The sequence below is a fragment of the Oceanobacillus longus genome (assembly GCF_042650085.1).
Lineage (GTDB): Bacteria > Bacillota > Bacilli > Bacillales > Amphibacillaceae > Oceanobacillus > Oceanobacillus longus.
On sequence record NZ_JBHSAO010000002.1, the window covers coordinates 57,672 to 110,675 of the forward strand.

Annotated in this window: 49 protein-coding genes (1 of these 49 cut by a window edge); 35 read left to right on the forward strand and 14 right to left on the reverse strand. The window is 38.8% G+C overall.

Annotation, left to right across the window (positions count from 1 at the left end):
* The 31 genes from purK to ACFOUV_RS05840 all read left to right on the forward strand — a co-directional run.
* Nucleotides 1-96 carry the end of a 5-(carboxyamino)imidazole ribonucleotide synthase gene (gene purK / locus ACFOUV_RS05690; protein ID WP_379495820.1) on the forward strand. Its footprint begins 1,035 nt before the window's first position, so only the last 96 of its 1,131 coding nucleotides appear in the window; the start codon falls outside the window, past its left edge; it ends in the stop codon at nucleotides 94-96.
* The gene (gene purB / locus ACFOUV_RS05695; protein WP_379495821.1) at nucleotides 93-1,385 is read left to right on the forward strand and encodes an adenylosuccinate lyase; all 1,293 of its coding nucleotides are present in this window, start codon (nucleotides 93-95) and stop codon (nucleotides 1,383-1,385) included. Before purK ends, purB begins: the two co-directional genes overlap by 4 nt.
* Before the next feature lie 15 nt (nucleotides 1,386-1,400).
* Complete coding sequence (gene purC / locus ACFOUV_RS05700) at nucleotides 1,401-2,114, forward strand: phosphoribosylaminoimidazolesuccinocarboxamide synthase (RefSeq protein WP_379495822.1); 714 nt, start codon at nucleotides 1,401-1,403, stop codon at nucleotides 2,112-2,114.
* A complete protein-coding gene (gene purS, locus ACFOUV_RS05705) occupies nucleotides 2,111-2,362 on the forward strand; it encodes a phosphoribosylformylglycinamidine synthase subunit PurS (protein WP_379495823.1) in 252 nt (83 codons plus the stop codon). The genes purC and purS overlap by 4 nt, the downstream gene beginning before the upstream one ends.
* The gene (gene purQ / locus ACFOUV_RS05710) at nucleotides 2,359-3,042 is read left to right on the forward strand and encodes a phosphoribosylformylglycinamidine synthase subunit PurQ (RefSeq protein ID WP_379495824.1); all 684 of its coding nucleotides are present in this window, start codon (nucleotides 2,359-2,361) and stop codon (nucleotides 3,040-3,042) included. The genes purS and purQ overlap by 4 nt, the downstream gene beginning before the upstream one ends.
* The gene (purL, locus tag ACFOUV_RS05715; protein ID WP_379495825.1) at nucleotides 3,026-5,254 is read left to right on the forward strand and encodes a phosphoribosylformylglycinamidine synthase subunit PurL; all 2,229 of its coding nucleotides are present in this window, start codon (nucleotides 3,026-3,028) and stop codon (nucleotides 5,252-5,254) included. The genes purQ and purL overlap by 17 nt, the downstream gene beginning before the upstream one ends.
* Entirely contained in the window at nucleotides 5,230-6,639 is a 1,410-nt protein-coding gene (gene purF, locus ACFOUV_RS05720; protein ID WP_379495826.1) for an amidophosphoribosyltransferase, read from the forward strand. Before purL ends, purF begins: the two co-directional genes overlap by 25 nt.
* Nucleotides 6,640-6,706: 67 nt before the next feature.
* Nucleotides 6,707-7,726, forward strand: coding sequence for a phosphoribosylformylglycinamidine cyclo-ligase (gene purM, locus ACFOUV_RS05725; RefSeq protein ID WP_379495827.1), 1,020 nt, complete (start codon nucleotides 6,707-6,709; stop codon nucleotides 7,724-7,726).
* Nucleotides 7,723-8,289, forward strand: a complete 567-nt coding sequence (gene purN, locus ACFOUV_RS05730) for a phosphoribosylglycinamide formyltransferase (RefSeq protein ID WP_379495828.1) — start codon at nucleotides 7,723-7,725, stop codon at nucleotides 8,287-8,289. The genes purM and purN overlap by 4 nt, the downstream gene beginning before the upstream one ends.
* Before the next feature lie 10 nt (nucleotides 8,290-8,299).
* Nucleotides 8,300-9,832 (forward strand): bifunctional phosphoribosylaminoimidazolecarboxamide formyltransferase/IMP cyclohydrolase, encoded by a 1,533-nt coding sequence (purH, locus tag ACFOUV_RS05735; RefSeq protein ID WP_379495829.1) that lies wholly within the window; start codon nucleotides 8,300-8,302, stop codon nucleotides 9,830-9,832.
* A 66-nt stretch (nucleotides 9,833-9,898) separates the two neighbouring features.
* Nucleotides 9,899-11,146 carry a phosphoribosylamine--glycine ligase gene (gene purD, locus ACFOUV_RS05740; RefSeq protein WP_379495830.1) on the forward strand — a complete coding sequence of 416 codons (1,248 nt, stop codon included), beginning with the start codon at nucleotides 9,899-9,901 and terminating at the stop codon, nucleotides 11,144-11,146.
* A gap of 727 nt (nucleotides 11,147-11,873) precedes the next feature.
* Nucleotides 11,874-13,616 (forward strand): adenine deaminase C-terminal domain-containing protein, encoded by a 1,743-nt coding sequence (locus tag ACFOUV_RS05745; protein WP_379495831.1) that lies wholly within the window; start codon nucleotides 11,874-11,876, stop codon nucleotides 13,614-13,616.
* Between the two features lie 48 nt (nucleotides 13,617-13,664).
* Nucleotides 13,665-14,732 carry a DUF3048 domain-containing protein gene (locus ACFOUV_RS05750; protein ID WP_379495832.1) on the forward strand — a complete coding sequence of 356 codons (1,068 nt, stop codon included), beginning with the start codon at nucleotides 13,665-13,667 and terminating at the stop codon, nucleotides 14,730-14,732.
* A 23-nt stretch (nucleotides 14,733-14,755) separates the two neighbouring features.
* Nucleotides 14,756-15,052, forward strand: coding sequence for a YerC/YecD family TrpR-related protein (locus ACFOUV_RS05755; protein ID WP_379495833.1), 297 nt, complete (start codon nucleotides 14,756-14,758; stop codon nucleotides 15,050-15,052).
* A gap of 280 nt (nucleotides 15,053-15,332) precedes the next feature.
* A complete protein-coding gene (locus tag ACFOUV_RS05760) occupies nucleotides 15,333-16,016 on the forward strand; it encodes a heptaprenylglyceryl phosphate synthase (RefSeq protein ID WP_379495834.1) in 684 nt (227 codons plus the stop codon).
* Nucleotides 16,017-16,035: 19 nt separating this feature from the next.
* Nucleotides 16,036-18,258: a DNA helicase PcrA gene (gene pcrA / locus ACFOUV_RS05765; protein ID WP_379495835.1), complete on the forward strand. Its 2,223-nt coding sequence runs from the start codon at nucleotides 16,036-16,038 to the stop codon at nucleotides 18,256-18,258.
* Between the two features lie 13 nt (nucleotides 18,259-18,271).
* Complete coding sequence (ligA, locus tag ACFOUV_RS05770; protein WP_379495836.1) at nucleotides 18,272-20,275, forward strand: NAD-dependent DNA ligase LigA; 2,004 nt, start codon at nucleotides 18,272-18,274, stop codon at nucleotides 20,273-20,275.
* A 12-nt stretch (nucleotides 20,276-20,287) separates the two neighbouring features.
* The gene (locus tag ACFOUV_RS05775) at nucleotides 20,288-21,397 is read left to right on the forward strand and encodes a CamS family sex pheromone protein (RefSeq protein ID WP_379495837.1); all 1,110 of its coding nucleotides are present in this window, start codon (nucleotides 20,288-20,290) and stop codon (nucleotides 21,395-21,397) included.
* Nucleotides 21,398-21,678: 281 nt separating this feature from the next.
* Nucleotides 21,679-22,956: a helix-turn-helix domain-containing protein gene (locus ACFOUV_RS05780; RefSeq protein ID WP_379495838.1), complete on the forward strand. Its 1,278-nt coding sequence runs from the start codon at nucleotides 21,679-21,681 to the stop codon at nucleotides 22,954-22,956.
* 25 nt (nucleotides 22,957-22,981) lie between these two features.
* Nucleotides 22,982-23,122, forward strand: a complete 141-nt coding sequence (locus tag ACFOUV_RS05785) for a hypothetical protein (RefSeq protein ID WP_379495839.1) — start codon at nucleotides 22,982-22,984, stop codon at nucleotides 23,120-23,122.
* Nucleotides 23,123-23,640: 518 nt separating this feature from the next.
* Nucleotides 23,641-25,164, forward strand: coding sequence for a sodium/proline symporter PutP (gene putP, locus ACFOUV_RS05790; protein WP_379495840.1), 1,524 nt, complete (start codon nucleotides 23,641-23,643; stop codon nucleotides 25,162-25,164).
* A gap of 179 nt (nucleotides 25,165-25,343) precedes the next feature.
* Nucleotides 25,344-25,640 (forward strand): Asp-tRNA(Asn)/Glu-tRNA(Gln) amidotransferase subunit GatC, encoded by a 297-nt coding sequence (gene gatC / locus ACFOUV_RS05795; protein WP_379495841.1) that lies wholly within the window; start codon nucleotides 25,344-25,346, stop codon nucleotides 25,638-25,640.
* Between the two features lie 96 nt (nucleotides 25,641-25,736).
* The gene (gene gatA / locus ACFOUV_RS05800; RefSeq protein ID WP_379495842.1) at nucleotides 25,737-27,200 is read left to right on the forward strand and encodes an Asp-tRNA(Asn)/Glu-tRNA(Gln) amidotransferase subunit GatA; all 1,464 of its coding nucleotides are present in this window, start codon (nucleotides 25,737-25,739) and stop codon (nucleotides 27,198-27,200) included.
* On the forward strand, nucleotides 27,200-28,630 hold the full coding sequence (gene gatB / locus ACFOUV_RS05805) for an Asp-tRNA(Asn)/Glu-tRNA(Gln) amidotransferase subunit GatB (RefSeq protein WP_379495843.1): 1,431 nt from the start codon (nucleotides 27,200-27,202) through the stop codon (nucleotides 28,628-28,630). The genes gatA and gatB overlap by 1 nt, the downstream gene beginning before the upstream one ends.
* Nucleotides 28,631-28,792: 162 nt before the next feature.
* Complete coding sequence (locus ACFOUV_RS05810; RefSeq protein ID WP_379495844.1) at nucleotides 28,793-29,701, forward strand: diacylglycerol kinase; 909 nt, start codon at nucleotides 28,793-28,795, stop codon at nucleotides 29,699-29,701.
* Nucleotides 29,702-29,834: 133 nt separating this feature from the next.
* Complete coding sequence (rlmD, locus tag ACFOUV_RS05815; protein WP_379495845.1) at nucleotides 29,835-31,214, forward strand: 23S rRNA (uracil(1939)-C(5))-methyltransferase RlmD; 1,380 nt, start codon at nucleotides 29,835-29,837, stop codon at nucleotides 31,212-31,214.
* A gap of 194 nt (nucleotides 31,215-31,408) precedes the next feature.
* A complete protein-coding gene (locus ACFOUV_RS05820; RefSeq protein ID WP_379495868.1) occupies nucleotides 31,409-32,392 on the forward strand; it encodes a tRNA dihydrouridine synthase in 984 nt (327 codons plus the stop codon).
* A 310-nt stretch (nucleotides 32,393-32,702) separates the two neighbouring features.
* On the forward strand, nucleotides 32,703-33,023 hold the full coding sequence (locus tag ACFOUV_RS05825; protein WP_379495846.1) for an ArsR/SmtB family transcription factor: 321 nt from the start codon (nucleotides 32,703-32,705) through the stop codon (nucleotides 33,021-33,023).
* Nucleotides 33,024-33,025: 2 nt separating this feature from the next.
* Entirely contained in the window at nucleotides 33,026-33,418 is a 393-nt protein-coding gene (locus ACFOUV_RS05830) for an SRPBCC family protein (RefSeq protein ID WP_379495847.1), read from the forward strand.
* Between the two features lie 77 nt (nucleotides 33,419-33,495).
* Nucleotides 33,496-33,867, forward strand: a complete 372-nt coding sequence (locus tag ACFOUV_RS05835; RefSeq protein ID WP_379495848.1) for an iron chaperone — start codon at nucleotides 33,496-33,498, stop codon at nucleotides 33,865-33,867.
* 95 nt (nucleotides 33,868-33,962) lie between these two features.
* Complete coding sequence (locus ACFOUV_RS05840; protein ID WP_379495849.1) at nucleotides 33,963-34,664, forward strand: FAD-dependent oxidoreductase; 702 nt, start codon at nucleotides 33,963-33,965, stop codon at nucleotides 34,662-34,664.
* A gap of 186 nt (nucleotides 34,665-34,850) precedes the next feature.
* Here ACFOUV_RS05840 and ACFOUV_RS05845 read toward each other — a convergent pair whose 3' ends face one another.
* The 3 genes from ACFOUV_RS05845 to ACFOUV_RS05855 form a co-directional block, all read right to left on the reverse strand.
* Nucleotides 34,851-35,504, reverse strand: coding sequence for an oxidoreductase (locus ACFOUV_RS05845; RefSeq protein ID WP_379495869.1), 654 nt, complete (start codon nucleotides 35,502-35,504; stop codon nucleotides 34,851-34,853).
* Nucleotides 35,505-35,564: 60 nt separating this feature from the next.
* The gene (locus tag ACFOUV_RS05850; RefSeq protein WP_379495850.1) at nucleotides 35,565-36,314 is read right to left on the reverse strand and encodes an IclR family transcriptional regulator; all 750 of its coding nucleotides are present in this window, start codon (nucleotides 36,312-36,314) and stop codon (nucleotides 35,565-35,567) included.
* 272 nt (nucleotides 36,315-36,586) lie between these two features.
* Nucleotides 36,587-36,916, reverse strand: coding sequence for a winged helix-turn-helix transcriptional regulator (locus tag ACFOUV_RS05855; RefSeq protein ID WP_379495851.1), 330 nt, complete (start codon nucleotides 36,914-36,916; stop codon nucleotides 36,587-36,589).
* A 272-nt stretch (nucleotides 36,917-37,188) separates the two neighbouring features.
* Here ACFOUV_RS05855 and ACFOUV_RS05860 point away from each other — a divergent pair, with 272 nt between their 5' ends.
* On the forward strand, nucleotides 37,189-38,271 hold the full coding sequence (locus ACFOUV_RS05860) for an LLM class flavin-dependent oxidoreductase (protein ID WP_379495852.1): 1,083 nt from the start codon (nucleotides 37,189-37,191) through the stop codon (nucleotides 38,269-38,271).
* 477 nt (nucleotides 38,272-38,748) lie between these two features.
* A complete protein-coding gene (locus ACFOUV_RS05865) occupies nucleotides 38,749-38,880 on the forward strand; it encodes a hypothetical protein (protein WP_379495853.1) in 132 nt (43 codons plus the stop codon).
* Between the two features lie 187 nt (nucleotides 38,881-39,067).
* On the opposite strand, the gene ACFOUV_RS05870 is transcribed toward ACFOUV_RS05865, so the two are convergent.
* A complete protein-coding gene (locus tag ACFOUV_RS05870) occupies nucleotides 39,068-39,826 on the reverse strand; it encodes a DUF2935 domain-containing protein (RefSeq protein ID WP_379495854.1) in 759 nt (252 codons plus the stop codon).
* 140 nt (nucleotides 39,827-39,966) lie between these two features.
* Here ACFOUV_RS05870 and ACFOUV_RS05875 point away from each other — a divergent pair, with 140 nt between their 5' ends.
* Nucleotides 39,967-40,752 carry an SDR family oxidoreductase gene (locus tag ACFOUV_RS05875; RefSeq protein ID WP_379495855.1) on the forward strand — a complete coding sequence of 262 codons (786 nt, stop codon included), beginning with the start codon at nucleotides 39,967-39,969 and terminating at the stop codon, nucleotides 40,750-40,752.
* Nucleotides 40,753-40,846: 94 nt separating this feature from the next.
* Here ACFOUV_RS05875 and ACFOUV_RS05880 read toward each other — a convergent pair whose 3' ends face one another.
* From ACFOUV_RS05880 to ACFOUV_RS05895, 4 genes are all read right to left on the reverse strand, one after another.
* Entirely contained in the window at nucleotides 40,847-41,251 is a 405-nt protein-coding gene (locus ACFOUV_RS05880; protein WP_379495856.1) for a DoxX family protein, read from the reverse strand.
* An 888-nt stretch (nucleotides 41,252-42,139) separates the two neighbouring features.
* Nucleotides 42,140-43,183, reverse strand: a complete 1,044-nt coding sequence (gene mnmH / locus ACFOUV_RS05885) for a tRNA 2-selenouridine(34) synthase MnmH (protein WP_379495857.1) — start codon at nucleotides 43,181-43,183, stop codon at nucleotides 42,140-42,142.
* 29 nt (nucleotides 43,184-43,212) lie between these two features.
* Nucleotides 43,213-44,262 carry a selenide, water dikinase SelD gene (gene selD / locus ACFOUV_RS05890; RefSeq protein ID WP_379495858.1) on the reverse strand — a complete coding sequence of 350 codons (1,050 nt, stop codon included), beginning with the start codon at nucleotides 44,260-44,262 and terminating at the stop codon, nucleotides 43,213-43,215.
* A gap of 113 nt (nucleotides 44,263-44,375) precedes the next feature.
* Complete coding sequence (locus ACFOUV_RS05895; RefSeq protein WP_379495859.1) at nucleotides 44,376-44,756, reverse strand: SLAP domain-containing protein; 381 nt, start codon at nucleotides 44,754-44,756, stop codon at nucleotides 44,376-44,378.
* 293 nt (nucleotides 44,757-45,049) lie between these two features.
* On the opposite strand from ACFOUV_RS05895, the gene ACFOUV_RS05900 reads away from it, so the two are divergent.
* The gene (locus ACFOUV_RS05900) at nucleotides 45,050-45,256 is read left to right on the forward strand and encodes a DUF2187 family protein (RefSeq protein WP_379495860.1); all 207 of its coding nucleotides are present in this window, start codon (nucleotides 45,050-45,052) and stop codon (nucleotides 45,254-45,256) included.
* A gap of 55 nt (nucleotides 45,257-45,311) precedes the next feature.
* On the opposite strand, the gene ACFOUV_RS05905 is transcribed toward ACFOUV_RS05900, so the two are convergent.
* The 6 genes from ACFOUV_RS05905 to ACFOUV_RS05930 form a co-directional block, all read right to left on the reverse strand.
* The gene (locus ACFOUV_RS05905) at nucleotides 45,312-47,168 is read right to left on the reverse strand and encodes a PTS fructose transporter subunit IIABC (RefSeq protein WP_379495861.1); all 1,857 of its coding nucleotides are present in this window, start codon (nucleotides 47,166-47,168) and stop codon (nucleotides 45,312-45,314) included.
* Nucleotides 47,169-47,197: 29 nt separating this feature from the next.
* Nucleotides 47,198-48,109 carry a 1-phosphofructokinase gene (pfkB, locus tag ACFOUV_RS05910; RefSeq protein WP_379495862.1) on the reverse strand — a complete coding sequence of 304 codons (912 nt, stop codon included), beginning with the start codon at nucleotides 48,107-48,109 and terminating at the stop codon, nucleotides 47,198-47,200.
* Entirely contained in the window at nucleotides 48,106-48,855 is a 750-nt protein-coding gene (locus ACFOUV_RS05915; protein WP_379495863.1) for a DeoR/GlpR family DNA-binding transcription regulator, read from the reverse strand. Before ACFOUV_RS05915 ends, pfkB begins: the two co-directional genes overlap by 4 nt.
* A gap of 192 nt (nucleotides 48,856-49,047) precedes the next feature.
* A complete protein-coding gene (locus ACFOUV_RS05920; RefSeq protein ID WP_379495864.1) occupies nucleotides 49,048-49,368 on the reverse strand; it encodes a hypothetical protein in 321 nt (106 codons plus the stop codon).
* A 133-nt stretch (nucleotides 49,369-49,501) separates the two neighbouring features.
* Nucleotides 49,502-51,415 (reverse strand): vWA domain-containing protein, encoded by a 1,914-nt coding sequence (locus tag ACFOUV_RS05925; protein WP_379495865.1) that lies wholly within the window; start codon nucleotides 51,413-51,415, stop codon nucleotides 49,502-49,504.
* 99 nt (nucleotides 51,416-51,514) lie between these two features.
* On the reverse strand, nucleotides 51,515-52,396 hold the full coding sequence (locus ACFOUV_RS05930; protein ID WP_379495866.1) for an AAA family ATPase: 882 nt from the start codon (nucleotides 52,394-52,396) through the stop codon (nucleotides 51,515-51,517).
* Between the last annotated feature and the right edge of the window lie 608 nt (nucleotides 52,397-53,004).

A 53,004-nucleotide genomic window follows, 5' to 3' on the forward strand; every position in this document is an offset into this window, starting at 1 on the left:
AAAGCGAAGCGGAAAATGGGACATATCACATTTGTCGCCGAACATGAAGAAGCATTAAAAAAACAGATAGTGAACTTCAAGGAGGCAACACAATGATAGAACGTTACACAAGAGAAGAAATGGGAAATATTTGGACAGAAGAAAATAAATTTAAAGCTTGGCTTGAAGTTGAAATTCTTGCTTGTGAAGCATGGAGTGAACTAGGAGTAATACCGAAAGAAGATGTTAAGAAAATAAGAGAACATGCATCTTTTGATATGAACCGTATTTATGAAATAGAAGAAGAAACACGTCATGATGTGGTTGCCTTCACACGAGCAGTTTCCGAAACACTTGGTGAAGAACGTAAATGGATTCATTACGGATTAACTTCCACAGACGTAGTTGACACGGCACTATCCTATTTAATTAAACAGGCAAATGAAATTATCAGCAAAGACTTGCATAACTTCATCGAAATATTGAAAGACAAGGCTATTGAGCATAAACATACGGTAATGATGGGACGTACACACGGTGTCCACGCTGAACCGACCACTTTTGGTCTGAAGATGGCACTCTGGTATGAAGAAATGAAACGTAACCTGGAACGTTTTGAAGCGGCTGCCGAAACGATTGAATTTGGTAAAATGTCCGGCGCAGTAGGAACTTACGCTAATATTGATCCATTTATCGAGCAGTACGTTTGTGAAAAGCTGGGTACAACTCCAGCACCAGTATCAACACAGACATTACAGCGTGACCGTCATGCAGCCTACTTCTCAACGCTTGCTTTAATTGCTACTTCTGTCGAAAAATTTGCTACAGAAATTCGCGGTTTGCAAAAGACAGAAACACGTGAAGTGGAAGAACGCTTTGCAAAAGGTCAAAAAGGATCTTCAGCTATGCCACATAAACGTAATCCAATCGGTTCTGAAAACATGACGGGAATGGCACGTGTGATCCGTGGCTATATGCTGACTTCCTATGAGAATGTATCCTTGTGGCATGAACGTGACATTTCGCATTCATCAGCTGAAAGAGTCATTTTACCAGATGCGACAATCGCTTTGAACTATATGCTTAACCGCTTCGGAAACATTGTTAAAAACTTAACTGTATTTCCTGAAAATATGAAACGCAACATCGATAAAACACATGGTGTTATTTTCTCCCAGCGTGTTTTGCTTAAGTTAATTGATAAAGGAATGGCACGTGAAGCTGCCTATGATATCGTACAGCCGAAAGCAATGCAGGCATGGGAAACGGCAACCCATTTCAAACAGCTTGTCGAAGCAGATGAAATAATCGCAGGAAAAATTACCCAAGAAGAAATCGATGATTGCTTTGATTACACCTATCATTTGAAAAATGTGGATGTTATTTTCGGAAGAATTGGGTTGTAGAGAGGGGTAAAAAGGATGAAAGCAGAGCTTCTTTATGAAGGAAAAGCGAAGCAAGTTTATCAAGCACAAGGAGAGTCTGGAAAACTTGTTTTATCTTATAAAAATGACGCTACCGCTTTCAATGGGGGAAAGAAAGACTCCTTTGAAGGGAAAGGCAGATTAAATAATGAAATTTCATCACTTATCTTTAACGAACTTCATGCTAAAGGAATTGAAACCCATTTTATTGAACGGTTAAATGAGACAGAACAACTGGTCACCCAAACGGAAATTATTCCATTAGAAGTCGTTGTGCGTAACATTGCTGCCGGCAGCATTCCGAAACGATTGGGAATTGAAGAGAAAACCCCTTTTGAGAAACCGATGATTGAGTTTTTCTACAAAAATGATGAGCTCGGTGATCCGCTGATCAATGATGAACATGCATTGTACTTATCCAATGTAACCGAAGCAGAAATAAAAGAAATCAAAGAATTGGCACGTAAAATCAATACACATCTAATTGATATCTTTCGTTCAATAAATATTTCATTAGTAGATTTTAAGCTTGAGTTTGGGCGCAAATCAGGCGGAACAATCATACTTGCTGATGAAGTTTCCCCGGATACATGCCGATTATGGGATAGGACAACAGGAGAAAATTTGGATAAAGATGTTTTCCGTAAAGGTACTGGCGATTTAATTGAAGTATATGAGGAAATTTTAAAAAGGCTGGAGGCTAAAGCATGAGAAAGGTAACTGTCTATATTACATTAAAGCAAGGTGTTCTTGATCCACAAGGTAAAGCAATCCAGGAATCACTTAACTCCCTAGGGTATAACGAAATTGAAGATGCAAGAGTTGGTAAATATATTGAATTAAAGGTGGAAGATGGGCCTGCTCTTGAAGCGCGTGTTACCGAAATGTGTGACAAGTTGCTTGCAAACCCTGTTATTGAAGATTACCGCTTTGATGTGGAGGAGGCTTGGGGCTTGTGAAATTCGCTGTAGTTGTTTTTCCAGGATCAAATTGTGACCGTGATATGTACCATGCAGTAAAAGAAGTACTGCAAGCTGAAGCTGATCTTGTATGGTATGAGGATAGTAATTTAGAGAACTACGATGGAATTCTCGTTCCAGGTGGATTCTCCTATGGTGATTACTTGCGTTCAGGAGCAGTTGCTTCTACATCAAATGTCATGAAGCAAATAAAAGCACATGCGGCAAAAGGTAAACCTGTCCTTGGTGTTTGTAATGGATTTCAGATTTTGACGGAAGCTGGACTATTACCGGGAGCTCTCATGCGAAATAAAAAACTTTCATTTATGTGCCATCAGGAAGAACTGATTGTCGAAAATGCGAATACGTCATTTACTTCTGGTTATGAAAAAAGGGAAGTGGTTCGCTTCCCGATTGCTCATGGCGAAGGAAATTATTTCTGCGATGAAGAAACGTTATCAGAATTGAAGGCTAATAATCAAATCGTATTTACCTATAAGAATAACCCGAATGGATCTGTTGAAGATATTGCAGGCATTATCAATAAAGAAGGAAATGTACTTGGCATGATGCCACATCCGGAGCGTGCCGTGGAAGAATTATTAGGTAGCGCGGATGGACTACGATTATTCAAGTCTATGGTTCAAAATTGGAGGGACACCTATGCAACAAACGCATGATATCAGCCCAGAGCAAATAGAACGTGATAAATTATATCGTGAGATGGGTCTCAGTGATCAGGAATTTGAGATGGTTAAAGGCATTATGAACAGGCTTCCCAATTTCACGGAGACAGGAATCTTCTCTGTTATGTGGTCAGAGCATTGTAGCTACAAGACTTCCAAACCATTGCTTAGAAAATTTCCGACGAAAGCGCCGCATGTCCTTCAAGGTCCTGGTGAAGGTGCTGGTATTATCGACATTGGTGATAATCAGGCAGTTGTGTTTAAGGTGGAAAGTCATAATCATCCATCTGCTGTGGAACCCTATCAAGGTGCTGCAACAGGTGTTGGGGGAATCATTCGTGACGTTTTTTCCATGGGTGCGCGTCCAATCGCATCGATGAACTCACTTCGTTTTGGTAATTTAACAACCGATCGTACGAAATATCTGTTTTCGGAAGTTGTTAGCGGGATTGCAGGATATGGAAACTGTGTCGGTGTTCCAACAGTCGGAGGAGAAGTACAATTTGATGACAGCTATGAAGATAATCCGCTTGTGAATGCGATGAGTGTTGGATTAATTAATCATGATGAAATCCAAAAAGGAATTGCATCTGGAATTGGAAATACAATTCTCTATGCGGGTCCTCCAACAGGACGAGATGGGATTCATGGTGCCACATTTGCTTCTGATGACTTAGGAGAAGATGCTGCGAAAGATCGCCCTGCCGTACAAGTTGGTGACCCATTTATGGAAAAACTGCTTATTGAAGCTTGTTTGGAAGTAATTCATTCGGATGCATTAGTTGGTATGCAAGATATGGGTGCTGCCGGTCTTACTTCCTCTGCCAGTGAAATGGCGAGCAAAGCTGGAACCGGTATGGAAATGAATTTGGATCTTGTTCCACAACGCGAACAGAACATGACAGCATATGAAATGATGCTCTCCGAATCTCAAGAGCGCATGTTACTTTGTGTCAAACGTGGTCGTGAACAAGAAATTATCGATATATTTGAAAAATATGGATTGAAGGCAGTGCCAGTTGGTGAAGTAATTGAGGAGAAAGTATTCCGTATTAAACATCTGGGAGAAGTGGTTGCAGATATTCCGGTTGATTCGCTTGCAGATGATGCGCCAGTATACAATATGCCATCGCAAGAAGCAGCATATTTTAAAGAATTCCAAAAGATGGAAAGCGAAATCCCGAAAGTAGACAATCCAGCGGAAATGCTTAAAACGTTATTACAACAACCGACTATCGCAAGCAAAGAGTGGGTGTATGACCAATATGATTCGATGGTACAGACGAACACCGTTGTAACACCCGGATCTGACGCAGCCGTTGTCCGTATCAAAGGAAAAGACAAGGCACTTGCAATTACGACAGATTGTAATTCCCGTTATATTTATTTGGACCCGGAAACAGGAGGGAAAATTGCTGTAGCAGAAGCGGCACGTAATATTGTCTGCTCAGGAGCTAGACCACTTGGGTTAACAGATGGTTTAAACTTTGGTAATCCAACAAATCCGGAAGTATTCTGGCAAATGGAGAAAAGTGTGGAAGGTATGAGCCAGGCCTGTGAGCGTTTAGGAACCCCAGTAATTAGCGGAAATGTTTCCTTATACAATCAGTCAAAGGGAAAATCAATTTTCCCTACACCCGTAGTTGGTATGGTTGGGCTTCATGAATCATTGGAACATATCACGCCAAGCTATTTCCAAAACGCTGGAAATGCAATCTACGTCATTGGTAAAGCAGAAGTTGAATTCGGTGGTAGCGAGCTTCAAAACGTAATTCAAGGTAAATATGAAGGTAAAGCACCGAAAATCGATTTAAATATGGAAGCAACAAGACAAAAGCAATTGTTGGAAGCAATCCAATCCGGATTAATAGAATCCGCACATGACGTAGCAGAAGGCGGACTTGCAGTTGCTTTGGCTGAGAGTGTGTTTACAGATAATGGGCTAGGTGCTGATGTAACACTTAACGGTGAAGCAACAACTGAACTATTCAGTGAAACCCAGTCAAGATTTCTCATTACTGTTAAAGAAGAACATCAATTATTGGTTGAAAGTAAAATTCAGGATGCGTTCCAGATTGGTACTGTTACGGAGGATGGAACGTTGCGCATATCCGCTGACAACAGCCCAATTATCGAAGAAGATGTTAAACAACTCGAGAAATTATGGAGGGGAGCTATCCCATGCTTGCTGAAATCAAAGGCATAAACGAAGAATGTGGTGTATTTGGTATATGGGGACATGAGAAGGCAGCCGAATTAACGTATTATGGATTACATTCCATGCAGCACCGTGGCCAGGAAGGTGCTGGGATTGTTGTTAGTGACGGTAAGGAACTGAAAGCACATAAAGGGTTAGGGCTTGTTAATGATGTGTTTAAGCATGCTAAATTTGATGATCTCGCCGGTCAATCCGCAGTCGGACATGTTCGATATACGACACAAGGCGGTCGCGGGATTGAAAACGTTCAACCTTTATTATTCCAATCCCAAAGCGGTGGGCTGGCGTTAGCGCATAATGGAAACCTCATGAATGCACATAAGCTTCGCGGAGAACTTGAAGAGCAAGGGAGTATATTACAAACCTCATCGGATACAGAAGTGCTTGCACATCTAATCAAACGCAGTGGTAACAAAACGAATGAAGAAACGATTGCTAATGCGCTAAATCAAGTTGTCGGTGCTTACGCTTATCTCATTATGAAAGAAGATAAAATGTATGCAGCCCTTGATCCAGCCGGCATACGTCCATTATCAATTGGTAGACTTGGTGATGCTTATGTCGTTGCTTCTGAGACTTGTGCATTTGATCAAATAGGTGCGACATTTGAACGCGAAGTTTTGCCGGGCGAACTGGTAACAATTAGTGATGAGGGTATCAAATCAACTAGATTTGCACCACGTAATGGCAGAAAAATGTGTGCAATGGAATATGTATATTTATCCAGACCAGACAGCAATGTAAATCATGTTAATGTTCATTCATCCCGAAAACGAATGGGGATCGAACTTGCTAAAGAATCACCGGTGGAAGCAGATATTGTAGTCGGGGTTCCTGATTCCAGTATTTCAGCTGCCATTGGTTATGCAGAAGAGAGCGGTCTGCCATACGAAATGGGAATCATTAAAAACCGCTATGTTGGAAGGACATTTATACAACCTTCTCAAGAACTGCGTGAACTTGGAGTGAAGCTGAAATTGTCTCCTGTACGTGGGATTGTAGAAGGCAAACGAATTGTCATGATTGATGATTCGATTGTACGTGGTACGACAAGCAGGCGAATTGTACAAATGTTAAAAGACGCAGGCGCATTAGAGGTTCATGTTCGAATTGCTTCACCTGCCATTAAGAACCCATGTTACTACGGGATTGATATGTCAACTCGAAAAGAACTGATCGGGGCCAATAATACACCAGAAGAAATAGGTGAAATTATAGGTGCAGACAGTGTTGCTTATTTATCGGAAACAGGATTGGAAGAAGCAATCGTAAAAGATAAAACAATCAATCAGGGAGTTTGTATGGCATGTATGACAGGAAATTATCCTGTGACGAAAGACGGAGAAACTGAAATCCAATATACTAAATGTTAATGGATAGGAGTGGGGACTAGAGTCCCTGCTTCTATGATCACAATTATGCTTAGAGGATGTGTCAAACATGTCAGATGTATATAAAAATGCTGGAGTAGACGTAGAAAAGGGTTATGAAGCTGTTGAGCGAATGAAAAAGCATATCGCAAAAACGACTCGTCCAGAAGTTCTTGGAGGTATCGGTTCATTTGCAGGATTATTTGACCTTTCCGGCTTTAACTATAAGGAGCCTGTAATGGTTTCAGGAACTGACGGTGTTGGAACGAAATTGAAACTTGCCTTTGAAATGGATAAACATGATTCTGTCGGAATAGATTTAGTTGCCATGTGCGCGAATGACATTGTTGCACAAGGAGCACAACCACTATTTTTCCTTGACTACATCGCATGTGGGAAAAATGACCCTGCGATGATCGAACAAATTGTTTCCGGTATTGCAGGTGGTTGTGTCGATGCAGGCGCAGCACTTATCGGTGGAGAAACAGCAGAAATGCCTGGGATGTACAGCGAGAATGAATATGATTTGGCTGGGTTTGTTGTAGGGATTGCCGAAAAATCAAATCTTGTTACAGGTGAATCCATTGAAGCAGGTGATGTGGTTATAGGTCTTGGCTCCAGTGGCATTCATTCCAATGGTTATTCATTGGTTCGAAAAATTATTGAAGATTTGGACTTAAAAGAGTCATACGAAGGTCTCTCAAAAACCCTAGGTGACACAGTAATGACACCGACCAAAATTTATGCGAAGCCAGTAGCTGCAGTTTTAAAAGAAACGAATGTAAAAGGCATCTCACATATTACAGGTGGCGGTTTTTATGAAAATTTCCCTCGTATGATGCCGAGTGGCCTAGGTGTGGAATTGAATAAGGGGACCTGGCACGTACCAGAAATTTTCTCATTCCTTCAAAAACAAGGAAATATTCCAGAAAAAGATATGTATGGAGTATTCAATATGGGTATTGGTATGGCACTTGTAGTCTCTTCGGAAGCTGTCGATCTTACACTCTCGTTGTTGAAAGAAAATGGTGAGGAAGCAACTGTTATTGGAACGGTGACGAGCAATGAAGGAGTGCATTTCACATCATGAGTAACGTGAGGGCGGCAGTTTTTGCCTCTGGAACGGGAAGCAATTTTCAAGCCATCATGGAGACAGAATCCCTCGCATGCGAGGTAGCACTTCTCGTATGTGATAAGCCGCAAGCAATTGTGCTAGAAAGAGCCAAAACATATAATGTTCCAACATTTATATGTGATCCGAAACAATTTGCTTCTAAAGCGGAGTATGAACAAGTAATCGTAGAAAGACTCCAAGAGGCAGAGATTTCCTGGATTTTCTTGGCAGGATATATGCGAATTGCCGGGCCTACTTTGCTACAGGCTTACGAGGGAAAAATCGTAAATATCCACCCTTCCCTACTTCCTGAGTTCCCAGGAATAGATGCCATCGGACAGGCATTTAAGGCCGGAGCGAAGAGAACTGGAGTTACGGTTCATTTTATTGATGAAGGAATTGACACGGGGCCAATTATTGCACAGGAAACAGTTACCATTCAGGAGAAAGATACAGAAACATCGTTGAAAGAAAAAATACAAAAAGTGGAGCATGAGCTGTATCCACGGGTGATCAATCAACTTCTACAATCAAAGTGAGGGATATGTCATGAGTAAAAGAGCACTGATTAGTGTTTCGGATAAAAGTAACATTGAAGATTTTGCCAAAGGCTTGGTTGAAGCAGGCTATGAGATCATTTCGACTGGTGGTACGTTACGTGCGCTAGTGAATGCTGGGATTAAAGCGAAAGCTGTCGATGAAATCACAGGTTTTCCAGAAATAATGGATGGACGTGTAAAAACTTTGCATCCATTCGTCCATGGAGGATTGCTTGGTAAACGTTCCAATCCAGAACATATGAAACAGATGAAAGAAAACAATATTTCACCAATTGATGTCGTTGTCGTTAATTTGTACCCTTTTAAACAGACCTTGGAAAAAGATAACGTTTCGAAAGAGGAAATTATTGAAAATATTGATATTGGTGGTCCAACAATGCTTCGTTCTGCTGCTAAAAACTTTGAAGATGTGGCAGTTGTTGTGGATCCTTCTGATTATGATAGCGTATTGGAGGCAATACAGGAAGACAAGCTCGATAAGGAACTTCTGCAACAGCTTGCAGCTAAAGTTTTCCGTCATACTGCCAATTATGATGCGATGATTTCACAATATTTCATGGGAGAAACAAAAGAGGAATTCCCGGAAACGTATACCGTTACATATGAAAAAGTACAGGACCTTCGTTATGGTGAAAACCCGCACCAACATGCAGCATTTTATAAAAATCCAACAGATAAAAGCACGAGTCTTGCTACTGCAAAACAACTGCATGGTAAAGAATTATCCTATAACAACATTCAGGATGCAAGTGCAGCTTTGGAAATCTTGGCAGAATATAATGACCCAGCAGCTGTAGCTGTCAAACATATGAATCCTTGTGGGATTGGTGTAGCAGAAACAATTTCAGGGGCCTTCGGACGTGCATATGATGCTGATCCCATTTCGATTTTTGGTGGAATCGTAGCATGTAATCGTGAAATTGATGTAGCTACTGCAGAGAAACTAAGTGAGATATTCCTTGAAATTGTTATCGCACCTGGGTTTACGAAAGATGCACTGGAAGTTTTAACAAGGAAGAAGAATATTCGCTTACTTGAACTAGAATTAAAGAAAAGTGAAACTGCTACGAAGAAACTTACAACCGTTAGTGGAGGCGTATTGATTCAAAACAGTGATAATGGAACGGTTACTCTTGACGATTTAACAGTTGCAACAAAGCGCAAGCCCACAGATGCAGAACTTGAAAATTTACTGTTTGCCTGGAGAGCTGTTAAGCATGTAAAATCAAATGCAATTTTGCTGGCAAAAGATAATCAGACAATTGGTGTCGGTGCTGGACAAATGAATCGTATTGGCTCTGCCAATATCGCAATTGAGCAAGCAGGAGAAAAAGCAAAAGGAGCAGTATTGGCTTCGGATGCATTTTTCCCAATGCCTGATACAGTGGAAGCAGCAGTAAAAGCAGGAATCACGGCGATTATCCAACCGGGTGGTTCCAAGCGCGACCAGGATTCTGTCGATGTTTGTGATGAATACGGAATAGCGATGGTATACACAGGAATGCGTCACTTCAAACATTAAAAATGATGATGAGGAGGCCACTGCTTTGGGGCTTCCTGATGTTTCTTAAAAGGGGGCAATAATATCGTGAATGTACTAGTAGTCGGACGGGGCGGACGTGAACATAGCTTGGTGATGAAACTTGCTGAAAGTAGTCAAATTACAAACCTGTATGCTGCACCAGGAAATGGTGGTATTTTGGACCAGGCAGTTTGTATTGACATTGATGAAATGGATATCGAAGGGCTTGTAAAATTTGCAAAAGAAGAAGCAGTCGATTTGACGATTGTTGGTCCAGAGAATCCATTAAATGCAGGAATTGCCAATCGTTTTCATCAAGAAGGTTTGCCTGTATTTGCGCCTACTAAGGAAGCAGCTCTTCTGGAAGGTAGCAAAAGCTATGCGAAAGAATTCATGAAAAAATATGATGTACCTACTGCTGATTATGCTGTTTTTACCGACGCTCAGGAAGCGAAAGCATATATTGAGGAAAAGGGAGCACCGATCGTCGTTAAAGCGGATGGTCTTGCTGCAGGTAAAGGTGTCATTGTAGCCTTGACGAAAGAAGATGCACTTCAGGCTGTTGATGATATGCTCGTATCCAAGGAATTTGCCAGTGCGGGTGCAACGGTTGTCATTGAAGAATTTTTGGAGGGCAAAGAATTCTCGCTGATGGCATTTGTTCATGAAAATCAAGTATTTCCAATGGTAACAGCAAGAGATCATAAACGAGCTTTTGATAATGATCAAGGCCCGAATACAGGCGGTATGGGAGCATTTGCCCCTGTTCCTGATGTTACTCGTGAACATCTTGATTTTTCCATGGAGCAAATCTTGCAAAAAACAGCGGATGGAATGATGACAGAAAATCGTGCTTTTACAGGCATTTTATATGCAGGGTTAATTATGACTGCGAAGGGCCCTAAAGTGATTGAGTTCAATACTCGATTTGGAGACCCGGAAACACAAGTCGTTTTGCCGTTATTGAAAAATGATCTTATTCAAGTTTTTACAGATGTACTGAGCGGAAGAAATCCTAAACTCATTTGGGAAGACGCGTCATGTGTTGGGGTAGTGCTTGCTTCCCAAGGATATCCTGGTTCCTATGAGAAAGGTGCTACTATTCCTGAATTTACCGAGTCAGCGAGCACATTTATTGTTCATGCTGGTACAAAGCAAGAAGATGATGCCCTTGTTTCGGATGGTGGTCGTGTCCTACTTGTCGGTTCAAAAACTCCAACCCTCGATGCTTGCGCAAAAGATGTTTACGAGTTGCTCGAAAAGGTAAACACAAATGGAGATTTCTTTTATCGAAAAGACATTGGAAAACAGTAAACGATACCGAATCATCTGCATACATGTGGATGGTTCGTTTTTTTTAATAAAGGCTCCTTTCGAAATGTTCGTTGCTTTATAACCATTGCAGTTGGGATAAAATGCGAACTAGATAAGTTACTTCGGCGACCGCTCTGGGGAAATATACTTGCGGTTCGCGGGCGGCTGGTGAGCCCCTTCATGCTGACGCATTTCAGTGTCTAACCTATGCCTTTTCTCCCGCTGGAGTCTTCGTATATTTCCCCAGAGCTGGTTTTAAGCTTACAAACTGATAACTACATTAGTGATTTATAAAATTCATATCACCGGGCTTCACCAGTACGGGTGAGCGGCGGGCGGTGACTCCTGCGGGAAAAGCACGTGTCTGAAGACCTGAAGAGTGGTTTTCTCTTCGGGGCTGAGGCCGTGCCCGCGGAAAGCATCCGCCCAGAGCGATCCCGGACGGCGGGAAAAGCAGTTACTTAAAGAAACTAAACAACCAGCAGTTACTTAGGAGTTTATATATATTGTGGCAAATACAATTCCTTTCGGTGGGACGAGTAACCGCAGTTCCAATCTTCTTAGCCTTAATGAATTAAGTGATTCGCGAAAAAAACGTTTCATACATTCAAGCTTATTCCTTCTAAATGGAGTTAAAAATTTTTCCTTATATTTACAACAACTTTACTTAATTAAAGTGAAAAATATGTTAAAATAGAGAAAATGACTTATTGGAGAGTTGACAGATATGATGGAAAATGGATTGAATTGGAGAAATCGTGAACTCAGACAACATGTAAAAGTAGTCGATGGGTTAGAGGCACCTACACTTGTACTTTCTAATGCTACTTATTTGAACGTATATACAAAACAATGGCTTGAGGCAAATATATGGATTTTTGACGAACGGATTGTGTATGTCGGTGCCAAATTACCAGATGATTTAGCAAATATAGAAGTGGTTGATTGTACTGGAAAATATTTAGTGCCTGGTTATATTGAGCCGCATTCACATCCATTTCAGCTTTCAAATCCGGAAGATATAGCTTTACACGCTGCAAAATTCGGAACAACTACATTAATCAACGATAATTTGACATGGAATTTTTTGTTGGACAAAAAGAAAGCGTTTTCTATTTTGGATGAGTTTAGAAAATTACCGGTTTCTATGTACTGGTGGGCCCGTTTTGATTCACAAACAGCATTACAGGATGAAGAACAATACTTTAATACACCGGATGTGCTTTCGTGGCTTTCCCATCCAAGTGTTGTACAGGGTGGAGAATTGACTGGATGGCCGAGTCTGCTCGACGGTAATGATCGATTACTGTATTGGATTCAGGAAGCGAAAAGACTTGGAAAACCGGTAGAAGGACATCTTCCAGGAGCTTCTGTAAAAACACTAACAAAAATGAAACTGCTTGGTGTAAGTGCAGATCATGAATCGATGACTGGTGAGGAAGTGATGAACCGCCTGCAAATGGGTTATAGTGTAGGCTTACGCTATTCTTCCATTAGACCGGACTTACCAAAGCTTATAGAAGAAATTCTCGAGGCAGGTCTTGAATCGTTTGATAATCTGACAATGACGATGGATGGACCACCTCCAGAATTTATGAAAGATGGCATCATGAATGTATGTCTTGAAATTGCCATCGAAAAAGGGATTCCACTGGAAGAGGCATACCGGATGGCGAGCTATAATGCTGCAAGACACCTTCACTTGGATGAGCAGATTGGCAGTATTGCACCAGGAAGAATAGCTCATATTAATATTTTAAAAGAAAAATCAAATCCTCACCCAGAGAGTGTGTTGGCAAAAGGTCAATGGGTAGTAAAAAATTCAGAACATCAGGTCTATGAATCAATCATTGACTGGAAACAATTTAATATTGGGCCAATGGAATTTGACTGGCACCTGGACGAAGGAGATTTGCAATTCTCAGCACCTGTAGGTATGGAAATGGTTAATAATGTTATTGTAAAACCATACACAATTGATACTGATATTTCGGTAGAAGATTTGTCAGCAACGAATGGAGACCAGTTTCTGCTTTTATTAGATAAAAAAGGAAAATGGCGAGTAAATACTGCTATACGTGGATTTGCTCCTAAATTAGGCGCTTTGGCCAGTACATTTTCTGCTTCTGGTGATCTTATTTTTATCGGGAAAAACAAAAAAGATATTCTTCTTTCATGGAAGCGATTGAAGGAAATCGGTGGGGGAATTGTGCTCGTGCACGAAGGAAAAGTACTTGTAGAAATTCCGCTTGATTTAGGTGGAACAATGTCAGAAATTAAGATAGATACCCTTATATCGAAAGAAAGAAAATTAAAAGAATATCTTAAAGGATTTGGGTATGTTTTTAATGATCCAGTATACAGTCTGCTTTTTCTGTCAGCGATACATCTACCATTTATTCGAGTTACCCAACAGGGGTTAATGGATGTAAAGAATAGAGAAATTCTCTTCCCAGCAACAATGAGGTAGCATATAATAGGATAGTATTAGACTACAATAGAGAAAGCGTGTTGGGGTATGAGAAAGTTATTTTTCGTGTTACTTGCAGTTTTTGTTGTTTTCCTTGCGGGCTGTTCCAAAGAGGAACTTCCGGCGAGTGATAATGGAACAAAAGGAAATGACCTCGGTAGTGAAAAAGCCAAGACCGAGGTACCTGAAAAAATGGAGGGAAAGGAAACTATTTTCCCGCTTACAGGTATTGAAACAGATGAAGAAGTGGATAATCGTATCATAAGTGTTATGGTAAATAATCATCCAGCTGCCAGACCACAGTCGGGATTGTCAGAAGCGGACATTGTATTTGAAATCCTTGCAGAAGGTATGATCACTCGATTGCTTGCCTTCTACCAAAGCGAGATGCCTGATGTGATCGGTCCGGTAAGAAGTGCTAGAGAATATTACTTCGAACTTGCTAATGGATATGATGCACTATATGTGTACCATGGAGCGGCTAACTTTGTGAATGATATGATTGCAAATCGGGGAATTAACTATTTGGATGGCGCGATTTATGATAATGATGGTAATCTATTTAAACGGGAGTCTTTCCGTAAAGCCCCACATAATTCCTACTTATTGCTAGATGCGGTTTATGATATGGCAGAAGGTAAAGGTTACGAGACAGCCGCTTCCCATGAGCCTTTGGAATTTTTGGCAAATGAAGAAGTAGAGAATTTGTCAGGAGAAACGAAGAAGCATGTTAAAATTGTTTATAGTAATAACCCTTCGTGGATTGTGGAATACTCCTATGATGAAGCAAATGGCAACTACTCCAGATCAAGTGATGGAGAGCAGACAATAGAGTTAAATTCAGAAGAACCTATTGTATTGGACAATGTCTTTATTGTAGAAACTTCCCATGAAGTAATCGATGATGCCGGAAGAAGAGCAGTAGATATGGAATCAGGTGGCAGTGCTTATTTAATCCAAGAAGGTCACGTGCAGGAAGTTCAATGGGAAAATAGAGAAGGGCGAATTGTTCCTGTAAAGGATGGCGAGCTCGTTGGTTTTGTACCTGGGAAAACATGGATTAATGTAGTGCCGACAAATCCTGGAATGCAGCAATCTGTAACTTTTTCAAACTAGTAAAATGATCAGGAGGTTTTTCTGTGCAAATTGATAAATTACGCGGAGAGCAGTTGGACCAACTGTTCGATGCGATTTTATCATTAAAAGACCGGGAAGAATGTTACCGATTTTTTGATGATATAGCAACCATGTCAGAGATTCAGTCGATTTCGCAGCGATTACAGGTTGCGAAAATGCTGACAGATGGTAACACCTACAGTGCGATTGAAAAAGAGACAAAAGCGTCGACGGCGACCATTTCTCGTGTCCGTCGCTGTATTAATTATGGCAGTGATGGATATCAGATGGTATTAGAGAGAATAAGTGAAAAAGAATAGAAACCGGCAGCCCTAAGGTGGGTTGGCGGTTTCTAATTTTTTATTAATATTTGATAGTCGCCGATAAACTTCCCGCATTCGCCGATAAAACAAATAATCCGCCGATAAACTCACCACGTTCGCCGATAAAAAAGAAAATGAGCCGATAAACAGACCGCATCCGCCGATAAAACGTAACACCTCCTTTTGGCTTTATAAAAAGATTAGCCATATCCCTAAATTCCGCCTAACATTTTTGGTATAATAAACTAATGAATTCTGTTGATGGAGGATACGACTGTTGAAGAAGATAAATGAATGGAAACATATATTTAAACTCGACCCGGCAAAAGAAATTTCCGATGAACATTTGGATTTGATTTGTGAATCAGGAACAGACGCTATTATTGTAGGTGGAACGGATAATATGACTTTGGACGGTGTACTCGATTTATTATCACGAATACGCCGCAGCCATACGGTTACCTGCATATTAGAAGTATCTGAGGAAGAAATACTTACTCCGGGATTTGACCATTATTTTGTACCGATGGTGTTGAATTCCAAGGATAAGAAATTTATGATGGATATTCAACATAAGGCGATTAAAGAATATATCGATATGATGGAATTTAGTGAGGTATTTTTTGAAGGATATTGTATATTAAATGAAGATTCCAAGGCTTTTAAGCATACAAACAGTTTTCTACCAGATGCTGGCGATGTGAAAGCTTATGCGTATATGGCAGAGCATGTTTTTCACCTGCCAATTTTTTATGTGGAATACAGCGGCACATACGGCGACCCGAAGCTTGTGGAAGAAGTGAAAGAAGAGCTGGATAATACGATGCTTTTCTACGGTGGTGGTATCGAAAACAGTATGCAGGCGCAGGAAATGAAAGAACATGCAGATGTTATTATTGTTGGAAATAGTATTTATACCGATATTAAAAGTGCATTAAAAACAGTAAAAGCAATAAATTGATTCAAGGGACGGTGTAGTGATGAGTCAGAAGATAGATGATATGATAAATGGATTAAATAAGGAACAGCAGGAAGCTGTACGACATACAGAAGGCCCGCTACTTATTATGGCAGGTGCAGGGAGTGGTAAAACGAGAGTGTTAACACATCGTATTGCCTATTTAATGGGGGAGAAAGAGGTTTCCCCAAGGAATATCCTTGCAATTACGTTTACAAATAAGGCTGCTAGAGAGATGAAAGAACGTGTTCGGAAACTAGTTGGCTCTCAGGGCGAATATATGTGGGTATCCACATTCCACTCGATGTGTGTACGTATTTTGCGCCGAGATATTGACCGGATTGGCTATAATAGCAGTTTTACAATATTGGACAGTGGAGATCAATTGTCTGCTATTAAACAAGTACTTAAAAATTTGAACATGGATCCCAAAAAGTTTGACCCACGTGCAATGCTTGGACAAATAAGCTCTGCGAAAAACGAATTGATTACAGATCAAGAATTCAGCAAAAATGCAGGTAATTTCTATGATAATCAGGTGGCCCAGGTTTATGAAGGCTATCAGAAGATGCTTCGGAAAAACCAGTCACTCGATTTTGATGATCTAATTATGCAGACGATCCACCTCTTTGATCGAGTGCCAGAAGTATTAGAATATTATCAGCGTCGCTTTCAGTATATTCATGTGGATGAGTATCAGGATACGAACCATGCCCAGTATTTTCTCGTGAAACAGCTGGCAAGCCGTTATCAGAACCTATGTGTTGTAGGTGACTCGGATCAGTCTATTTATCGCTGGAGAGGTGCAGATATAGCAAATATCCTATCTTTTGAAAAGGACTACCCAAAAGCACGCTCGGTCTTCCTCGAACAAAATTACCGTTCAACGAAATCCATCCTTGCAGCAGCAAACAAAGTAATCGGAAATAACGCGGGACGCAAGCCGAAAAATCTTTGGACACAAAATGTAGAAGGACAGAAGATTAGTTATTTCCAAGGAGCTACGGAACAGGAAGAAGCACTTTATGTGACGGATAAGATTCAGGAACTGACTCGCAATAAAGGATTTTCTCCAAGTGATGTTGCGATTTTATATCGAACAAATGCACAATCCCGTGCGATTGAGGATACATTTCTGAAGTCTGGGATCAACTATCAAATGGTCGGGGGACAAAAGTTCTACGAGCGTAAAGAAATTAAGGATATGGTAGCCTATTTACGTTTGATCACGAACCCAGAAGATGATCTTAGCTTTGAACGTGTCGTAAACGAACCGAAACGCGGAATCGGGAAAACCTCTGTGGAGCGACTTAGAGCATATGCCATGCAACATGATATTTCATTTTATGATGCAGTAAAAGAAGTTGACTTTACGGGCGTATCTGCAAAAGCAGCAAATGCACTCGCTGAATTTGGAAACTTAATCAAAACATTAACACAGCAACAAGAATTCCTGACTGCAACAGATATGGTTGAAGCGGTTCTTGAACGGACAGGCTATGAACAAATGCTTGAAAACGAAAAATCAATTGAAGCACAGAGCCGTCTGGAAAACTTAGAAGAGTTTATGACAGTTACAAAGGATTTTGAAGAAACAAGTGAAGACAAAACATTGATCGCATTCCTGACAGATCTTGCCTTGATTGCAGACATTGACCGTGTGGATGAAGAAGACCCTGACAATGTTGCGAAAATCACACTTATGACACTGCATGCAGCTAAAGGACTTGAGTTCCCAGTCGTCTTCTTAATTGGGATGGAAGAAAATGTTTTCCCGCACAGTCGTTCCATGATGGATGATGAGGAAATGCAGGAAGAGCGCCGTCTGGCATATGTAGGCATTACCAGAGCGGAGAAAGAACTCTACCTGACTCATGCGAAGATGCGTACGCTTTACGGTAAAACAAATATGAATCCAATTAGCCGCTTTATCAACGAAATCCCGCAAGAATTGATTGATGGTATTGAACAAGCAAATACTTCTATGTTCGGTGTCAGATCATTGGATCGACAGAAGGATCAACCTGCTCCTATCAAAAGGAGAGCAGAACGTATGCAAAAAACAACCGGTGCAGAGAGCAAAAGTTGGGCTGCCGGTGATAAAGCGACCCATAAGAAATGGGGAGTTGGAACTGTCGTTAAGGTTCAAGGTGACGGAGAGAAAATGGAATTGGATGTTGCCTTCCCGGCTCCCGTTGGTATCAAACGACTCCTTGCAAAATTTGCCCCAATAACGAAAGAATAGGAGTGCCGTGGTGATGGATAAACAAAAAGCAGCGAATCAAATAAAAGCATTGGTAGAATTATTGAATCAATATGGCTATGAATATTATGTGCTTGATCAGCCAAGTGTACCTGATGCTGAATATGACGAGAAGCTCAGGGAACTCAGTCAATTAGAGCAGGAATATCCTGAGCTTAAAGTAGATGATTCCCCGACCCAGCGTGTAGGCGGGAAACCACTAGATGCGTTTAAGAAGGTACAGCATAATGTGCCGATGCTTAGTCTTGGCAATGCATTTAATGAACAAGATCTGAGGGATTTTGCAAAACGAGCTAGCGGTGGGACAGACGAGCCAATCACATTCGTTTGTGAGCTTAAAATCGACGGACTTGCCATTTCACTAACTTATGAAAATGGAAAGTTTGTCCGTGGAGCTACACGAGGGGATGGCACAACAGGGGAGGATATTACGAATAACCTGAAGACAATCCGAAGTATCCCACTCTCCATTAAAGAAAAAGGGACACTTGAAGTACGTGGAGAAGCTTTTATGCCACATAAATCGTTTCTTGCCTTGAATGAAGCGAGAGAAGAAAAAGAAGAAGAACCCTTTGCGAATCCAAGAAACGCGGCTGCGGGATCATTAAGACAACTTGATCCGAAGATTGCGGCAAAGCGTAATCTCGATATCTTTTTATATGGAGTTGGTGAGTGGGATGGCAGTCCTATTTCAACACATAGTGAACGGCTTGAACAATTAAAACAGCTTGGCTTTAAGACGAATCCGGAATGGAGGAAATGCACAAACATCGATGAAGTTATCGAATATGTGACCTACTGGACCGAGGAACGTCCAAACTTATCCTATGAAATCGATGGAATCGTTGTTAAGGTTGACGATCTCAATCAACAAGAAGAATTAGGGTATACTGCAAAAAGTCCCAGGTGGGCGATTGCCTATAAGTTCCCTGCTGAGGAAGCAATCACTAAACTTAGGGAAATCGAGTTAAGCATTGGGAGAACAGGCGTTATTACACCGACTGCTATTTTAGATCCAGTAAAAGTCGCTGGTACAACCGTACAGCGTGCATCGCTTCATAATGAAGATTTAATCCGTGAACAAGATATTCGGATTGGAGATACCTTGGTTATTAAAAAAGCCGGTGATATTATTCCGAAAGTAGTTCGTGCTGTGATTGAAAAAAGAACGGGTGAAGAAAAGGAATTTCATATGCCAACGGAATGCCCGGCATGTGGCAGTGAATTGGTCAGGCTTGAAGAAGAGGTCGCATTGCGTTGTATTAATCCAAACTGTCCTGCACAATTGATGGAGGGACTTATTCATTTTGTTTCGAGAAATGCCATGAATATCGATGGACTGGGAGAGAAAGTAATCATTCAACTTTTCCAGGAAAAATTGATTCATACCATGGCCGATTTATATCGATTGAATCGTGAAGAATTGCTTCGTCTAGAACGGATGGGTGAAAAATCAGTCACTAATTTGCTCGAATCCATCGAAACTTCCAAAGGAAATTCCTTGGAAAGGCTCTTATTTGGACTTGGCATTCGTTTTATTGGAGCAAAGGCAGCAAAAACACTTGCTATGGAATTTGAAACAATGGAAAAGTTGCAGGTGGCAACTTTTGATGATCTAATTGCAGTCGATGAAATTGGTGACAAAATGGCTGACTCCATTGTTCAGTATTTTTCAGAAGACAAAGTAACAGAACTGTTGAATGATTTACGTGAGCTAAATCTGAATATGGAATACACAGGACCAAAGAAGGCGCAACTGGATGATGATTCTGTATTTGCAGGAAAAACAGTTGTATTGACTGGAAAAATGGAAGAATTCTCACGAGATAAAGCAAAAGAAATGATTGAATCCTTAGGCGGAACAGTTACTGGAAGTGTGAGCAAAAAAACAGATCTCCTCATTGCAGGAGAGGATGCGGGTTCCAAATATGATAAAGCACAAAGTTTAGGTATTGAAATATGGGATGAAGCGCAACTAAAAGATGTTGTGGAAAGGTAAGGAGTGTTTTCGTTGAAAAAAATAAGCACGTTGCTACTATGTACACTCCTTTTTATCACAGGCTGTGTGCAAAATTCAAACGAGGAAGAAGTTTTGCAAAACGATGAGGATATTGCAGAACCGGAGACATCCATTGTACCAAGTTATCAATTATCCGATGAAAATTACCGAATGATTCTTCCTTATAAAACAAGTGAAGCAAGAGGGGTCATCGTAAATCAGATGGCTAATCGGATTGACATTGATGAAATGGAAGAAGGACTCAGAAGATTGTCTAAAGAAGTATATGACCCGGAGGAATTATATTTTCAGGAGGGACAATACTTAGATTCAAGTACCATATTTACTTGGATTGATGAGCTTAATCCAGTATTAAACGAGGATGCCAATATAGAAACACACCGGGATAATCCGAGGTATTTATCCCATATATTGGAACAAAATTATATGAAACATAATGAAGATCAAAGTGTTGAGCTTGCAGGTATCTCCCTTGGAATTGCGATGAAATCCGTGTATCGTTTCACCGCAGAAGGTGTTGGACCATTTTATGAAGATATTCCTAAAGAAGAGATGTTGTCAGAGGGGAATAAGATTGCTCAAGCAATTGTCCAGCAAATTCGCGAAATGGAAGGATTGACGGAAGTCCCAATTATGATCGCTCTGTATCAGGAGGAAGAACAAGCCTCACCCGTACCAGGGAATTTTGTTGCAAAAGTAAATGTCCCAGGAGGAAGCAGCTCTGTCGACGGTTGGGAATCAATAAATGAAGAAAATATTCTCTTTCCATCCGATGAGGGAAGGGAAAAATATTACGATGATCACGAAATTGTATCTAGTTTTGGTACTGAAATTTCCCAGTTTTTCCCTAACTATGTTGGATTAATTGGTGAGGGATTTTATATCGATGAAGAACTCCAAAAGTTAACCATTGAAGTACCTATAGAGTTTTACGGTAAAGCGGAAGTTCTTGGCTTTACACAATATGCCTACGGGCTGGTTCAGGAAATGTTCCCTAATTACTATGACCTGGAAATAAATATCACTTCAAGTCAAAAGATGGAAAGTCTAATATACCGTGATGGAGGAGATGAAACTCCTACCGTTCATATTTTTGATTAAAAAAGTAGATAGTTAATGGAATGCCATGAGAAATTAATGGCATTCTTGATGCTTTTAGTTATTGTAATATTCCATTTTTGAAATGTGCTATACAACTTACTACAAATTTCCCACTTTCTGAGGATTTTTATCCCGAGAACCTGTAAATTTTCTTATTTTAGGAAAACCAGAAACTTATTTACGCTTTAATTCGCGTATTCACCCTATGTTTTTCCCAATATGCATTCTTGAAAACTATGATATAATTAAGTTAATTAAAATATTTTGAATTTGATGATAGGGTGGGTATTTTGATAGAGATAGGATCATTTATTAAATTACAGCGTGCCAAACAGGAAATGACTTTAGGTGAACTTTCTGAAGGGATTGTATCTGTATCCTATTTATCAAAAATTGAAAACCAAAAAACCCAGGCAAGTCCAGAGACGATCCAATTACTTTGTAACCGCCTAGGGATTGAAGTGGACAACAGTCAGGAAGAAGCCATCAAAGAGAAATGCAAGCAATGGTACGGCATGTTGTTTGAAGTAAACAACAAAGAAGAAATTATAGCTACATACAAAGAAATCCAGGCAATGATGGATAAGAACCTCTCAGATAGTCTCATGATGTTCGAGATTCATAAGATAAGGTATTTTTTAATCTTAGGTGATTTTGATGAAGCACTGAAAAAGATAAATGAACTAAATGAAATATCCAGTACCTTTGATAACTTGCAACAATTTTATTGGTATAAGTTTAGAGGGAATTACATTTCAGTTAATGGTGATTTTAATCAGGCACTCCACATGTATAAACTCTCAGAAGAAAGAATAAACAAGATTGATATAGATGAAAAAGAAGCTGTGGATATTCAGTATATTATCGCAGTTACTCACAGTAAGCTTAGAAATACTTTAGAAGCTATTGAGTATGCTAATAAATCCCTTGAAATTTATATGAAACAATATAATTTTATTCGTTGTGCGCAATGCCATAATATTCTAGGCATTTCTTTTAGGCGTATTAAACTGTATGATAAAGCAATAAAAAATTTCAACTTGGCACTGCATCTTGGCAAGCTAGAAAAGAATAAACAATTAATTCAACTTACTAATCAAAACTTGGGTTTCCTATATTCAACAAAAGGTGAATCTGTTGAAGCGATTCAATACTATAAAGAAATCATAGATGATGCTGAACTCTATATAGGAGAAAAAGTTGAGACTTTAGCTTCTTTAGTAAGAGAATATTACAATATCGAAAATTACGATGGAGCTAAGGAAAGTATTGAATATGGTCTCGAGTTAATCTCTCGGTTGGATGATATAGAACCTTACAGGGTCTTTTATTACATTATTTATACTTATAATTATTTATTAAGTGAACAATTTGCTGAATTTGAAGATATGTTAGTTAAACAATTTTTACCGTATCTAAAAAAGCAGAAGGACTATGCAAGCATAATTGTCTATGCAGAATTATTAGCTAAGCATTATGAAAGACTCTATAAATATAAAGATGCTACAAAATATTACAAAGAGGCTAACTTTGCCTATGAGCAAATTTCTAATATTTAATATTTCCTTGAAGGAGGGGAGTAATATGAGAAAATTATTAGCAGGACTTTCATTAGGTGCTCTATTAGTAGGTGGATTTGCATTTGCGCAAGATTCTAATCCAGTAGACCTTACTATGGATAAAGAACCATCAATTTTTAGTATCAGTAACACTGTAGAGCTTTAAACTAACTATTCAATTTTTACCCTATTACTATATGATGGATTTTGCCTGAGACGGAGTGGAACCTGTTTCAGGTATTTTTTTACCATTTTTAGGGAATAGTATGTGTCCAAAATAATTTTTTAAATAATTTTTTAGTTCACTAAAAAGTGAAGGTATGGGAAGGGATATGGATAAATAAGTAGTATTTTATGTTCTAAGTGATTTGTATCTTGCTCACACCTCTATATCACTTTTAATAAAAAAATATGGCTGAAAACACATGAATAATAGTTTATGTTTTCTGTCAAAATGGCTTTGTAGCAGTCTTTATGGGTTGAAAATGAATGCAATCTATGAAATCATAATAAAGGCCCATAAACGGGGAATAATAGAAAAAAATAATAGTATTAAATCAGGGGGAGGTAGAAAGGATGGAATATGCAATCAGGGGTGTAACATGGTTTTGGTTATTTATACCGATGCCGATCGTGCTTTTATTATCCATCATTACATTATTTACAGAGAGGAGAAAATAAAGAGTGAGTCTTACAACATTAATTACGTTTATCGTTTATTTACTAGGAATGCTTGTAATAGGTTTAATTATGTACTACCGTACTAATAATTTATCTGATTATGTCTTGGGAGGAAGAAATCTAGGACCGGGTGTAGCAGCATTAAGTGCTGGAGCCTCAGATATGAGTGGGTGGCTCTTGCTTGGTCTGCCTGGTGCGATTTATGCTTCAGGGATGGCAGAGGCCTGGATGGCAGTAGGTTTGGCAATAGGTGCTTATTTAAACTGGCAATTTGTTGCAAAACGCCTACGTGTGTATACAGAGGTTTCGAATAATGCCATCACGATTCCGGATTTTCTGGAAAATCGTTTTAAAGATAAATCTCATATTCTCCGCGTTTTATCTGCTTTAGTAATTTTACTGTTCTTTACATTCTATACTTCTTCTGGGATGGTAGCAGGAGCAAAACTGTTTGAAGCATCATTTGGACTTTCCTATCAGGCAGCATTATGGATTGGTGCTATTGTTGTGGTAGGTTATACCTTGCTTGGTGGTTTTCTTGCAGTAGCATGGACAGATTTTATTCAAGGTTTATTAATGTTTGCAGCATTAATTATTGTCCCAATCGTTGCATTAAATGAAATGGGTGGTTGGAATGCAGCTGTTCAAGCGGTTGGCGAAATTGATCCGACACACCTGAATATGGTTCAAGGCGTTGGAATTATTGCTATTTTGTCATCATTAGCTTGGGGTCTTGGTTATTTCGGTCAACCACATATACTTGTCCGGTTTATGGCATTACGTTCAGCCAAAGATGTACCAAAAGCACGCTTTTATGGTACAGCATGGATGGTCTTAGGTCTGTACGGTGCCATTTTCACAGGTTTTGTTGGACTGGCATTCATTAGTACGCAAGATGTTTCTGTATTAAGTGGTTTTGGAATACAAGTAATGGATGAAAATGGTATACAGATGCTGGCTGATCCAGAGAAAATCTTTATTGCCTTTTCTCAATTATTATTCCACCCAATAATTGCTGGGATTCTATTAGCAGCAATCCTTTCAGCGATTATGAGTACGATTGATTCGCAATTACTTGTATCGTCTTCAGCTGTAGCGGAAGATTTTTACAAAGCAATTTTCCGTAAAAAAGCTACAGACAAAGAACTTGTTTGGATTGGAAGATTTGCAACAGTAATCATCGCATTAATTGCGGTCATCATTGCAATGAATCCGGAAAGTTCCGTATTAGATCTTGTAAGTTATGCTTGGGCTGGTTTCGGTGCAGCATTTGGACCACTTGTCATCTTATCCTTATTCTGGAAAGGAATAACCAGAAATGGAGCTTTAGTAGGTATACTCGTTGGTGCGATTACAGTTATTGTTTGGGGAGATTTCCTTTCGGGTGGAATTTTTGATCTTTATGAATTATTACCTGGATTTATCCTCAGTTTAGTTAGTACCGTAATTGTTAGTCTAATGGGTAAACCAAATCCTGAAATTGCAGCAGAGTTTGACCAGGCTGTTGAGATAACGAAAGAAAGATAGTATGGATCCACTTCTATTTATAATAGAAGTGGATTTTTTCATAAATAATAGATGGAGGAATATGAACAAGAGATAATTTGCCTACAAGTGACTATCTCTGCTATTATCAATAGTGTTATAATAATGAAATGAGAAAAAGAAGTACAACATATATAAACACCGATATGGAGGTATAACCAATGGCAGATATATCAAAAGAGCAAGTAAAACACGTAGCCCATTTGGCAAGACTCGCTGTAACAGATGAAGAAGTCGAAAAGATGGCTGATGAGTTAAGTGCAATCATCGGGTATGCAGAACAATTGAATGAACTGGATACAGATGGTGTAGAGCCAACGACGCATGTTCTTGATTTGAAAAATGTGATGCGTAAAGACGAGCCGAAAGAGTGGATTACACAAGAGGATGCACTGAAAAATGCTCCTGATCAACAAGATGGTCAATTTCGTGTACCATCAATAATGGCAGATAACTAAGTAGAGAACTTGTCTATCTGTACACGTGCAACAAAGCGTTTGCCACAAAGGTCAGGCAAACGTCAAGTTTTGTAAGAATAAGGAGGGTAACTTTAGATGTCATTATTTGACCATACGATTAAAGAATTGGAAGAAAAGCTACATAATAAAGAAATTTCAGTAGAGGATTTAGTAAAAGAATCCTATAAAAGAATAAAAGAGGTTGATGATCAAGTTCATGCATTTTTAACATTAGATGAAGAGAATGCGATAGCAAAGGCGAAAGAACTGGATGCATCTGACGTTAAAGGAAGCCTTTTTGGCATCCCAAGTGGAATTAAAGATAATATTATGACAAAAGGATTGCGTACAACTTGTGCGAGTCAATTCCTGGATAATTTCAATGATCCATTATACGATGCAACGGTTGTTCAGAAATTGAATAAAGAACAAACCGTTAAAGTCGGGAAACTGAATATGGATGAATTTGCAATGGGTTCTTCGAATGAAAATTCAAGCTATAATCCAACAAGAAACCCTTGGAATACCGATTATGTACCTGGTGGGTCCAGTGGTGGTTCTGCAGCAGCAGTAGCAGCAGGAGAAGTATTGTTCTCATTAGGTTCCGATACAGGTGGATCGATTCGCCAGCCTGCAGCATTTTGTGGAGTAGTTGGAATGAAACCGACTTATGGCCGCGTATCTCGTTTTGGACTCGTTGCATTTGCCTCATCTCTTGATCAGATTGGGCCGATAACTCGTACAGTAGAAGACAATGCACGTGTTCTTGAAGTAATTGCGGGTCATGATGCAATGGACTCAACTAGCGCAAATGTAGATGTACCGAAATACACAGACGCACTTACGAATGATGTGAGTGGACTTAAAATCGCAGTTCCTAAAGAATATTTAGCGGAAGGGGTATCTCCTCAAGTGAGAGAATCTGTCCTTGAAGCATTGAAAGTATATGAGTCAATGGGAGCAACTTGGGAAGAAGTATCCTTGCCACATTCCAAATATGCAGTAGCAACTTATTACCTCTTGTCATCATCGGAAGCATCTGCCAACTTGGCTCGTTTTGATGGTGTCCGTTATGGGGTACGCAGTGAGAATGCCGACAACATGATCGATATGTTTAAAAATTCCCGCAGTGAAGGATTCGGGCCGGAAGTGAAACGTCGAATCATGCTTGGAACGTTTGCATTAAGCTCGGGTTATTATGATGCTTACTATAAAAAGGCACAAAAAGTACGTACATTAATTAAAAATGATTTTGATAAAATCTTTGAGGACTATGATGTTATTATTGGGCCGACGACACCTACACCAGCATTTAAAGTAGGAGAGAAAACAGATGACCCATTGACAATGTATGCAAATGATATTCTAACAATTCCTGTTAACCTTGCAGGTGTTCCGGGAATTTCCATACCATGTGGAATGACTGAAGAAGGCCTGCCACTTGGATTGCAGATTATTGGGAAATACTTTGATGAAAGTACTGTTTACCGTACTGCACATGCATTTGAACAGGCAACAGATCATCATAAAAAACGACCTCAACTTGGAGGTGCCAACTAATGAATTTTGAAACAATAATTGGACTAGAGGTACACGTTGAATTAAAAACAAATTCTAAAATTTTCAGCCCAAGTATTAATGAATTTGGTTCTAATCCAAATACAAATATTAATCCAATTGATCTTGGTTATCCAGGTACGCTTCCAGTTTTAAATGAGGAAGCAGTAAACTTCGCAATGAAGGCTGCAATGGCACTTAACTGTGAAATTGCTACTAATACGAAATTTGACCGTAAAAACTATTTTTACCCGGATAATCCAAAAGCTTATCAGATTTCACAATTTGATCAGCCAATTGGAGAAAACGGCTGGATTGAAATTGAAGTAAATGGCAAGAAAAAGAAAATCGGTATTACACGACTTCACCTCGAAGAAGATGCAGGTAAACTGACACATGGTGAAGATGGTTATTCCTATGTCGACTTTAACCGCCAAGGAACACCATTAATTGAAATCGTATCTGAACCTGATATGCGTTCTCCAGAAGAGGCTTATGCCTATTTGGAAAAACTGAAAAATATTATACAATATACAGGGGTATCCGATGTAAAAATGCAGGAAGGATCACTTCGGTGTGATGCAAATATATCACTGAGACCAATAGGACAAGAAGAATTTGGAACGAAGGCAGAATTGAAAAACCTAAATTCCTTCTCTTATGTGCAAAAAGGACTTGAATTTGAAGAAACACGTCAGGAAAAAGTATTATTATCTGGAGGAGAAATTCTTCAAGAAACGCGTCGCTATGATGAAAAAACAAAAGAAACCCTTCTAATGCGTGTGAAAGAAGGATCTGACGACTATCGTTATTTCCCTGAGCCTGACCTCGTTTCGTTGTATATTGATGAAGACTGGAAAGAGCGCGTACGCAGTGAAATTCCAGAGCTTCCGGACGCAAGAAGACAACGTTATATTGCAGAACTTGGATTATCTGAATACGATGCAGATGTACTAACGGCATCTAAACAAATGTCAGATTTCTTTGAAGCAGCAGTAGAGCAGGATGCTGATATTAAACAGGTATCCAACTGGCTGATGGGTGAAGTTTCTGCATATATGAACAAGAATTACAAAGAACTTCAGGAATTAGCAATTACACCAGTTGCACTGGCAAAAATGATTAAGCTAATTGAAGATGGTACGATTTCATCCAAAATCGCGAAGAAAGTATTTGCTGAATTAGTTGAAAAAGGTGGAGATCCAGAACAAATCGTTAAGGATCAAGGTCTTGTACAAATATCAGACCCTGAACAATTGAAAGAAATTGTCAATCAAATTCTTGATGAAAACGAACAATCGATTATTGATTTCAAAAATGGGAAAGGTAAGGCAAAAGGATTCCTGGTTGGTCAGATTATGAAAGCAACCAAGGGCCAGGCTAATCCACCATTAGTAAATAAAATTCTTGCAGAAGAATTAAATAATAGATAAAAACGTTTGTAGGCTGTCATCTTTTTAAGATGGCAGCCTCCATATATATGTGAAAAACCTTTTCAAATGATCCAAAAAGGACTATCATATAGTTTAGGTGTAAAGGAAAATTAATAAACGAAGAAGCCCTATATCGCTAACGTATTTGGGGGAGGAAATAAAATGGAAAAGGCTCGAATTATATATAACCCAACATCTGGGCGGGAAGCAGTGAAGAAATTACTGCCTACCATTCTGGAAAATTTTGAACTTGCCGGATATGAGACATCGACACATGCAACAACCAGTGAAGGTGACGCAATTAAAGCAGCAAGAACAGCCGTAGAACGTGGCTATGACTTAGTTGTAGCTGCTGGTGGAGATGGAACGATAAATGAAGTGATTCATGGACTTGCCGAACAGGAGCATCGACCGAAGCTTGGAATCATTCCTGCTGGAACAACCAATGATTTTGCCAGAGCATTGCATATTCCCAGGGATATTCATAAAGCTGTCGATGTTATCTTATCTGGAAAATCAATGTTGCTCGACATTGGTAAAGTGAATGAACATTACTTCATCAATATTGCCGGGGGCGGGAAATTAACGGAATTAACCTATGATGTGCCGAGTAAACTAAAGACAGTACTTGGACAGTTGGCTTATTATATAAGAGGTATCGAAATGCTTCCTTCTTTGAAACCTTCCAACGTTAAAATTGAATACGATGGTGAAATACTGGAAGAAGATATAATGCTTTTTCTCGTTTCTAACTCCAATTCCGTAGGTGGATTTGAAAAACTCGCTCCAGATGCGAAGATGAATGACGGCTATTTTGACTTGCTAATTTTGCGCAAAACAAACCTAGCAGAGTTTATCCAAATTGCGACGCTTGCCGTAAGGGGCGAACATTTGAAAAGCAAGAACATCATCTATAAGCAGGCGAAACATATTAAAGTACACACAGATGAAAAAATGCAATTGAATATCGATGGAGAATATGGCGGAATGCTACCAGGTGAATTTATAAACCTGCAGCAGCATATTAACTTCTGCGTGCCAGAAGAATTCATTGAGAATCAGGAAGACTGAAGTTTTTGAGGTCTTCCTTTTGTTTTGTCAGTATAAATAAATCCGATTCTTGAATATTGGGTTATAAATGAAATCTCTGCAGAAAATATGGTAAGATTAAATCACAAAAATTGCACGTAAAAGGAAGATATAAATGGCGAAACATACAACTCCGGTTAATAAAAATGATACGATTACCCTTACTTTTGAGGACTTAACCCATGAGGGGAATGGTGTAGGGAAAATAGACGGTTACCCGTTGTTTGTCCCGAATGTGTTACCAGGAGAAGAAGCTATCGTAAAAGTTGTTAAAGCCAATAAAAATTTTGGCTTTGGAAAGTTGCTTGAACTTAAGAACGAAAGCCCAGACCGTGTTACAGCTACATGTCATGTACACTGTGGAGGTTGTCAACTCCAACATATGAGCTATAAGCTGCAGCTTGAAATGAAACAAAATCAAGTGAAAAATGTGATGAAAAAAGTAGCGCATCTTGATCATGTTCCAATCCACACAATTATCGGAATGGAGAATCCATTTCATTACCGGAATAAAGTTCAAATTCCAGTAGGAGAGAAGAATGGTGAACTTATCACTGGTTTTTATCAAAAGCGCAGCCATCGAATCCTTGAAAATATGGATACATGCACTATTCAGGATGAGCTTATAAATGAAATTATAAATGTAACACGACAAATCGCAAATCGTATCGGAGTTAAGGCTTATAATGAGGAAAAACATAATGGGGAATTAAGACACATTATGGTACGAACAGGCCATGCCACAAATGAAGCAATGGTTGTCCTTGTCACGAGAACGGACAAGCTTCCGAATAAAGATGTTTTAATTCAAGAACTAACTGAAAAATTCCCGCAAATTAGATCGATAATCCAAAATGTAAATGAGAAGCGTACGAGTGTTATTTTGGGGGATAAGACAAAAGTACTTTGGGGAGAAGAATATATTTATGACAAAATCGGTGATATTAAATTTGCCATCTCAGCTAAGTCCTTCTATCAAGTAAATCCTGTTCAAACGAAAACGCTATATGATAAGGCTTTGGAATATGCCAAAATTGGAAGTGATGATGTAGTTATTGATGCCTATTGTGGAATCGGAACTATTTCACTATTCCTGGCACAAAAAGCAAAAAAAGTATATGGAATTGAAGTTGTGCCCGAAGCAATTAACGATGCGAAGATGAATGCACAATTAAATGGCATTACCAATGCGGAATTCCATGTGGGTGAAGCTGAGAAAGTGATGCCTAGGTGGAAAGAAAAAGGAATCAAACCAGATGTTATTGTCGTCGATCCTCCACGAAAAGGCTGCGAAGTGGACTTCCTACAGGCAATGATTGATATGCAACCGAATCGAATTGTATATGTTTCTTGTAACCCATCGACATTGGCAAGAGATCTCAGAATTCTAGAAGACAGTGGCTATGAGACGAAAGAAGTACAGCCAGTTGACATGTTTCCCCAGACCCCGCATGTTGAAGCGGTAACGTGGTTGGAAAAGCGTGTGTCTAACTAAAATAAAATCGCGCTAATTAAAATAACAGTTGCTAGTCGACCCTGTTTTCGTTAAAATAAACATTTGCGAATGTGGGGTCTTTTTATGCACGAACTCTTGGTGAGATGAGGGTTTGAGATAGAGATTTACGGAATAATTTATTTCGGGAGTACAGCGAGTGTGGTATCCCATGATGAGAGGATTTGAATTTGAAGATGGTAGATAATTTTTGGCGTGATTTACCACGACCGTTTTTTATATTAGCACCAATGGAAGATGTCACGGATGTCGTTTTTCGTCATGTAGTGAGTGAAGCGGGCAGACCTGACGTGTTTTTTACAGAGTTTACCAACACGGTGAGTTATTGTCACCCAGAGGGGAAAGAAAGTGTGCGTGGGCGTTTGACTTTTACAGAGGATGAACAACCAATTGTAGCCCACATATGGGGGGATCAGCCTGAACACTTTCGGCAGATGAGTATTGGTATGGCAGAACTTGGGTTTCGAGGTGTAGATATCAATATGGGCTGTCCTGTACCTAATGTGGCAGGGAAAGGGAAAGGATGTGGCCTGATACGTCGTCCAGAAGTTGCAGCAGAGCTAATACAAGCAGCGAAAGCGGGAGGATTGCCCGTAAGTGTAAAAACAAGACTTGGTTACACGAATGTAGACGAATGGCACGATTGGCTAACACACATATTGAAACAAGATATTGCTAATCTTTCCATTCATCTGCGCACTAAAAAGGAAATGAGCAAAGTAGATGCGCATTGGGAACTAATCCCGGAGATTAAGAAACTTCGTGATGAGATAGCACCAAATACACTTTTGACGATCAATGGGGATATCCCTGACCGTCAAACTGGCTTGAAGCTTGCTCGCAGGTACGGTGTTGATGGGGTTATGATTGGGCGTGGTATTTTTAAAAATCCATTTGCCTTTGAAAAGGAGCCGAAAGAGCATAGTAGTAAGGAATTGCTTGATCTCTTAAGGTTGCATCTGGATTTCTTTGATAAATATTCAAAAGTAGAAGCCCGTCCGATCAAGCCTCTTCGTCGCTTTTTCAAGATATATGTCCGTGGAATTCGAGGAGCGGGGGAGTTAAGGAATCAATTGATGAGCACAGAGTCAACAGATGAAGTGCGTGCATTGCTCGATAACTTTGAGCGAGAGAATGTAGAGGTGGCAGGGGAACAGTAGAAGTATGAGTTAAAATAAACATTTTCGACTCAGACCCGTTTATCAAGCATAATGTTGGTTTTCCTAGGAATTTTATAAAGCGTGTCACCATGGAATTGAAATGTATAAAAATCATACAAAACCAGGCTGAATCCAATACTAGGGGTTCAGTCTTTTTCTTTTGTTCTATATTCCCTCAACCAATCTTTTATTTATTTGTTCTTTCTGAATCCATATGTTCTATATCAAAAGTAAAAATTGACTAGACACTATTTGGTGTCATATAATAAGGACACCAAATAGTGTCTAATTCATAAAAGGGGGGAGGATTTTGAACAACACTTACCAAGAGCGTGATGTTTTTGTAGCTATCGCAGACCCAACAAGACGCAAATTAATACGTTTGTTGGCAGTTGCAGAAGAGTTACCTCTTCACGAAATAACTCCTCAATTTCAAATGGGTCGTACTGCTATTTCTAAACATTTGACGATCCTCAAAGAAGCTGATTTAGTAACTAACCGCAAATTAGGTAGGGAAACAAGGTATCGATTAAATCCAGCTCCCTTACAAGAAGTTAAAGATTGGTTATCCTTTTATGAGAATTTTTGGAATGAAAGAGCGAAATTACTAAAGAATATATTGGAGGAATAATAATGGCCGATTTATCATTAGATTTTCAATTTAAGAGTCCGATTAATAAGGTATGGGATGCCTTAACGAATTCAGATACGCTTGCACAGTGGGTAATGGAAAATAATTTCAAACCAATTGTAGGATATAAATGTCAGTTTTGGAATGAGGAAATAGATTTGGTTGTAGATAGTAAAGTGTTGGTAGTGGACAAGCCTCATAAGTTATCTTACACATGGATAGGTGGGCCGATAAACACGATAGTCACATGGACGTTAAAACAAGAAGCTGAAACAACGTACTTGCATCTTGAACACACTGGATTCGAACAAGAAGGTCAAGCTTTCAATGGTGCAAAATATGGTTGGGCGTATAAGATTGATGAACTTAAAAAAGTATTAGGGGAAATGGAATAACTTCTGAACCCTTTTTTATAAAAGTGATAATACAAATAACCCTAATTAGTTGAACTTTTAATTTTAGGAGTGAAAACATGGAAGTATTTGCAGAGTTTTTAGCTAAGATTGATAACCCGCATCATCGGGAAAGAGCGGATGAAGTGTTAACATGGGTAGTGGAGAAATTTCCCAATCTAGTGCCGGAAATAAAGTGGAATCAGCCTATGTTTACCGATCACGGAACATATATCATTGGTTTTAGTGTTGCCAAACATCATTTGGCTGTTGCCCCTGAAAGAGTGGGGATAAATCACTTTGCAGAGGAAATTGTAAAGGCTCGCTATGACCATACGAAGGAATTGGTACGTATGAAATGGGATCGTCCGGTTGATTACGCATTACTTGAGAAAATGATTGAGTTTAATATTTGGGATAAGGCAGACTGTTCAACTTTTTGGCGAAAATAAAAAGGGTAGAAATTTGAAAGCTGCAGAATACAAATGCTAGTGAATTTAAGTCATTCTAGATAAGCATGAGTAGCTGATAATAAAGGAGATAGGTAATGAGTTTTTTTCAAGATATGATATCCGTATTTAAAAAGAAAGAATTATTATTTCTAGAGAGCTATAAAGAATCGGAAGGTGTATATAGCTTTCTATTTGAAAAAGAAAAGGATCTAACATGGAAAGCAGGGCAACATGGTCTGTTTACTATTACCAATAAAAAAATAAAAAATCCCACCCGACCATTTAGTGTGGCATCTGCTCCCACAGAGAATATTGTTAAAATAACAATGGGTATTAGTGCTGACCCAAGTGATTTCAAGAAAGCGATGTTAGAATTAAAAGAGGGAAAGAACATAAGTATGAGTGGGCCAGTAGGATCTTTTCATCTTAATGATAACAGTCCTTCGCTCTTGATTGCAGGTGGAATAGGAATCACACCATTTCGGTCGATAATAAAACAACTAGAAGCAGAAGGAAATAGAGACAAGCAACAAATACAACTACTCTATATGGATAGCAAAAAGTCGTATCTTTATAAAGATGAGCTTGATGAAATTGCTGAAAATACTTCAATAAGCGTAACTTATCTTGATTCAAGGGATGACTTATATCAGGAGATAGATAAGTTTACTTACCAATACAATGGTAAGTATTATATTGCAGGTCCGAAGTCAATGGTAGATTCTGTTAATGCTTATCTAAAGAATAATGATATTCCAAAGCGGAATATTAAAAGAGATGTCTTAATTGGCTATTAAATAAGAATGAATACTAGAAATTCCTGGAATTATCCAATATGCTTTCGAACTAATAAGTAAAACAGTTTATTTTCATTATGTGTAAAAAAGACGTTCACTCTTAATCTTAATAAATAAACCTCCAAAGTTAGTAAAACAACCAAAAAAAGCAGCTATTATGCTGCTTTTTCTATAATCATAAAGAAGTTAGATAATTTCTTCCTCTATATTTTTTACTGGAAACCAACCTTTAACCTCTAAAATTAATTTCCACAATGGTGTTGGGATGACCGCTTTTTGCTGATCGTTTTTTGTTAAGTGTTGAATGATTGTTTCTTCTTTATCATCATTCGCTTTTTCAACCCAATGTGGGTCAACGACAATGGCTCGTCCGAGTGCCACAAAGTCGGTTTTTCCTTTTTCTAAAACTTGTGCTGCATCATCAGGTGTATGAATACTGCCGACACCGATCAGTGGGACACGCCCGCCGACATATTCAGCAATTAATTCGGTACGTGATTTTTCACTCACAATGCCTCGACGGGCTTTTGCCCAAGCATTTGTTGTTGCAATATGAAGATAATCAAGATCTGCTCGAATCAAGTCATCTATTAATGTGAAAGCTTCCTTCATCGTAATTCCTGGTGTTTCTGGTTCTTCTGGTGAAAAACGATAACCGACTAAGAATGGTTTTGTTGCATGTTTTCCAATCACATTTTTCACTTCATCAATTAATTTTAGTGCAAATAAATTTCTATTTTTAAATTCATCTGTTCTTAGATTAGAATGCGGTGATACGAATTGTTGGAGTAAGTAACCTGTTGCACCGTGTAGTTCCACACCATCAAATCCAGCTTCGATTGCGAAATAATTGCTGGTCGTTGCTTTTCATGTTATTCCTCCGCCTGAATTAAATTTCTTTCAAATATCTAAAGTATCTATTTCTTTTGTAACTGTTTTGCTTCCTACATCTAGTTTTGTGGCAATATGTTTAATATTGCTACGTGAAATTTGCTCAGCTGGTGCTGCAATGGCCAACGCAGCAATTACTTTCTTATTGCGAAATACCGGTACTGCTACACAACGGATACCGACATTCCGTTCCTCATCATCAAAAGCATAACCGTCTTGATGAATCGCCTTTAAATGATAACGAAATAGTTGGGAGTCCTGGAACGTATTTTCTGTGGCACGTTTCAGTGACATTTTATCGAGTAAAGCCTCTAAGTTATATTCACTCAAATGGGCCAAGATTACTTTCCCTAAAGCAGATAGATGCAGTTTTGAGCGATTTCCGATTTCATCGTCTGCTGATTGGTGGAAAGGGGCGTGTAATACCTGTGTCATGACAAGGTCAGTACCATCCACTTTGCCTAAGTAGGTGCTCATTTGTAGGTTCTGAGCTACTTGATAGATAGAATGTAAAGATGCCCAATCCTTTATAGATCGCTTTTCCAACCCTTCATTAAGCATTTTAGGGTTAAAAAAATATTGCGTTCTGATTTTATAGATGTAATTCATTTCCTCTAGCGTTGTTAGTAATCGGAATGCCGTAGACTTGCTTAATTGAAATTCCTTCATCACTTCTGCTAAAGTAACCCCCTGGCTTTGTTTTACCGATTCCAATACGAGAAGTCCTTTTCTTAATGTAGATACTTGATTTTGTGACATTTGATCACCTCAATAATTGCTAGTATAGGTATTTTGCATTTTTTATACAAAATAATCCGAGGGAGTTTCATTATTTGAAACTTCATCGAGGGAATTTAAAGTTTATACAAAAGAGTCTAAACGAGGTACCGGGGATTGGCATCCGTACATTACATCAAGATTAAATGCAATAAACAATATCCGAAATAAAAACGAAAGAACGATGTAAAAGGGTCTTTCTCCAAGTCAGTGGAAACGACTTAGAAAGATAACCCTTCTTTTGTTTGCCTGAACTAATCTGAAGATAACTCGGATTCTTTCACCCAATCCTGAGACCAGTTCTCGATTGTTCTTAAGATTGGTTCCATCGAATGTCCTTTTTCTGTTAAGGAGTATTCAATAAGAACTGGTGTTTCCGGTATAACTTCTCGTTTCACAATATCTAGATGTTCCAATTCCTTTAATCGGTCCGATAATACTTTTCCACTTATGCCAATAGTTGATTGAATTTTACTAAAACGCTGTGTACCTAGTAACAATTGATAAATAATTAATGCCATCCATCTTTGACTTAGTAAGGAGATAGCTTTTTCAAACTTTGGACAAATTGTTGATTGTATCATTTATTCACCTCATTCATTTTTAGTCTGCCACAAAAAGTTAACTTATTATAAAAAATAAATTAATTACTTTACAATAACTAATTATAATTATAAAATAAGTTACATAAAGTAACTAAAAATTTGATATGGTGTGAAGAAGCAATCAACAAAAAAATCGTTAACTTGCAAAAAATAGGTGTACCAGCAACAGCAGAAGAAGGAAGAAAAATTACTTATGATCCGTCCGTCAGGTAATCGGATTGAATTAACGATTTAAGAGGAGAGAATTAGCATTGTCTACAACAAAACAGAATGGTATTGAAATAGGAATATACACACTCGGAGATATAGGACCAGATCCCTTAACTGGAAAAACGATAAGTATGAAACAAAGAATGGATGAAATCATTAGGGCTGCAAAACTGGCTGAAGACGCAGGCCTCGATATATTCGGGGTGGGAGAGCATCACCGGTTAGATTATGCTGTTTCCTCTCCTGCAGTAGTTTTATCTGCAATTGCCGGGGCAACAAAGCGAATGAAGTTAACAAGTACTACAAGTGTGTTAAGCACATTGGACCCGGTTCGACTATATGAAGATTTTGCTACATTAGATTTGATTTCAGATGGCCGTGCGGAAATTCTAGCTGGCAGAGGGGCTTTCGTCGAATCTTTCCCACTTTTTGGATACAGTACGGATGATTATAATGAGCTTTTTAGTGAGCATATGGATTTGCTTTTAAAGCTGAATGAAAATGAAATTGTTACTTGGAATGGAAAGTTTCGTTCTCCTTTAAATGATGCAGAGATTTCTCCTCGACCTATACAAAAACAACTGCCAATTTGGATTGGAGTTGGAGGGACACCTGAAAGTGCTGCTCGTGCAGGAAGATTGGGATTTGGTATGGCCTTAGCCATATTGGGTGGTGATCCAATGAGATTTAAATCACTCGTTGATATATATCGTAGGGCAGGTTTGCAGGCTGGACATTCACCAGATAAATTAAATGTTGGTGTTACGGGACACACATACCTTGCAAAAACAACAGAAGAGGCAAAGGATGAGTTTTACCCCTATTACGCTAATTACTGGAATTATGTCAATCGCCAACGTGGAATGAGGACAAGGATGTCAAGAGAGGATTTTGAACAAGTAGCTAGACCTGAAACAGCATTGTTTGTGGGAAGTCCAGAACAAGTAGTGGAGAAGATTCTCTGGCAACATGAATTGTATGGACATACACGTTTTCTAGCACAAATTGATATTGGTGGAATTCCATTTCAAAAGATAGAGAAAAATATAGAATTACTAGCAACTGAAGTTATACCAATGCTAAATAAAGCAATTGGTCAGAACAAAGAGGAAACGTTTGTTTAGAGTAACGATACAGTTTTTAGATAAGCTATTCTCTATAATTATTGTTTCTCCTATGTAATATCATCTCGCGTTTATATATAAACGCGGGATTTTTTTTCAGAAGATAGGAAAGTATAAATCTTTTTAGCAGTAATTAACTCTTACACATAAACGGCCACGACCAGCTCCAACGCCCAGGGACTAGCGAGACTTCCCTCACCTCCGTACGATAAGTCAACATCGACTCTCTCCGGTCGGCGTGTTTCCTTTATCTCCTACGGCTCAGTCTAGTCCGTAGTCCCTTAACGGGCGCTTGCGCTTTTGTTATGCCAAACCAAATGGACCATTTGAGCTGAACCTTGAAGAATTGGGCATTTTTTGTTGGGATATCAAGATTTAAACATGATGATCATCAGACGATCTTTTTCGTCAGTATATTTTTATATAATTTATAAAAGCTAATACTGTTCCTAAAAAGCGAAGGAGAGGTTATATACTATGAAAAATCGCCAAAATATGATGACTGCATTGCTTACAACTGCTGCGACTGGTGCAGCAATCTACGGAATTACAAGAGGTGTACAAAATGGAACATTTCAACTTTTCCTGGGCAAATTTCTAATACAATGAACAACTCAGGATTTCAGCAAATAACCCAGCCCTTACAAAACATGGCAAACAACCAAAGTGACCAACAATTTACAAATACACTAGGTAACAATAGCGCGCAGCAACAGACAAACAACAACTTAAATAATCAATTATAAGCAAAATTCCCCTTCTGTTTCCTTTTAGTAGAAGATCGAAGGGGAATTAATTATGATTGAACTTCTGCAAGCTTTGTTAAATAATACTGTTCTTCCCTTGCCATATGGTCAGCCATTGAAGCAGAAAAGGTACCTAACACTTCAGCACTTAATTCCATTTCCTCCAACTCATTTAAAAATGTTTTAAATAACCCCATTTCAATCTCTACATCATTGTTAAACCTGTTTAATGCAGGGAATTTATCGATATTTGTACGTAAATACCCAGTTAATTCCACAGCTTTTAAATAATATTGTTCAAAATGTTTGGTGAAAGTATGGCTCTTTTTCTTTAGTCTTTTTTCCACTGCATCCATCCGGTCATTAATTGCTCCAGCATGACCGGATGCATCCAATAGCCAGATTAAATGATGATGCAGTTCATGAAACACCGGAGGGACATGGCCATTTACTAGGTAGCTTAATACAAGCTGGTACTCCTCTAATTCATTAACCATATGATTTAAGAAAGTAGGTGTTAGGTGAATACCGAATTGTCCGGTTAAATGACGTTTAATTATAGATAGTTTAAATTCTCTTAGCTGTTCGGTAACTTCTATCGCTTTGTTTGAGAAAGAAATGGCATTTGACTCATGAAGCGAACTTACCTCTTCAAGTAGTTGATCAAATTGTTGTACAAAATATGCAGCTTTAGCGATAACCTCTTTTTCGGAAGGATAAAGTGAATCGTGGATAAATAGAGAATGATCTCCAAGTACCTGTATCCAAAACTGATGTTCAAAAACAGCACTCCTTAAATATTTTGCCAACTATATCCATCTCCTTTTTTACTTCGTATCCACTTTATTCAACATGGGATGATTTTATTCATTTTTTATTTGTTTTATATCATTAGCTAGCGGGAAGAAAAGAAGGGGAAGACAAGGTACTTTGCTAGGAGGTATATAAAATGGGGAAAACAATTTTTATAACTGGTGCAGGTAGCGGTCTTGGAAGAGGTTCTGCACTCGGTCTGGCCAAAAAAGGACATCGTGTAATTGCGACTACCGAACTCACTTCTCAAAAAACCGATCTCTTGCGGGAAGTTCATGAACAGGGTCTGAATATCGAAGTATTTAAACTGGATATAACAAACAAGCGCGATTTGGCGCAGATTGAAGAATACGATTTTGATGTGTTTGTGGCGAATGCGGCAATAAATGAAGGAGGGCCACTTGCAGAAGTACCAATGGATCGGTTCCGTGCGCTTTTTGAGGTGAATGTTTTTGCTACGTTAGAATCCGTACAGATTGCAGCAAGGAAACTAGTTAAAAAAGGTAGTGGAAAGATTGTGTTCCTAAGTTCAATGGCCGGTATTTCAGCAACCCCATATGTAGGTCCATATACTGCAACAAAGCATGCGATAGAAGGAATAGCGCAAACGATGAAACCAGAACTTGAAGAATTCGGGGTCCAGGTAGCGACGATTAATCCCGGAGCATTTGATACAGGGTTCAATGATCGGAGCTCTGAGGAAATTTGGAAATGGTTCGATGAAGAAAAGAACTTTACGCGGGAAGAAGATATGCTGAAACAACAAGAGGGATTGAAAGATCAGTTTAATCCAGAAGACATGATTCAGAAGATGATTGAAATCATCCCAGCCGATCATCATAAATTCCGTACCGTTTATCCAGAGGAAACGGAAGAACAGTTGAAAAACACAGAGAAGGAACGTTGGAATCTGGAAGTTTAATCTAGAAATAGTAAAAGCACCTACTTTTGGTTTTATTCATACCAGAAGTAGGTGCTTTTTCTTATATCTAATGCAATTATTTTTTATAACTGTTTTAGGAATTCTTTTTATTTGCAATGATGCGATCTAAAGATAAAGGATTGCGGTCTGCCAATATAAGATAAATAGAGATAGCTAATAATGCAAGGTCGAGTTCATATCCAGCACCTTGACCATTGCCAAGAAATCCTGCAGGTAATTTGGCTGTGAAAATTGCGCCCACCATAACAACAGCAAACAACAATGCAACAAATTTTGTCCCAATACCAAGTATTATTGCAATTCCACCGATTAATTCGATCAATGCCACCGCGTATGCTAAGAAGCCTGGAATACCAAGGCTATCAAAATATCCAACAGTGTTGCTAATTCCTCCTTGGAACTTGTCTAATCCATGAATGAAAAAAGTTAACCCTAATACGATACGTAAAATAACTGTACCTACTTCGCTTTTAGTCATGATTGTGTCCTCCTATATAAAAGTTATTTTATGTAAGTAACTATATAATAATTACTTTGTTATGTCAAGTAACTAATTGAGTGAAGTTTGTATTTTTATGGCTTTATATAAATTACTCAGCTTTATCAGCAATAAAATAGGTTCAAATAGGTAACTGGGAAACTTAGGATTTCTCTACTAATCACCTTGCTAAACTTGGTGGAAATAAGGCTATTTATTGTTTTTTAATCATCGCAGAGTTGAGATAAAATGCGAACTAGGATGAGTAACTTCGGCGACCACTCTGGGGAAATATACTTACGGTTCGCGGGCGGCTGGTGAGCCCTCCTCGTGCTTCTTCTTTAGGGGTCTCACCGATGCCTTTCCTCCCGCTGGAGTCTTCGTATATTTCCCCAGAGCTGGTTTTAAGCTTACAGATTATTAACTGCAATATAAATCATATCACATAGCTTCACCAGTCCGGGTGAGTGGCGGGCGGTGACTCCTGCGGGAAAAGTACGTGTCCGATGACCCCGCAGAGTGAGGTTCTCGAGGAGGCTGAGGCCGTGCCCGCGGAAAGCATCCGCCCAGAGCGGTCCCAGACGGCGGGAAAAGCACAAATCCTGGAAATAACCTAAAGTTACGTCGGAGTTTATATAAAATCCGACGTAATAAAAATCTTAGGAATCTCGATGTATCCGTAATGCTTAGTGGAAACAGTTCATCCAAAGTCAACTTAGCAGTGTATCGCGAGCGCTCCTAATTCTTTCAAGTCTAATTTATCCATTCACTTGTACGAAAGTTGAAGGAGGAGACTTCTTCCGGATTGCTGTTAAATAAAAACGAGTCATTAAACAATTAAAAACCTACAGATAAAACACTTTTTCTGTGTTCTATCTATAGGTCTTTTTAATTGATACTTATTTTTTCCCTTAAATAGTTTTGTAAGGTTTCCGTTGCTTCATCAACATTGTTTGCTTTGATTCTCATTTTTTGATGATTAGGAATTTGGTTTGCTGAATGATCATATAAAGGATCATAGTAATATTCAAGCAGAAGTCGCACTGCTTGAGAATAGTTTCCGGATTTTAAGTCCAATTCGATTTGATTGGCAATTGGCGTATGAATCCTTCTCCTAATTCTAGTGAAAGCTTCCATACATTCTTGCTCGTGCTCCCACGGTTGATAGTCGTCAAGAATGTTAATAACTCTTTCTTCTATGGGAAGTTCAATAATCAGTTGAATGCCTTTATTTTTTTTCTCTAACATAAAATCAGGAAGTGTCACCTTGCCGATCCGTCTACTTTCACCTTCAAGTAAAACATAAGGAGAGTTCTGGAGTCGCCTGATGTCTTCCATAAGCAGGGAGTCGAATTTCTTTTGATTATTGGGTTCCAGTCCAATTTGTCCAAAAATGGAACCACGATGATTTGCATGCCCTTCAAAGTCGATAACCGGATAATTCGCTTCATGAAGACGTTGTAATATCGTTGTTTTTCCTGAACCGGTATAACCGTTTAGTACAAGGGCATCTGGCTTCCAATGTATCGTCTCTAACCGATCAACTACCCAGTTCCGATAGCTTCGGTAGCCGCCATCCAACCGATCTGCTTTAATTCCCATTAATGAAAGCACGGTAGCGGAAGTTCTGCTTCTCATTCCACCTCGCCAGCAAAAGACAGCTTTTTTTCCTTCTATTTCCTTAAATTCCTTAATAAAAGCTGGCAACTTAGCTGAGACGATTTCAAGCCCACGGTCTTTAGCAGCCTGTGGATTTACTTGCTTATAAATGGTTCCAACCTCTGCTCTTTCCTCGTCATTAAAAAATGGGATATTGATACTACCGGGAATGGTTGCATCTTTAAACTCTGAGGGAGAACGTACATCAATTATTGTAAGATCTCCAGTATCTTTTAATGAAAGTAAATCATCTATAGAAATATCTTGGAACAAGGAGTTTCCGCCTTTCTGAATAAGAACATTTATAATACATTAATATGGCCGGGATGATCTTCGGTTACTTCCCCAATTATTGCAGCTTCAACCCCGGCATGTTGTAATTTCAAAAGCAGATCATCAGCTTCTTTATCAGAAACTGAAATCAATAGTCCTCCAGATGTAACCGCGTCACATAAGATCCATTGATCGATCTGATCCATTGTTTCCGGAAACGTAACATCATTTTTTAGGTGGTCAAAATTATTTTTTGTTCCACCAGGGACTGCGCCAGCTTCTGCAAGCTCTCTTACCCTTGATAACATTGGAACTTGTTCGTTATAAATACGGATGCCTGTGTTACTGCCTTTTGCCATTTCTGATGCATGTCCCAGTAAACCAAATCCAGTAACATCTGTACACGCATGGACATCATAGGACTCCATTGTTTCAGATGCTGTTTTGTTTAAAGTTGACATTACATTCGTTACTCGAGCAATTTCTTCTTCTGTTACTAAATTGCGTTTAATGGAAGTTGTTGTAATACCGACACCAATCGGCTTTGTTAAGATGAGTTTATCCCCGGCTTTGGCACCGGCATTTGTACGAATTTTATCGGGGTGAACGATTCCAGTTACGGCAAGGCCGAATTTTGGTTCATTATCATCAATGGAGTGACCACCAACAAGCGTAATACCAGCTTCTTTCAATTTATCGCCTGCACCCCGTAATATATCTGTTAAAATTTGCTTATCCAATGTGGAGATGGGAAAAGCAACAATATTTAGTGCAGTTAAAGGCTTTCCACCCATTGCGTAAACATCACTGATAGCATTAGCAGCAGCAACCTGTCCGAAAGCGTACGGATCATCGACGATTGGCGTGAAGAAATCAACGGTTTGTACCATTGCCAATTCATCATTTAATCGATAGACACCGGCGTCATCACTCGTATCCAAACCAACAAGTAAATCCGAATTAGGAGAAGCTGGTGGTAAATCCCGTAACACTTTCGCTAAATCGGCCGGACCTATTTTACATCCGCATCCACCTTTGGATGATAGTGAAGTGAGCTTTATATTCGTTGAATCTGTCAATTTAAACCAACCTTTCTTCTCTGTACTATCATTATTATAGCACTTTCAAAACAATGGATGTCGGTTTGCGGACTGTCTGTTTTAATTGAAAATATTCCAAGGGAATCCACATGCTAATCAGCGAATTCCAAATTTCCATTTACAAAACTTGCTTGACCATTCAAAGCTTCAACAGGAAATATAAAGGCCCATGGCATACTTGTTTCTGGTGGAATCGATAAGGGTGGAATCGAAAAAGCATGTTCTGCAATCACTTTGTTTTTTTCGATATAACGTAATTTAGTATTGTTAAATTTAACTATGTCTCCACTGAAGTTATGAACCAAAACAGTGATTAATAATTCCCCGCGATGGTTAGTTGCCTGCCATAATGGGGTAAGCTTAATAGTAGGATAATGTTGAGAACGTGTTTCCTTAAAGATATGCACGATTCGTTCGCGATCTTTGCTTGGAAGTGCCTTATCCCACGACGTCTCAAATGTAAGTTTTTGCATGCTGCACCGCTCTTTTTACTTATTGTCTTCATTTTTTATTAAGTTCCTTCTTACCATTGTAACGTGAATTTGTTTATTTTTTCATGCACATAGAAAATATAAAGCTTTTTCGAGATAAATCGTTGATATAATAGCGTTTGCATTAAAATTTTTTTAGTATATGTTAAGAGAAATTTGTGAATTTATGTTAACATTAGGAGAGGATGAATCAGGAATTGTTCGTAGTGGAAGGATAATATGTAATTTGAAATCTTCATCAGCATAAGAACATCACGTGGCTAGGAGGAATTAAAATGGAAGAAGAAAAAGTAGAAGGACAGAAAGCGATAAAGCAAGCGAACGTGGGAGATAAGATTCAAGTAGTTAAGGGTGAGCAAAAAGGCAAGAACGGCGAAGTTATAACGGTGAGGGAAAACTCCGTGATTATTAAGATAGGTTCACATCCGATAACAGGTGAACCACTCAAGACAGTTGTTAATCATAAAAATTATAAAAAATAATGTAAAAACGAAAGAACAGCATTTCTACTTTATTGTAGAAATGCTGTTCTTTTTGTTAAGCTGGTTTTCTCCAAATGCCTAATACAATTGCAGCTACTACTGTACCTATTACAAGTGAAAGGAGGAAGAATATTGGATTCTCTGCTAATGGAATGACGAAAATTCCACCATGTGGAGCGGGAATGGCACTACTCCAGAATTGTGTCAAACCGCCGGCAATTGCTGCCCCAATTACAGAAGAACCAATAACTCGAAGTGGATCAGCTGCAGCAAATGGAATGGCACCTTCTGTGATGAATGAAAGTCCCATAACATAGTTGGTAACACCGGATTTGCGCTCGCCCTCGCTAAATTTATTTTTAAATAGAGTGGAAGCTAAAGCGATAGCCAAAGGTGGAACCATACCACCAGCCATAACTGCTGCCATTAGGCTACCATCACCGGTGTCTGTGAATATGCCGATTGAAAATGCATATGCTGCTTTATTAAAAGGTCCGCCCATATCAATTGCCATCATGCCGCCCAGTAGAACGCCAAGGATAACTGCATTACCTGTTCCAAGTCCTTGCAAGAAGTCCACCATTGCAGTATTTAATCCAGCAAAGATAGGACCAAATAGGAAGAACATTAGAATACCTGTGATGAATAATCCCAATACTGGGTAAAGAAGAATTGGCTTTAACCCATCAAGAGACTTTGGTAATCCGCGTAATAGTCTCTTTAAAAGGATAATGACATACCCCGCTAAGAAACCAGCAACTAAACCACCGATAAATCCTGCATCGCTATTTACTGCAATTAAACCACCGACCATACCTGGCATTAAACCTGGGCGGTCTGCAATGCTCATCGCAATGAACCCAGCAAAGATTGGAATTAGAAAGTTGAATGCATTGCCACCAAGTTCATTGAGGAAAAGGAAAATTTCACTATCACTTCCAAGTAAACTTTCAAATAGAAATGATATAGCCAGTAAGATTCCACCACCGATGACAAATGGAAGCATATGTGAGATACCATTCATAAGGTCATTATAAATCGTATTCCAAATAGATTTTGGTTTATCTTCCTCGTTCGTGCTTTCTTGATTATATTCAGCGTGATAGATTGGAGCGTCCTGATTAATTGCCTTTGTAATCAATTCTTCTGTTTTTTTAATTCCGTCACTTACCGGTCTTTCCAAGATACGTTTTCCATCAAAACGCGCCATCTCTACTTTTTTACTGGCAGCAATAATAACCGTGTCAGCTCTCCTAATTTCATCATCTGTTAAACGGTTTTTAGCTCCATCTGATCCGTTTGTTTCGACACGGATATCAACATTTAATTCCGCTGCTTTTTTCTTTAGGGAATCTTCAGCCATATAGGTATGTGCAATACCGGTAGGGCAGGCAGTTACAGCAACGATAAATGGTTTCTCACCAGATGAATCCGCTGATTCGACAGGTGTTTCTTCTTCATCTTCTGATTGGTTGAAAAGTGCATGCACTTCATCAGGTGTTTTTGCTAGTTTGAGTTGATTAACAAACTTACTATCAATTAACATTCTGGATAGTGCAGCCAACGTTTGTAAATGGGTATCATTAGCACCTTCGGGAACAGCAATCATGAAAAATAAATAGGTTGGTTGACCATCAAGTGAATCATAATCAACCCCTTTATTGCTCTTCGCAAAAAGTACGGTCGGTTTATTAACTGCCTTTGTTTTTGCATGTGGCATAGCAATCCCGTCACCAAGGCCCGTGGAGGATTGTGCTTCACGATTTAAAATGGCTTCTTTAAATAGCTTTGCATCACTTACAATCCGATGTTTGTTCAAGCTATTAATCATTTCATTAATTGCAGCTTCTTTTTCTGTTGCCTGCATGTCCATAATCATTATATCTTTACTTAATAAATCAGTAATTTTCAAGTTTATCCGTCCTTTCTAAGCTTATTATGTTAGATACTGGTGACTTCCACCTGAGGTAGCAGTGATAAGATTTCTTCTTTCTTAGCTAAGTCATTGGAAAAAGCTGTGGCGCTGCCAGAGGCAATTCCCATTTTAAAAGCTTTGACTGGATCATGACTCACTAAATAGTCACCGACAAATCCAGCAATCATGGAATCACCAGCACCGACAGAGTTTTTAACCAGTCCTTTTGGATTGATTCCCTTATAGATTCCGTCCTTGGTAATTAGCAAAGCGCCATCTCCCGCAAGCGAGACAATTACATGCTTGGCACCTGCTTCTAGTAACTTTTTACCGTAATGGCTAATATCTTCTGTGGTGTAAAGTTGTACATTAAATAATTGCTCCAGCTCATGCTGATTTGGTTTTACAAGTAATGGTTTATAGGGCAATGCTTTTTTCAATGCTTCACCAGTTGTATCAATGACAAATTCTGCTTCTTTTCCGGTAATGCCTTCTATCATTTTGCTGTAATAATTAGCTGGTAATGATGGTGGTTTACTGCCGGATAAGATAAAGGTATCTGTACTTTCAGCAGATTCCATTTGTGTTAATAATTGATATGCTTCGGCATTTGTAATCACTGGCCCTTGCCCATTAATTTCTGTTTCTGCATCTGATTTAAGTTTGATGTTAATTCTTGTGTCTCCTTCAATAGGAATGAAGTCTGTTTTGACACGATCCTTTTCGAGCCAATCTGAAATAAAATCACCTGTGAATCCACCTATAAATCCTAAAGCGGTTGTTTCCACATTGATTTCCTTTAATATACGAGAGACGTTAATACCTTTTCCGCCTGGTAATTTCAAATCGTTCTCCATATAATTTAATTTACCAATAGTTAACTCCTTTACAGGAACTACATAGTCAATGGAAGGATTTAGGGTAATGGTATAAATCATTTCGTGGCCTCCAATATCGTTGTTTTATCGTAATACGATTTCAAATTTTGTTCACTTGAATCCGTTAGTATCGTCACTTCTTCTAAATCGCATACCTTTGCAAAGCTGACTTTGTCCCATTTACTTTTATCTGCAAGTACATAGGTTACTGCTGATTGGTGGTGGGCAAGCGTCTTTAGTGCAGCTTCCTCAGGATCTGGAGTTGTACATCCATAGGCGATGTCAATTCCGTTGATTCCTAAAAAGGCTTTTGTAAAACGAAAATTCTTTAATTCATTTAGACTTGATGCACCAATAATAGCCTTTGTGGAATTTTTTACCTTTCCACCAAGTTGAATCGTGTTTATATTTTTATCAGCAAGTAGGGAGGCGTGAAGTATCCCATTTGTTACTACTGTTATAGTGTCCGTATTTAAATAATCAATCATAGCCAGGGTTGTTGTACCAGCATCCAAGTAAATCACATCATTTTTTTCAATCAAGGATGCAGCAAAAATACCAATTTTATCTTTTTCTTGAACGTTTTTGAACGTTTTTGTGGTATAAGATAGTTCTTCATCCAATTGATAATTTCGTTTGGCGCCGCCATGGATACGTGTGAGTATCCCGTTATTCTCCAGTTGCGCGAGATCTCTTCGAATTGTAGATTCTGAACAATTAAGTTCGGTCATAAGTTCATGAGATTTTACAATACCGCTTTCATTTAGTCGCTTTATAATAAAGGAATGCCTTTCTTCCGTTAACATAAGTATCCTCCTATAATCAGTATAATAACAGCAAAAACGTTCATAATCAATCAAAAGGGAAGCGATTTCTTCAATTGAAACGGGATTCAGGTAAAATTAAAGCTTGAGGTTAATGTTTAATCTGAATTTAGAAGCTGGAAGAGGAAAAAGACTATGCGTTTTATTTACGCATAGCCTTTTTTCTATAGATAATTAAGTGTTTTTGTTAAACAATGTGTTTATTAAAGTTTTATAATCATTTTCTTCAAAAGAAATATTTATCTTATCTATTCTTTCAGTGTTGGGAAAAGTGAAAATGGTTTGGCTAAATTTAGTTTTTGCAGGACCAATTAAACTATAGATTATGTCAATGACTTTAAAGCAGTTTATATCTATTCCATTTTCAGATTCATTTTTTATACTTATGGTTATAAAGTTATCATTTTTGGTGAATCTAGTTTTTCTGGGTGGGACACCTTTTACTTTGGAAAGTGTTCGAATAGAGTCTTTAAAATAATCATTTTCTAATGTCATTGAAAATTGCCCCATTCCTATTAATTAGTAATATTATTGAATCGAATATAAACACAAAAAGTTAGGTTATTGGCAACTGGTTCTGGTGGGAAATCAAAAATAACAGCAGATTCAGGAAGAGAGTTAATCGTTCTTAAATTGCTTTTAATAATAATTTTTTTAACAGTGGTGTAAAATGCTCTGGTAGTTCAGAAACAGTTGGAACCATAATATGTTCTTTGCCGTATATATTTTTCATGATATCTTCTTCTCTTTCACCAATCTCCCCGTCTGCTAAAAACATTCCGATGACATCGATGCCTTTTTTTCTAGCCTCAGATACTGCCAGATGTGTGTCAACAATTCCATTCTGATCATAGTTTGATGCTGCGGGCTCCCCATCTGAAAATACTAACAGGAACTTATTCTTTTCACGCCTTGCTTCCATTTCTTGCGTAATAACTCGTATGCTAAACCCATCCCGATTATCTTCCTGGGCTTCGAGTTGCATAATTTTTGGACCGTTGTTTTGATAAAGAGAATCAGAAAAGGAATGGATCATGTGAGAGTAATTTGGTTGGTAGTTTTCTCTCACTTCATTTGCATCTTCCCAGAATCCAATAATGGAGTGGGGGATATCTAATTGTTTGAGGACTTCATGAAATAAAATAACTCCTCTTTTTGTTTCTTCCATTTTACTTGCCATCGATGCAGAGCAATCTATAAGTAAGGTGAAGACAGCATCGAATTCTTTTGATTCATGATTCTTTTTATAAAATACTCTTGGAGTTTCATCAATCACAATCGGTAATAACTTTTTGGATAGCCGTCCAACCAATAAATCTTTTCGTGGTGCATTTTTTTTATGCTCAATTGTCTTTTTGATTGTATTAGCAAGTTTTCGTTGGTAAGCTTCAATCGCTTTTACATACTCCTGACATAATTGCTCGTCTTCCCTGGAGGGATTGTCTGCTAACTTGATTAAATGTACTGCTTCTTTGTTCGCTTCCCCAAAAACATTCTCATTATCTTGTGTTGCATTGGATTCTTCCTTTTTATCCAATGCTTCCATTTCGGAATAATCCTTTTCTTTACTTTCTCCGGAAGCACCCTGGATGGAAGCCATAGCTTGGTCGGCATCTTCTGTTTCGCGAGCACCGCCACCCATCATGCTTGTTTTAGTACCTTGTTCCAATTCAAATTGCATGAAGTTTTGCTTTTGGTCACCATTTTTATTCTCACGATGCCAGGTGGAAAATTCCTCATCGAAGTATTCGCTGTTTTCCTCATCGATATCTTCCTGATCATTATTGACTAGTTCGTCTGTTCTTGTAAGTTCGTCAAATAACGTATTTTTTGTATAACTCTCCATATGGCTGATTGGAAAGATGAAATATTCATTAATGGAATCCTGATAATGCTCGCTGACTCGGAAAATAATTTGTGTCGCTATCTCTGTAATATCTCCAGTGCTTTTGGCTTCAAAGACGGAATAGATGAGCGGTTTTAAATCATCGAGTTGATGAAGTTGTTTCTCATTTGCTCTCGGAAAAACAGGGTCTGGATTATCTGACTGTATTAATAAATAGAGAAGGCAAAAGATTTCATCTGTCGCAAACCCTCGGGTAACATTTGCAGTCAGTTGTTTTTCGAAATAATGCTTTAGGTAATTTTTGCGAACTGTAAAGCCTTTTTTTGTCCCTGGACGCTCTTTTTTCACTATTTCTTCAAGTCGGATATCTTCAAGTAGTGTAAATAATTGGGCGGAAAATTTAGGTATTCCGCTTTCCATCGTGTTATCCAAATATGTTTTCATTGCAGGTACGCTGGAAAAACGTAAGGTACCAATCGTTCGTAAGAGAACATCTGTTTTAAGTCCTGTTTCTCTAATTTCACCTTTTGATTTATCCCAGAATCTACTTGCTGTAACTTTAGAGTCAATCAGATCAATAAAGGATCCGTAATTATGTTCAAAATCCATATCCGGATTACCGGATAGGACAGTAGTCAAATCCTGTAGTTGCATAAAAAGATCTGTATCTACCTTTGAATCATGGAAACGATACATGAAATATTCTCCTTGTCTATTAGAAAACTTGGTTGTCACTAAGGTTTTAAGTGACAACCTTAGCCCGAGCTTATACAGTTTAGAAAGTATTTATACTTTCTAAACTGCAAATAAAGTATCTGTCAGATTTAGTACAAATTCGCGTTCACGGTCTTCATCCAATTTATCAACAATAGAGCGAAGGATTGCCCTTTTGGGTGGAATGATTCCGCTCAAATCACAAGCATCCAGTAAAGCACGGATGGAAGCAGCTTCTTCAGATAACTTTCCTTGATGAACTGCAGTAATGAGATCTTTGGATAATTTAACAAATAAATCGGTTGTCACTTCATCTGCCAGACTTGTGTTTGTCTGAATCAGTTTTTTTAGTTGTTCACCTTCAATATAAGGAACATCAATAACGATGAAGCGGTTTTTCAAAGCCTCGTTTAGTGGAACGGTACCGATGTATCCCTCATTTATCGCTGCAATCACCCCGAAGCCATCTTTGGCTGTGATAATTTCATTCGTAAATGGATTCGTAATCGTTCTTCGGTAGTCCAATACCCCGTTAATTAGGGGGAGCGTTTCTGGTTTGGCCATGTTTATTTCATCGATATATAAGAACTCTCCATAATTCATTGCATTAATTACGGGTCCTGGAATGAATTCAATTACTTGTTTCTCCTTTTCATAGGACAGTGTTTTAAAGCCAAGTAAGCTTTCTGCATCCAGATCAACGGAGCAGTTCACACTGAACATGGGTTGATGGAAGAGGGAGGATAAAGTTTCGGCGAATTTCGTTTTCCCTGCACCTGTTGGGCCTTTTAATAAAACATTCTTCCCCATGGAAAGAGCAGAAATGGCATCAATTAGTAAGTCCATATCAGGAGGAACATAACCATCTTGTCTGATCAACTCTTGGAAATTCTCATCATTTTTTCTTTTCTTATTATTCAATAGTTCGTTTATATTTTCAGGTAAATTGTAATTGCTGTTCATGATAAAACTCCTTCCATAACTATTGTAGCTTTGATTCGCTACAAAAACAAAAATTCCGGATAAATACGATTGCGAATCGTATAGGGGATTGATAAGATTAGATTACTAATGCCCACACTTTAGCACTGTTTATAGCCTTTTAATCAGTGCAGAGTTGAGATGAAATGCGAACTAGAATAGGGAACTTCGGCGATCGCTCTGGGAAATACACTGCGCTTTTCGCGGGCGGCTGGTGAGCCTCTTCATGCTGAAGCATTTCAGAGTCTCACCTATGCCTTTCCTCCCGCAGAAGTCTCCGTGTATTTCCCAGAGCTGGTTAGAAGGTTACTAATAATTACTATACTAGTGAGCTAAAATGGCATTCTAAAACTTCACCAGTCCGGGTGAGCGGCGGGCGGTGACTCCTGCGGGAAAAGCACTTGTCCGAAGACCCCGCAGAGTGGGTTTCTCGAGGAGACTGAGGCCGTGCCCGCGGAAAGCATCCGCCCAGAGCGATCCCGGACGGCGGGATAAGCACAAATCCTGGAAATAAACCTAGAGTTACTTCGTAGCATTCCTGTAGAACGCTAAATTTAAGGTTTGAAAAAAATAGAGCCCCTCGGTAAGAT

What these genes read in the sequence shown, in the direction of transcription:
- gatC (WP_379495841.1), top strand. Translation starts at nt 25,344, where the DNA reads ATGGCAGATATATCAAAAGAGCAAGTAAAACACGTAGCCCATTTGGCA.
- gatB (WP_379495843.1), top strand. Translation starts at nt 27,200, where the DNA reads ATGAATTTTGAAACAATAATTGGACTAGAGGTACACGTTGAATTAAAA.
- ACFOUV_RS05830 (WP_379495847.1), top strand. Translation starts at nt 33,026, where the DNA reads ATGGCCGATTTATCATTAGATTTTCAATTTAAGAGTCCGATTAATAAG.
- purC (WP_379495822.1), top strand. Translation starts at nt 1,401, where the DNA reads ATGAAAGCAGAGCTTCTTTATGAAGGAAAAGCGAAGCAAGTTTATCAA.
- ACFOUV_RS05925 (WP_379495865.1), bottom strand. Translation starts at nt 51,415, where the DNA reads ATGTATCGTTTCCATGATTCAAAGGTAGATACAGATCTTTTTATGCAA.
- ACFOUV_RS05840 (WP_379495849.1), top strand. Translation starts at nt 33,963, where the DNA reads ATGAGTTTTTTTCAAGATATGATATCCGTATTTAAAAAGAAAGAATTA.
- ACFOUV_RS05810 (WP_379495844.1), top strand. Translation starts at nt 28,793, where the DNA reads ATGGAAAAGGCTCGAATTATATATAACCCAACATCTGGGCGGGAAGCA.
- ACFOUV_RS05820 (WP_379495868.1), top strand. Translation starts at nt 31,409, where the DNA reads ATGGTAGATAATTTTTGGCGTGATTTACCACGACCGTTTTTTATATTA.
- ACFOUV_RS05745 (WP_379495831.1), top strand. Translation starts at nt 11,874, where the DNA reads ATGATGGAAAATGGATTGAATTGGAGAAATCGTGAACTCAGACAACAT.
- purH (WP_379495829.1), top strand. Translation starts at nt 8,300, where the DNA reads ATGAGTAAAAGAGCACTGATTAGTGTTTCGGATAAAAGTAACATTGAA.
- ACFOUV_RS05875 (WP_379495855.1), top strand. Translation starts at nt 39,967, where the DNA reads ATGGGGAAAACAATTTTTATAACTGGTGCAGGTAGCGGTCTTGGAAGA.
- ACFOUV_RS05785 (WP_379495839.1), top strand. Translation starts at nt 22,982, where the DNA reads ATGAGAAAATTATTAGCAGGACTTTCATTAGGTGCTCTATTAGTAGGT.
- purN (WP_379495828.1), top strand. Translation starts at nt 7,723, where the DNA reads ATGAGTAACGTGAGGGCGGCAGTTTTTGCCTCTGGAACGGGAAGCAAT.
- ACFOUV_RS05855 (WP_379495851.1), bottom strand. Translation starts at nt 36,916, where the DNA reads ATGATACAATCAACAATTTGTCCAAAGTTTGAAAAAGCTATCTCCTTA.
- ACFOUV_RS05920 (WP_379495864.1), bottom strand. Translation starts at nt 49,368, where the DNA reads ATGACATTAGAAAATGATTATTTTAAAGACTCTATTCGAACACTTTCC.
- pfkB (WP_379495862.1), bottom strand. Translation starts at nt 48,109, where the DNA reads ATGATTTATACCATTACCCTAAATCCTTCCATTGACTATGTAGTTCCT.
- rlmD (WP_379495845.1), top strand. Translation starts at nt 29,835, where the DNA reads ATGGCGAAACATACAACTCCGGTTAATAAAAATGATACGATTACCCTT.
- ACFOUV_RS05750 (WP_379495832.1), top strand. Translation starts at nt 13,665, where the DNA reads ATGAGAAAGTTATTTTTCGTGTTACTTGCAGTTTTTGTTGTTTTCCTT.
- ACFOUV_RS05895 (WP_379495859.1), bottom strand. Translation starts at nt 44,756, where the DNA reads ATGCAAAAACTTACATTTGAGACGTCGTGGGATAAGGCACTTCCAAGC.
- ACFOUV_RS05850 (WP_379495850.1), bottom strand. Translation starts at nt 36,314, where the DNA reads ATGTCACAAAATCAAGTATCTACATTAAGAAAAGGACTTCTCGTATTG.
- purB (WP_379495821.1), top strand. Translation starts at nt 93, where the DNA reads ATGATAGAACGTTACACAAGAGAAGAAATGGGAAATATTTGGACAGAA.
- ACFOUV_RS05865 (WP_379495853.1), top strand. Translation starts at nt 38,749, where the DNA reads ATGAAAAATCGCCAAAATATGATGACTGCATTGCTTACAACTGCTGCG.
- pcrA (WP_379495835.1), top strand. Translation starts at nt 16,036, where the DNA reads ATGAGTCAGAAGATAGATGATATGATAAATGGATTAAATAAGGAACAG.
- purL (WP_379495825.1), top strand. Translation starts at nt 3,026, where the DNA reads ATGCAACAAACGCATGATATCAGCCCAGAGCAAATAGAACGTGATAAA.
- purF (WP_379495826.1), top strand. Translation starts at nt 5,230, where the DNA reads ATGCTTGCTGAAATCAAAGGCATAAACGAAGAATGTGGTGTATTTGGT.
- ACFOUV_RS05900 (WP_379495860.1), top strand. Translation starts at nt 45,050, where the DNA reads ATGGAAGAAGAAAAAGTAGAAGGACAGAAAGCGATAAAGCAAGCGAAC.
- ACFOUV_RS05915 (WP_379495863.1), bottom strand. Translation starts at nt 48,855, where the DNA reads ATGTTAACGGAAGAAAGGCATTCCTTTATTATAAAGCGACTAAATGAA.
- gatA (WP_379495842.1), top strand. Translation starts at nt 25,737, where the DNA reads ATGTCATTATTTGACCATACGATTAAAGAATTGGAAGAAAAGCTACAT.
- ACFOUV_RS05930 (WP_379495866.1), bottom strand. Translation starts at nt 52,396, where the DNA reads ATGAACAGCAATTACAATTTACCTGAAAATATAAACGAACTATTGAAT.
- purM (WP_379495827.1), top strand. Translation starts at nt 6,707, where the DNA reads ATGTCAGATGTATATAAAAATGCTGGAGTAGACGTAGAAAAGGGTTAT.
- purS (WP_379495823.1), top strand. Translation starts at nt 2,111, where the DNA reads ATGAGAAAGGTAACTGTCTATATTACATTAAAGCAAGGTGTTCTTGAT.
- ACFOUV_RS05835 (WP_379495848.1), top strand. Translation starts at nt 33,496, where the DNA reads ATGGAAGTATTTGCAGAGTTTTTAGCTAAGATTGATAACCCGCATCAT.
- ACFOUV_RS05880 (WP_379495856.1), bottom strand. Translation starts at nt 41,251, where the DNA reads ATGACTAAAAGCGAAGTAGGTACAGTTATTTTACGTATCGTATTAGGG.
- ligA (WP_379495836.1), top strand. Translation starts at nt 18,272, where the DNA reads ATGGATAAACAAAAAGCAGCGAATCAAATAAAAGCATTGGTAGAATTA.